This window comes from Parapedobacter soli (assembly GCF_025460835.1).
GTDB classification, from domain to species: domain Bacteria; phylum Bacteroidota; class Bacteroidia; order Sphingobacteriales; family Sphingobacteriaceae; genus Parapedobacter; species Parapedobacter soli.
On the sequence record NZ_JAMXAY010000039.1, the window covers coordinates 1 to 49,317 of the forward strand.

The window sequence follows — 49,317 nt, forward strand, 5'->3', positions numbered from 1 at the left end:
CTTAGTTTATGAAAAATCTGTCCAACGATTGGGGGGAATTATATTATCGAGCAAAAACAACCCGTCAACGAAGCAACAGATCGTTTAAGATAATTAACAATTGACCATTGACAATTAACAATTAACAATAGACAATTATCGAGTAAAAACAACCCGTCAACGAAGCAACAGATCGTTTAAGATAATTAACAAGTAACAATTGACAATTATCGAGTAAAAACAACCCGTCAACGAAGCAACAGATCGTTTAAGATAATTAACAAGTAACAATTGACAATTATCGAGTAAAAACAACCCGTCAACGAAGCAACAGATCGTTTAAGATAATTAACAAGTAACAATTGACAATTATCGAGTAAAAACAACCCGTCAACTAAGCGATAAATTGTTTAAGATAATTAACAATTAACAATTGACAATTAACAATTATTAATATATTTGCAACCCCGTAAGGGTGTGCCGCCCGGATGGCGAAATTGGTAAACGTTGCGGTCTCAGAAGCCGTTGGGAGCAGTCCCTTGAGAGTTCGAGTCTCTCTCCGGGCACACAAAAAAGTGCGAATCCTTGTCGGATTCGCACTTTTTTTATTTTAATCAATACCTTATCCCGCTACCTCCCGCCTAACTACCCGGATCGCTGTACTCCAATTTATAGTCGCCGATATGCTTCTCGCTGGCCGATATCCTCTTTTTATGGATAATGTAGTTGATCATACCCAGCACCAGAACGATGGCTGAGATGACAAAAAGAATGTACTCGTAAATAAGGCCCCCGGGCAAATCAAGGAGACGGTCGACGGAAATGCCTGCGACCGCAAAATACATGGAGGTCCGCAGAAACGATAAAAACGTAGACTGGTTGGCCAGTATGGTCCGCTGGAGGGCAAGCCGCTCACGAAGAATCAAATCCTTATTCATAATGCCAAAGATACGAATGTTCGGATTTCCGTATATAACCAGACTTCACTAACTTGCACCCGTAACACACGAAGACCATGAAATACAATGTACTTATGATTGCAGCCGCTTTAGCTACCGCAGAGGCCCAGGCCCAGGAGCCACTTACTCCCGAAATGCTCTGGCAACTGGGCAGGATATCCGCAGAAGCGGTCTCGCCCGATGGCAAGGAGGTAATCTATGGCGTTACCTACTACGACCTGGCCGAGAACAAATCAGAGAAGAACCTTTTCCGGATTCCGGTATCCGGAGGTGACGCCCAGCAGGTCACCACCGGCGAAGGCGGCGAAAGCGTAGTGCATATCGACGGCGCAAGTGGTGCCATCACCTACCTGTATAAGGGACAGCTGTGGCAGTTGACACCGGGCAATGCCGAGCCGAAGCAACTGACCGACCAGGCAACACCGCTGCAGAATGTGCGCCTCGCTCCCGACGGCAAACATATCCTGTTTACGCAGGCCGTACCCCTAAAAAAGGTGCGTAGTGCCGACCGCTACGATGACCTATCTAAATCTGATGCCTACGTGTATGACGCTTTGGATTACCGACATTGGGACACCTGGGCCGATGGCACGTACAACCACGTGTTTTATGCCACTTACAGCAATGGCGAAATCGGCATGCCGATAGACATCATGGCGGGCGAGCCCTACCACACACCCCAGCAGCCCTTTGGCGGCAGGGAAGATGCCATCTGGAGCCCCGATGGCAAAAGTATCCTCTACGTGAGCAAAAAAAGTGTCGGCACGGCATACGCCCAAAGCACCAATACCGACATATACCGGTATGAGCTGGCTACCGCCAAAACCACCAACCTCACCGCCGGGATGATGGGCTACGACCAGTCGCCCACCTACAGTCCCGACGGGCAACGGCTCGCCTGGCTGAGCATGGCCGAAGACGGGTACGAATCGGATAAAAACGATATCGTCGTTTTCGACAAACGTACTACAAAGCGGCACAACCTGACCAGCCATTGGGACGGCACCGTCAATTCGTACCGCTGGGCCAACGACGGGCGCACCATCTGGTTTACCGCAGCGGTGAAAGGCACCATACAATTATTCGAAATCCGGCTGGCGGACAACCTGGCAGACGTAGGAGCGGCCAACATCCGGCAAATAAGCAAGGGGCAGCATGATATTACCGGTATCGTGGGGCAAGCGGGCAACCACTTGGTGGTATCGCTTACCGATATGAACCACGCCGCCGAGCTGTACCGCTTCGACCTCGCCACCAACAAACTTGCCAAAATCACGTCGGTAAACGACGGGCGCTATGCCGGTATTGCCAAAAGCAAAGTGGAAGCGCGTATCACCAAAGCGACCGACGGCAAGGAATTATTATCGTGGATCATCTATCCGCCGGATTTCGACCCAGCCAAGAAATACCCCACACTGCTTTATTGCCAAGGCGGACCGCAGGGAGCACTTTCGCAATTTTATTCCTACCGATGGAACTTCCAGCTGATTGCTGCACAAGGTTATATCGTCGTGGCACCAAACCGTAGGGGGATGCCGGGCTACGGTGTGGAATGGAACGAACAGATCAGCGGCGACTGGGGCGGGCAGGCGATCCGCGACTACCTATCGGCTATAGACGACATGGCCAAAGAACCCTACGTAGACACCGACAGGCTGGGTGCCGTAGGGGCCAGCTATGGTGGATATTCGGTATTCATGCTCGCCGGTATACACGGAAACCGCTTCAAAACATTTATCGCACACGATGGTTTATTTGATATGCGCAGTTGGTACGGCACCACAGAGGAACTCTTCTTTGCCAACAAGGACCTCGGCGGCCCGTATTGGGACAAGCGGAATGAAAAAGTATACACCGACTTCAACCCCATTACCCACGTGACCCGCTGGAACACACCGATATTGATTGTTCAAGGGGGAAAAGACTACCGCGTGGGTATTGAACAGGGGTTGGAAGCGTTCCAAGCCGCCCAGCTACGCGGAATAAAGAGCAGGTTGCTGTACCTGCCCGATGAAAACCATTGGGTGCTGAGCCCACAGAATGCCATTGTGTGGCAACGTGAGTTCTTCCGCTGGCTGGAAGAAACACTGTGAGGGTAGGTAGACGATTGGTACATTTTATGCTTATTAATAAAAAATATATAAGTACCATGGAAATAAGAAAAACAATAAAGATTGCCGGCTCGGCGATGCTGGTCGTCGCCACCATTGCTGCCTGCCAAACAACGAAGACAGCCAGCAACGAAAGTGCAGATACTGCACACAACAGCAGAAACTCGGTGGACTGGGCCGGTACATACCAAGGTACCCTACCCTGTGCCGATTGTCCGGGAATCCGGTATGCCATCACGCTGAATGAAGACAACACCTATTCGCTGAAAACCCGCTACCTCGAAAAAGGCGACTCCACATTTACGGAGTCGGGCACATTCGCATGGGATGACAATGGGGGGAAAATCACGCTGGCCGACCGTGGCGAAAAGTTCCAAGTGGGCGAAAACCAGCTGTTCCACCTCGACATGGAGGGCAACCGCATTACGGGCAACCTAGCCGATCATTACATTCTGAAGAAGGTTGCCAACCTGATTACCGACCGGTACTGGAAACTGATTGAGGTCAACGGCCAAGCCGTAGCCGATGGGTCTACCCAGAAAGAACCCTATATCCAGCTAAACAGTGATGACAGCCGGTTGCAGGCTACTGGCGGGTGTAACGGTTTGGGCGGTACGTACGAACTGAAAGAACCGAACCGCATATCATTTTCGCAGCTGATGGGCACATTGATGGCTTGTGAAAATATGGAGGTTGAAAACGGCTTGAAGCGAGCGTTGGAGTCGGCCGACAGCTACCATGTACAGGGTGACACCCTACAGCTCTTCCGTGCGCGGATGGCCCCGCTGGCCAAGTTCGTCGCCAGGGACTAGCAAAAAAGGACATAAAAAAAGAGGCGTTTCAGCGCCTCTTTTTTTATGATTGGATTGATATTATTTCAGTTCGAGGAATTTATTGTATTCGATTTCCTTCTCCTCCAATTTCACCACACCTTTCAGGTAGTCAAACACCTTCAATGCCTTCATCTCGTCAAACAACCGGTTGGCTTGTTCCTTATCACCAAGTAGCTGCACGGCATATTGCGTCAGCTGTTGGTCGTCGACCTCCTGGCTGGTACCATACATTTTCAGCTGTGCTGCAATCCGCTCTTTTGCCAATGCGAGCACTTCTTCGTACTTCACCTCCAGTCCGTTTTTGGTGATGATACGGTTTTCGATCAATGTCCATTTCAGGTTCTTCAGGAAATCGGCAAACCCTTCTTCCAGCTCATCTTCCTTGATTTCCGGATTGGTAGCCTTCAGCCACCGTTTGAGGAATGCTTCCGGGAAATCGGCCTTGACAGCGTCGAGGCCACTCAGGTAAAGGTCGTTCTGCAGCTTTTGGGTGGCATTTTGCACCAACATTCCTTCCACTTCTTCCCGTACCTTCTCCTTGAATTCGGTTTCGTTTGTTACCACTCCTTCACCGAACACCTTGGTGTAAAAATCGTCGTTCAATTCCGCTTCTTCGAGCCGGTTCACATTTTTCACCGTCAACTTGAATTGGCTATCCGCCAATGCTTCCACCTCATCTTCGTTGATCCCCAAGATACGGGCAATATCGGCTGCCGAAGCAAATGCCTTCTTCACATCTATGGTTACCGAATCGTCCTTTTTAAGGCCGACGAGTGCTTTCTTGATTTTCTTGTCGTCTACCAAATCGGTACGTACCGAGGCGGTATTCACAATACCCTCTTCCAGCTCATTCCCCTCGGCGTCCAGCTGTTTCAATTCGCTATATAGCACGTCGCCGTCTTCAGAAACTTCCGGATTGGTCATTTTACCATAGCTTCGGCGCAGGTTCTTGATGCGCGACTCGAGTGTTTCTTCGTCGGCTTTGATTACGTAACTTGTGAATTTAGACTTCTCTGTAAAGGGCACCTCAAACTGGGGGGCCAGTCCCACTTCGTAAGCAAATGAAAAGGTATCGTTGAAATCCCAATTATAATCGGTATCGTCGTCTTCCTTCGGCAGAGGCTGCCCGAGTATCTCCAGTTTGTTGTCGCCGATAAAAGTGTTGATTTTATCGCTTATGAGCCGGTTTACCTCATCGACCAGAATCGCCTTGCCGTAGGTGCGGCGGATGTGCGATGCGGGTACCATCCCAGGCCGGAAACCCGGCAATTTGGCTTTCTTAGCCTGTTCTTTGATTGCTTTATCTACTTGTGGGTTGTAGTCATCGGGCGTAAGTTCAACCGTGATGACCGCATTGGTTTCGTCGATGTTTTCTTGTGAAATATTCATACTCAATTTTAAGCGTTTATCGCATTTACATAAAAAATCCTCCCGATTTCACGGGAGGATCCCGGTATTTCGGAAGGATTCAAGTGCGGAAGAAGGGACTCGAACCCCCACGCCTTGCGGCGCCAGATCCTAAGTCTGGTGCGGCTACCAATTACGCCACTTCCGCATAGGATTGTCATTTGGACTGCAAAGATAAGGGTTATTCCATAAAACGACAATAACTTTTTGCTTTTTTGAACGACTTATCACTTATCCCTACGTCCGAATACCGAAAAGTGCACATACCGTCCGGGCTGTGCTTTCATATCGGCTATCAATTCTTCCAGGTTCTTGGAAGCCTGGTTGAGGTTATCGTACAGCTGTTCATCATTGAGCAGCAGGCCAATGGAACCCTGCCCCTGGTTTATGCGGTCCGTTATCGACTGGAAGTCGGCCATTGCCTTATTCGCGCTGACGATGGTCTGTGCGAAATCAGCTTTAGCCACCTGGTCTGTAATGCTATCCAGATTGGCGAGTACATTACCGATTCGCTCATTGTTGTCTTTGAGGTTGTTGGTAATCGACTCCACATTACCCACGATATGGCTGATGCGGTTACGCTCGGATACCACCAGGCCATCCAGCTGACGGGTGATGCCCTCCAGGTTCTGAAGTGAATTGGCAATACTGTTGATGCTGCGGTTGAAATCGCGCTGGAAATCCTTGTTGATTGTATTGTTGATGGAGTTCAGCACCGAGTCGAGCACGGCAGCGATGTCCTGTGCTTTTTTCTGTATCGGTTCTACCTGCTCCATGATGTTTTTCTGTATACCGGCGGGTAGCTCATCGCCTTCCCTTGCATACTCAGTGCTATTGCCCAGCTCAAAGACAATGGCTTTGCCACCGAGCAAATCCGTACTAGACAGGAGTGCCACGGTATTAGCCGGCACCGCATAGTCGCGCTTTACCTTAAATTCGGTGCGGATACGGCCGTCCTGTTGCAGTTCCATCTTCGAAACACGGCCTATCTGGTAGCCATTCACCAGAATCGGCTTCGACTCCGTTAGGCCATCCACGCGATCATAAATGGTGTAGAGGGTGATTTCGCGGGTGAACACATCATTCCCGCGCAAAAAACTGTATCCTAGAATCAATATTGCAATGGCTACAACGGCCAATATCCCTACTTTGGTTTCGTTTGCTATTTTCAAGGGCTCCTTTCGTTTTAGTATGTTAAGTACATTATCCGCTAAGCTATAAAAAGCCAGCCAATAGTACAAAACAACTTTGATGCCGATATTGTTTACCGGCTGGTTTATCAGCGTTCCATATGCCGCTTGTATTCCCGGATTGCTTCCACCAGGTTTTTCACGATTTCTGCCTGCCCGCGCTCTGATTTCATATAAGTCTCTTCATTCGGGTTGCTGATAAATCCGATTTCGGTCAGCACCGCCGGCATACTTGCCCGGGCCAGCACCGCCAAGCTCAGTTCCTGTACACCGCGGTCTTCCCTGCCCGATTTCACATACTGTTCTTGAATCAGCGTTGCCAGCCGGATGCTCTGCTCGCGGAACTGGTTTTTCATGAGCGACAGGATAATGAAGCTTGCCGGGTCGTTCGGATTGAAACCACCATAGTTCTCTTCGTAATTCTCTTCCAGCAGGATGTCTTTGTTCTCGCGCTCGGCCTTCTCGCGCAGGCTCGGCTCCTGCTCATCCAACCGCCCGAAAAGCGACACAAAAGTTTCCGTGCCACGTACGGTTTTGTCCTGCACCCGTGTATAGTAGTATTTCCCCTTGCTGTTCCTGCGCCGCACCCTCCGCTCGGGCGCAGCATTCAAATGCACCGAGATAAACAAGTCTGCACGGCTCTCATTTGCAAATTCGATGCGTTTATACAACTCTACATTCACATCGGTGGTACGGGTGTACAGTACCTTGACTCCCGGCAGCTCTTGCTCGATAGCTTTGCCCAACTTCAACACCACCTGAAGAGCAATATCTTTTTCTAAGGAAGTGGCACCACGGGCCCCCGGTATGGGACCGCCATGGCCAGCGTCGAGTACGATCGTACGGACCGTGTAAACAGAATCTCGATGCTCGCTCGCAACTAGTATGACAGGAAGTGTAACTAACGAAAGGAAAAAGAAAAAAGGTATGAGGTAACGTTTTGTCATATCTGAAAACACCGAAGTCCTAACTATTTTAATTAATTTTGTACGCAATTGTGATTTATTGCAAAAATAATATTCGTTGTCAAATTTGAGGTCTGTTGCTGCTTTTTTTTCCTTCATACCACTATTCTTAACGGTATTTTCGGCCAATTCGATATACAGCCAGGAAATTTCGGAGCGGGATAGCACACAAACCAAGTCGCCCACGAGAGTGACTGACACGCTCGCGACAGACTCTCTGGCAAGGGATTCACTGGCTACAGACTCATTGGCAAGGGATACGCTGACGGCCGATACTGCGCGGCAGGATTCGGGCGATGGCCTGAAAGCCGTTGTTACCATCGTAGCCCAAGATTCTCAATTCACCGACATCCGGAATAACGTCATCCACCTCTATAAAGAGGCCAAAATCAAATACGAGGGGTTCGAACTGGCGGCCGACTATATCCGGATAGATAACAACACCCACGAAATCTTCGCCAGCGGAACGTACGACCATAACAACAAATATGTAGGCCGGCCGGTGGTGATCTTCCCCAACGAAACACCGAAGGCTGTCGATTCCCTGCGCTATAACTTTGATTCGGCCAATGGCATTACGTTCGGCATATTCACCGAGGTAGAAGGCGGCTTTATCCAGGCAAGCCGGGTACGGAAAAACCAGTATAACGAAATGTCGCTATACCACGGTATGTACAGCACTTGTAACCTTCCGGAGCCCCATACACACTTCGGCATCCAGATCAGCAAAGGCATCGTCACCGAAAACCAGATCATATCGGGCCCTGCATACCTCGTGATGGAAGGGGTGCCGCTGAAGTTCATCACCATACCGTTCGGCTTTTTCCCGAAACCGAATAAGCGGGCATCGGGATTCCTCTTTCCGTCGTTCGGCGAAGAGTTTAACCGTGGCTTTTACATGCGCGATATCGGGTGGTACCTTGCGTTTAATGATTATTGGGACAGCGAGATACGGGGCACCATGTATTCCAAAGGATCCTGGGAAACATCATTGAGCACGCGGTACCGTGTAAACTACAAATTCAATGGAGGCCTCAACTTCCGTTATGCCAATACCAAAAGTGGCGTGGAAGGAACACCCCAGTACCGATCGACCAGGGATTTCAACGTAACGTGGAACCACACGCAACTACAGGAAGCCAATCCGGGCACCACATTCAGCGCCAACGTGAACTTCGGTACCAGCTCTTATGCCCAGAATACCGCGGCGGGTGCATCGTACAATTACGATGAGATTACCCGGAATTCGATGAACTCAAGCATCAGCTACGGCAGGACATTCCTCGATGGGAAGGTAAACTTCACCAGCAGCCTCCGGCACTCGCAAGATATGGCTGCAAAAACGGTATCGCTCGACCTGCCCACGTTCTCACTCAGCGTGAGCTCATTCAACCCCTTCGATTCGAAAGACCGTATAGGCGAGCAGAAATGGTACCAACGCATTAATGTTAGTTATTCCCTTCGGGGCGATAATATCCTCAACGCGCAGGAAACGGGATTGTTCAGCAAGGAAACCCTCAGCCAATTCCAGCACGGTTTCCAACACAGTATCCCCGTGAGCCTCTCGCTCAACGTGCTGAAATACTTCCAGTTCAATTCGAGTGTGAGCTACAACGAAGGATGGCATTTCCAAACATACCGCCGGCACCTCGAAAACACACCTGCCGGGTTTGAAGAGCTTCGCGATACGGTGAATGGATTTACGCGGTCTTATGACTATTCGGTCTCGTCGGGCTTGTCGACCAAAATTTATGGTATGTACCCAAAAATCGGGAATATACAGGCCATGCGGCATGTGATCACCCCGTCGTTTAACCTCAATTACCGCCCTGATTTTTCCGATCCGAAATTTGGTTTCTACCGCAAATTCATAAATGCTCGCGGAGAAGAAATGCTGTACTCCATTTTCCAGGGCAGCCGCTACGGGTCGCCGGGGGCTGGCCGCTCCATGGGCATCGGGTTCTCCATAGACAACAACCTGGAAGCAAAAATCCTGAGCAAAAAAGACACCACCGATGGTGGGGTGAAGAAGGTGCCGATTCTCCAGGGGCTCACGTTCAGCGGCAACTACAACTTCGTGGCCGACTCCTTCAAGCTGTCCAACATCAATTTCTCGGGCCGGACGGCGCTGTTCGACCAGAAAATAAACCTCAACTTCAACGGCACGTTCGATCCCTACACCTTTGACAGCCAGGCCGGCCGCCGTGTGAACCGGTATATGATCAAAGATGGCAAACTAGCCCGGTTGACCAACTTCGGGCTTTCGTTCGATTACAGCTTCAACCCCGACGCCAACAAAAGCCGCCAGGCAGGCCTCGACTCACTCGATGCCCAGAAGTCGAGCATGACACCCGAGCAGCAACAACAACTGGCAAGTATCAGTTCAGACCCCAACGCTTTTGTCGACTTCAACATACCATGGAACCTTGCTGGCTCGTTCAGCTTCCAATATGCCAACCAGGGAATCCAAAAACGGATTACCGCCACCCTAAACCTCCACGGCGACTTTAGCCTCACGCCCAAGTGGAAAGTACAATTCAACTCAGGGTATGATTTCAAACAAAAAGAAATATCCATGACCCGTTTCAGCATCTATCGCGACCTGCATTGCTGGGACATGTCATTCGGTTGGGTGCCTTTCGGCCGCTACCAAAGTTACAATGTAACCATCAGGGCCAAAGCATCTATTCTACAAGATTTAAAATTGACCAAACGAAACGACTCCTTCGGGGGTTTCTAATCATATGCAAGCAGAAATCATCACCATCGGCGACGAAATACTCATCGGGCAGATCATTGATACCAACTCTGCATGGATGGCACAACAGTTGAATGCCATCGGCATCCATGTGAAGCAGGTGAGCTCGGTGGCCGACCATCCGGCTGATATCATCGTGGCCCTTACCTTGGCCTCGGGCCGGGCCGAGCTGGTTTTCATTACCGGCGGTCTGGGCCCCACTAAAGACGATGTGACCAAACAAACGCTGGCGGTATATTTCGGCTGCGGCCTCCGCCGAGACCCGGATGTGCTTGCTCACGTGGAATCCATCTTCAGCCGGAATGGCCGGCCGATGCTCGAAATGAACCGCCGGCAGGCCGATGTGCTGGATAAGAGCGAGGTCCTTTTCAACGAGATGGGTACTGCCCCCGGTATGTGGATAACACACAAGGGAAAACCCTACATCATCATGCCGGGCGTACCGTTTGAGATGGAACACGTCATGCATGAACGGGTATTGCCGCGGCTCCGCAACTTGGAAGGACGCCAGGCACTCTGGCACCATACGCTGCTTACTGCCGGCATCGGCGAGTCGTTCCTCGCCGAAAAGATTGCCGATATCGAGGACGCACTACCACCGCATATCCACTTGGCGTATTTACCCAAACCCGGCCTGGTCCGCCTCCGGCTCACGGCTACAGGCGAAAACCTGGCTTCATTGAAAGACGAAACCCAAGCAATCGCCGACCAGTTTAAGGAGCGCTTGGGCGACCACTTTCTGGCCGACGAGGATACCAAACTGGAAGTATTGATCCGCGATTTCATGCAGCAGCGGGGACTTTTGCTGGCAACGGCCGAAAGCTGTACCGGAGGCAACATTGCCCGGCTGATTACGGCACTGCCGGGCAGCAGCGCCATGTTTGAAGGTGGCGCAGTAACTTATTCCAATGCCGTAAAACAGTCACTGCTTGGCGTGAAAGCTGAAACGCTCGACACGCACGGCGCGGTAAGCGAACAGACGGTGCGCGAAATGGCGCTGGGTGCGCAAGCTTGTTTCCATGTAGATTATGCGATTGCCGTGAGTGGCATCGCCGGGCCTGACGGTGGTACGCCGGAAAAGCCCGTGGGGTTGGTATGGATTGCCGTAGCAGGCAAAACAGGGGTAGTTGCACATCAGTTCGTTTTCGGCCACGACCGGGCAATAAATATCCAACGGTCGTCTGTCGAAGCCCTGTTTATGTTATGGCGGTTGTTGAATCGGGAAAGCAACCGCTTTTAATTTTAGTCAATTATTTATGTAACTTGGGCCGGTTTCAAACGGCAACTACGAAAAGATTGTTATGGCAACATACAACTTACAACTGCCCAGAATGGGGGAAAGCGTATCGGAAGCAACGATAGTGAAATGGTTGAAACAACCGGGAGACTATATAGAGGAAGACGATCCGATATTAGAAGTAGCTACAGACAAAGTAGATTCCGATGTACCCTCACCGGTTTCGGGCACACTCAAGGAACAGTTTTTCGCTGAGAACTCCATAGCCCAGGTGGGTGACATCATCGCGACCATCGAAGTGGAAGGCGACGAACCCGCAGCTACCGAGGGAACCGAAGGTGCGGCAGTCGACGACACCGAAGCACAGGCAATCCCCGGGATCGACCAATTAGAAGCCAGCACGGCTCCATCGGCGTCGATCTCCAAAGAACCTACAGGACGGTTTTATTCGCCTTTGGTTAAAAATATCGCAGCCGAAGAAGGCATTACCCCTGAAGAACTAGACAGCATCGCCGGGACAGGTAATGAGGGGCGGGTAACCAAACAGGATATTTTAGACTACCTGGCACGGAAAAGCGTCGAGGAGAAACCGACTCCCGACGGAACCGCCGAGAAACCCATGGAACCGGATGCTATCGAAGCCGACACCACGGAAGTCGACATCATGCAACTTAGACCCCAACACGGGAGCAACGACCACAAACCATCGGTGGTACCGGTTACCATACCCATCTCCCCGCAAGATGAAATCATCGAGATGGACCGCATGCGTAGGCTAATTGCCGATCACATGGTCAAAAGCGTACAGACGTCGCCCCATGTGTGTTCTTTCGTAGAAGCCGACGTAACCAACTTGGTCAACTGGCGGAATAAAATCAAAGGTGCTTACGAAAAGCGCGAGGGCGAGAAAATCACGCTCACCCCGATATTCATCGAGGCGGTAAGCAAAGCGCTACGCGACTTCCCGATGGTCAATATCTCCGTCAACGGAACACAAATCATCAAAAAACGCCAAATTAATATCGGCATGGCGGCAGCCCTCCCATCGGGCAACCTTATTGTGCCGGTAATCAAGAATGCCGACCAACTGAGTTTGGTGGGCCTCAGCAAGGCGGTAAACGACCTGGCAAACCGCGCACGCAACAATAAGCTGCGCCCCGATGATACCCAAGGAGGCACGTTCACCCTTACCAACATCGGAGCTTTCGGCAACATCATGGGTACACCCATCATCAATCAGCCACAGGTAGCTATATTGGCTGTGGGCACTATCACCAAAAAGCCGGCAGTCATCGAGACAGCGCACGGCGACATGATCGGCATCCGGCACATGATGTACCTTTCTCTGTCATACGACCACCGCGTGGTCGACGGGGCTTTGGGCGGCCGGTTTGTTAAACGCGTGGCCGACTACCTGGAAAACTGGGATATGAACAGGGAGGTCTAACGTTTCACCACTACCCTACGGTACCTCACATACAGCAAGGCCGACGATGTGAGCAGGCCCAACGTGAGCCCGCACCAGATACCCAGTACGCCGAATCCAAGTGTGATGCCCAGTAGATATGACGCCGGCAAACCGATAACCCAATAGGCAACAAAGGTGATTGCCGTGGGGATGTTCACGTCGCCTACACCCCGGAGGATCCCCAACCCAACCACTTGCGTGCCATCAAACAGCTGGAACAGCCCTGCAATGAAAAGCAGCTGCGCAGCAATGCCGATCACTGCGGTGTCTTTCGTGAAAATCCACGGCAGATATTGGTTCAGCAGTGCAAACAATAGCGCGCTTATCCCCATGAGAAGCAACACAATGTGGTAACTGGAAATAGCAAAACGCCGCAAGCGGAAAAAATTCCCCCGGCCGTAGTTGTTGCCCACTTTGATGGTTGCCGCCGCGGCGATGCCGCTGGCCATCATATACGCCATCGCGGCGAGTGTGATAGCAACTTGATGGGCCGCCTGCTCATTGGCGCCGATAGTACCCGTCAGCACCGCCGCCGCCGCAAATGCCCCAACTTCAAACACATATTGCATGGCCACGGGTGTACCTATCTTCATGATCGAACCGCACCGCCGTAGGTCGACATCAAATAACTTGAACCGCGTTAAATATGCTTTAAAGTTGACCGACCGGAACACATAGATACCGATCACGGCAGCCATCAGGCAGCGGTCTATCAAGGTGGCGTACCCTACCCCGCTTACCCCCATCGGTTGCAGGCCAAACATACCGCGCACAAAAATAATAGCCAATACGATATTGATGAGGTTACCCCATATCGTGATACGCATTGCTTGTTTCGTAAACCCCAGTCCTTCGGCGAACTGCTTGAACGCACTGAATATCATCAGCGGAACGATAGACAAGCTCATGATCAGCAGGTAAGGCTTCGCCTCGCGGACCACCGCCGGGTCTTGGTCGAGGTGATCGATGGCGGCCATCGAACCGAAATACACCAGGCAGAACAACCCTATTCCGGTAAATAGATTGATCCATAGGCTATTGGATAGTAGCACCCCGCATTCCGCATAGTTCTTACGTCCGTTTTCCTGTGCAATCAATGGGGTGAGCCCATAAGCAATACCCAGGCCGATAACCATCACAATCATAAATATGCTATGTACCAACGACACGGCAGCAAGAGGTATCGTACCGGCAAAATGGCCCACCACAATGCTATCGGCCACTTGCACCAACATGTGGCCTAACTGTGAAATCATCACCGGCCCCGCCAATACCAACGTGCTGGTATAGTAGGGTTTGTATCGTTTCAATTGCCAGCGCATATTGTCTTCGCCCCCATTTTTCGAAGCGCCAAAGGTACGATATTGTGGCGAATATCTTTTTTTGCTAAGTTTGCTAGATGCGCAAATTCCATTTACTGCCACTGCTGCTTGCCCTATTCGTAACCGCACCGGCAATTGCCCAGCACATCCCCTCACCTAAGGAACATTTCGGCTTCGCGATCGGCGAAGACTACAAATTGGCTAATTATACGCAGTCGGAAGCCTATTTTAAGAAAGTAGCCGCAGCCTCAGACCGGGTAAAAATTGAAATGGCGGGGACGACTTCGGAAGGCCGCAATCAATACCTGATCATCATTTCCTCGCCCAGCAACCTATCGAAGCTTGACACCTATAAAGAAATATCCCGGAAGCTCGCCCATGCGGAGCTTGCTGCCGATGTGGCAAAGGAACTGGTACGGCAAGGCAAACCTGTGATATGGATTGACGGCGGATTGCATGCTACCGAAACGGTAGCCACCCATCAACTGATGGAAACGTGCTACCAACTGGCCAGCCGAAACGACCCTGAAAACCTCCGTATACTCGAAGACGCGATCATACTTCTTTTCCATTGCAACCCGGACGGCCAGGAGCTGGTTTCCAACTGGTATATGCAGCAGCCCGACACGCTGAAGCGCAATAAACGTATCCCCACGCTGTACCACAAATATGTAGGGCACGATAATAACCGCGACTTCTATATGAATAACTTACTGGAGACCGCCACGATGTCGCGACTGCAATACATCGAGTGGATGCCTCAGATTATATACAACCACCACCAATCGGGCCCTCCGGGGAGCATCGTCGCCGGCCCCCCATACCGCGATCCATTCAATTACGTCATCGACCCGATGCTCATCACCGGTATAGACGGGGTGGCCGCGGCAATGATCAACAGGCTCAACGCCGAGGATAAGCCCGGTTATACCCGGCTCAGTGGGTCCGTGTTCTCCACGTGGTGGAACGGCGGATTGCGCACCACGCCCTACTACCACAACAGCATCGGTATACTTACCGAAATCGTGGGCGACCCCACACCGATGGAAATCCCATTGGTTCCCGAACGGCTGATACCGAACAACGCTACGCCATACCCCGCTGCCCCGGGCCCCTGGCACTTCGCCGAGGCAATAGCCTATTCCGTATCGCTCAACTACGCCATATTGGACTATGCCAGCCGCTATGGCGACGAATTGCTGTATAATAGGTATAAAATGGGGCGCAACTCCATTGAGCGTGGCAATGCCGACCACTGGACAGCCAAACCCAGCATGGTTAATAAAATCGATGGCGATTACAAAACCGTATTTGAAGACCCGGCCCTACGCGATCCACGCGGATTCATCATTCCGGCCGACCAACCCGACTTTCCGCGGGCCATACAATTCATCAACGCCCTGATCAAATCGGGTATCCAAATCCATCAAGCCACAGCCGATTTCACCATTGGCAGCACATCCTACCCAAAAGGGTCGTATGTAGTAAAAACCAGCCAAGCGTTCCGGCCCCATGTATTGAATATGTTCGAACCGCAAGACCATCCCAACGACTTCCAATATCCTGGTGGACCGCCGGTAAGGCCCTATGATGCGGCGGGGTGGACGTTAGCCTATCAATTCGGTATATCGTTCGACCGGATACTGGATGGATTTGACGGGCCGTTCCGTCCCATCCCCTACGGGCTGCTGCAAATACCTGTGTCTGCAACCGTCCCCGCTGCTGAGGGGGGCTACCTGCTGGATGCCCGGGTAAACAACTCGTTCATCGCGGTCAATAAACTGCTCGCAGCCGGCAAGCCCGTATCCCGGATAAACAGGCCGGAATCCGGCCTTCCCGCCGGCTCTTTTTTTGTCGGTGCGGCACACCGTATGGACCTTCAGGCCGCCATCGATTCGTTGGGTGTCGCTCCGGTGGCGGTAGCGACCAAGCCTACCGGCATCACCGATATCAAACCGCGACACATTGCCCTGTTTGACTATTACGGCGGGTCCATGCCTTCCGGATGGGTGCGGTGGCTGCTTGAACAATACCGCTTCGACGATTTCACCGTGGTGTATCCCGAGGAAATCGACCAAGGGGGGCTTATCGAAAAATACGACATCATCCTCTTCATCGGCGGCGGCATACCCCCAGCTGACAACAGGGGTACTAAGGGGCGCCAGCCGTCCAATAAAGCCGATATTCCCCCGGCCTACCACCACATGCTTGGGAGCATCACCGCTGGCAAATCCATTCCGCAGCTGCGGAAATTCGCCGAAGCGGGCGGCACATTGTTCGCTGTGGGAAGCAGCACGGCCCTAGCCTATCATTTGGGGCTTCCCGTGAAAAACGCCCTGGTCGCTCCCGATTCCAGTGGCAACGAGCAATCCCTCAGCAGCACGCAATTCTACGCGCCGGCGAGTGTCCACCGGGTAATGGCTGATACAACCGACCCCGCCGGATGGGGTATGCCCGCAGCTGTCGACATCATGTCGAGCAACAGCCCGGTATTCAAGATCACCGATGACGGCGCTACCATTAAGAAACTCGCCTGGTACGACGGGGAGAACCCGCTCCGCAGTGGGTGGATATGGGGGGCCGGCTACCTCAAAAACGGTGTTGTCGCTTTCCACGCACCTATCGGCAAGGGCCAGTTGTATGCCTTTGGGCCAGAAATCACATTCCGCGCCCAACCACATGGCACGTTTAAATGGCTATTTAACCAATTATATGCGGAAAAATAGTGTGACCCATGGATATAAAAAAATTAACCCCTACCTTAGCAGGTGGAAAATTGAGTTATTGTTATGTTGAGTACTGTAATTGCATTCTTGAATATTGGGACGAGTGAGATGATGCTCATCGTGTTCGTGGCCCTGTTGCTCTTCGGTGGCAAAAAGCTCCCGGAGTTGGCAAGGGGACTGGGCCGAGGCATACGTGAATTTAAAGATGCGTCTGAAACCATAAAACGCGACATCAGCGACCAGATCAATAATTTCGAAAAGGACTTGGAAGTGAAAGACGTGATTGTTGAGGATGAGCCGAAAAAACTGAATGAAAATAACCCGGCGGCACCGGCCGGCACCTATGAACATAACCCCAACCCCAGCCATGAACCCGATTACTATGGCAGTGAGGGTCCTTACTATCACAACGATAACCACACCGATGGCGATGCTGGAAGCAATACCGGCCACGGCGATAGCGACACCGCTGCTACGCCGGAAACCCCGCAGCAACCGGTCAGTGACGAAAAGAACTCCTAAGGGAATATGAACCACCACATCCGTATTGGCCAGGAGCTCGCCGTGCCTGCGCGGCAAGTAAGTGCGGCCATCACCCTCCTCAGCGAGGGGGGTACCATCCCATTTATCGCCCGTTACCGCAAGGAGATGACGGGCAGCTTGGACGAAGTGCAACTCACCCAAATCCGCGACCGGCTCCACCAGTTGGTCGAACTGGATAAACGGCGTGAGGCTATCCGAAAATCACTTACCGAACAGGGGAAGCTCACTGCCGATCTGGAAGGGAAGATACAGGCGGCCGAAACGATGGCTACGCTGGAAGACATCTACCTGCCCCACCGCCCCAAACGGAAGACACGGGCTAGCGTGGCACGCGACCGGGGGCTGGAACCGCTAGCCCAACAGGTACTGATGCAAGACGGCACCGATATCCGCGAGGCCGCCAAAGCATACGTCGCTCCCGACAAAAGCATCAACGATATCGAAGATGCGTTGGCCGGAGCACGCGATATCATTGCTGAAACCATTGCCGAGGATGCCGAAATCCGCGCGAAGGTACGGCAGGTATTCCTCGAAAAAGGGGTGTTTTCGGCTAAGGTCGTCCCCGGCAAAGAAGAGGAGGCCTTAAAATATAAAGATTACCATGAATGGACCGAACCGCTGAAGACGGCTCCCTCCCACCGCATACTGGCCATGCGCCGCGGCGAAAAAGAAGAACTGCTCTACCTCGATATTGAGGTGCCTGAAAGCGATGTGTTGCCCTTATTAGACGATGCCTATGTAAAGGGTGCCGGCGAGGCAAGCGCGCAGGTGCGCATCGCGATGATTGATGGGTATAAGCGACTGCTGAAACCGGCTATGGAAACCGAAGTTCGGATGCTTACCCGGCAGCGTGCCGACGACGAAGCCATCCGCGTGTTTGCCGGGAATGTGAAACAGCTATTGCTCGCGGCTCCCTTGGGGCAGAAACGCATCATGGCCATCGACCCGGGGTTCCGCACCGGTTGCAAGACCGTATGTCTCGACGAGCAGGGCACCCTACTTGAAAACACGACGTTGTTCATCCATACCGGCGCTGGCGGTGCCGAACAGGCCGCCCAAACCGTCCGCAGCCTGATTGAAAAATACCAGCTGCAGGCCATAGCCATCGGCAATGGAACAGCGGGGCGCGAAACGGAAACCTTTATCCGCAAATTGGCCATCCCCGGCGTGGCGGTGGTCATGGTCAACGAAAGCGGCGCATCCATATACTCGGCTTCCGAAACCGCCCGGGCGGAATTCCCCAACCACGATGTTACCGTGCGGGGGGCCGTGTCCATCGGCCGGCGGCTTATGGACCCACTGGCCGAGCTTGTAAAAATCGACCCGAAATCGATTGGCGTAGGTCAATACCAACACGATGTGGATCAATCCAAGCTTCAGAACGCACTGGACGACACTGTGGTTAGCTGCGTGAATGCCGTAGGGGTCGAACTCAATACAGCCTCCCGTGAAATCCTATCCTATATCTCCGGTCTCGGCCCGTCGCTAGCCCAGCAGATTATCAATTTCCGGCAAAAGCACGGTGCCTTCCGCAACCGCGAATCGTTGAAACAAGTACCGCGGTTGGGTGAAAAAGCGTTCGAACAGGCGGCAGGCTTTTTGCGGATACGGAATGCCCAAAACCCACTGGATGCTAGTGCTGTGCACCCCGAACGCTACGCACTGGTGGAACAGATGGCAGCCGACCTGGGTTGCGAAGTGGCCGACCTGCTCCGGGAGGAGCGGCTCCGCAAGCAAATCATACTCAAGAACTACGTCAGTGAAGACGTGGGGATGCCTACGCTGCAAGACATCATGGCCGAGCTAGCTAAACCCGGCCGCGATCCACGGGAGCAGTTCGAGCCTTTTTCATTCACCGAGGGTGTAAACTCCATCACAGACCTACGTGTTGGCATGCGGCTGCCGGGCATTGTGACCAACATCACCAACTTCGGTGCCTTTGTAGATATCGGCGTGCACCAAGACGGACTGGTACACCTCAGCCAACTCGCCAACCGGTTTGTGAAAGACCCCAACGAGTTGGTAAAGGTTCAGCAAAAGGTGATGGTAACGGTCACGGAAGTAGATGAAAAGCGTAACCGCATCAGTCTCTCCATGAAAACCGACGAGAAACCGGCTCCGAAAAAGCAGGGCGGAAAGCCCAACAACAATAAGCAGAAGCCACGTAGGCCTACCAAGGCGCGGCAAGCGGAAAACGACATGGCCAGCAAGTTAGCCGCCTTGAAGAGTAAGTTTGGGTCTTAGCCGAACAAATCGCTGGACAGGTACCGGTCGCCGCGGTCGCACGCAATGAACACAATCACGCCCGAGTCCAGCTCTGCGGCCAGCCGCGCAGCACAGGCCATGGCGCCGCCGCTGCTCATGCCTACAAATAGCCCTTCCTCGCGTGCCAGTTGCCGTGCCATTGCTGTCGCATCGGCCTGCGATACATCCATCACCCGATCTACCCGCTTCGGGTCGTATATTTTGGGTAGGTACTCCGTGGGCCACCGTCGGATGCCGGGAATGGACGACCCCTCGGTGGGTTGGCAACCGACGATCTGCACGTTGGGGTTTTGCTCCTTCAAAAACATCGAAGTACCCATGATGCTGCCCGTTGTTCCCATGGCACTCACGAAATGGGTGATTTTACCGGCCGTATCGCTCCATATTTCCGGTCCGGTTGTGCGGTAGTGGGACAGGTAATTGTCGGGGTTGGCAAATTGGTTGAATACGTAATGATCGGGTCTGGCACCTTTCTCCTCCGCATAATCCCGGCACGCCTCGATGGAGTCCAGTAAGGTGACACGTGCGCCGAATGCCTCCATTGTCAGTGTCCGCTCCCTCGTGGAGCTCGATGGCATCACCAATTCAATCGACAATCCGAACACACGCGCCATCATCGCCAGTGCGATGCCTGTGTTGCCACTGGTGGCCTCAATCAATTTGGTATCCGGGCCGATGTCACCGCGCTCCATCGCACTACGGATCATGTTGAGCGCTGCGCGGTCTTTCACACTGCCTCCGGGGTTATTACCCTCCAATTTGACATAGAGTGCTACATTGGGATTAGGATTTAGTTTTTCAATACTTACCAGCGGGGTGTTGCCCACGCAATCAATCAACCTATTCATTACTCAATGTGCTGTTTTTGAATCCACAATCTTTACGGTGGGCTGGTGGTATACCGTGGTATATGGCGGTATGCTGGATGTCAGCCACACGTTGCCACCGACCACACTGTCATGGCCGATTACCGTATCGCCACCCAATATCGTTGCTCCGGCGTATATCACCACACGGTCTTCGATGGTGGGATGGCGGCGGGTGTTGGCCAGGAATTTCTCCACGCTCATGGCTCCGAGGGTCACACCTTGGTACACTTTCACCTGATTGCCTATGATGGTAGTCTCGCCGATCACCACACCTGTTCCGTGGTCTATACAAAAAAATTCGCCTATGGTGGCCCCTGGGTGGATATCGATGCCCGTCTGCGAATGTGCATATTCGGTGAGGATTCGCGGTATCAATGGTACTTCGAGCGTTATTAGCTCATGTGCCAAGCGGTATAGGGCAATGGCCAGGAAACCGGGGTAAGTTCGGATCACCTCAAACGTATTGGTAGCCGCGGGGTCGCCCTCGAAAATCGCAGCTGCATCCGTATGCATTATGCGGTGCAGTTCGGGCAATGCACCGTAGAACCGTTTAGCCACAAGCGGGTGGTTGCATGTTTCGCACACCTTCGTGCGGTCCAAGATTTCCAGTAAGTCGGCCTCGGACTGCCGGAACTGGGCCTTGAGCTCATCCACATCCCGATCCGGATGGGTCTGGCGCTCGGGGAAAAGCAAATCCAAGAGATGCAATGCCCAAGCAGCGATGACACCATTCGGAGGCACATCTGCTATTCCTCGTTGTCTCTCATAGAGTTGCTGAAAAAATGCTTCGTTCATGGTTCTCGTTTATGATGGGCAACTAAGGACGTAAATTATTTGTAAGTTGGCAACTACATCCTTCATTTATTACAATAATTTTAATAAATCAATCTACGTTAGATATCGAGCACCAGCTTGCCTATGAATTCGCCTGATTCCATTCGTTCATGGGCAAGAGATGCCTGCGTCAACGGGAATGCCTCGTGGATCAGCGGGCGCAGCCTACCAGCCTCCACCAGTGGCCACACCTGCTGTTCCACCGATTCGCGGAGTGCACTTTTGAAATCGCTGGCCCGGCTGCGTAGCGTGCTGCCGGTAAGGGTAAGCCGCCGTTGCATGATTGCCAGCACATCGAGTGCCGCTTGCCGCCCTTCCATTGCGTTGATAAACACCAGGCGGCCATCGTCGGCCAGTAATGCCATATTCCTTTCAAAATACGGCCCACCGATACTATCCAAAATCACGTCGACGGATCGCGCGGGCAGCAGCTCACCAAAATCTTCTTCCTTATAATTGATAGCCTTTGTGGCCCCCAGCTCTACACAGAATTCGCATTTCCCCGGTGAGCCGGCAGTAGTATACACTTGGGCACCGAAGTGGCGGGCAAGCTGGATGGCCGTGGTGCCTATTCCCCCGCTCCCACCGTGTATCAATACCGTTTCGCCACGTTGCAGCTTCCCCAGTTGAAACAGGTTATGCCAAACGGTAAACACCGTTTCGGGCAGGCATGCTGCTTCACGGAAGTCCATGCCGTCAGGCACCGGCAAGCAATGGGATGCATCGGCGGTAACATATTCAGCATAGCCGCCGCCAGCCAGCAGCGCACATATACGGTCGCCGGGCTGCCATCGGTGTGCTTCGCTTCCGCAAGCCACCACCGTTCCAGCTACCTCCAATCCGGGTATATCCTGCACCACACCTTGGGGCGCAGGATAATTCCCTTTACGTTGGAAAACATCGGGTCGGTTAATACCTGCGGCACGCACCTCTATCAGTACCTCATGCCGTTTGGGTACGGGTGTGGGGCACTGTTGCAGCACTAGGTTGCTGGCAGGCCCGGGGGCGGAAATCACTATTGCGTTCATCACGATTTTTTTGACGGGTATTTTTGCAGACGGATATTGAGCGAAACCATGAAATACCTTGCCAATCTATTGTTGCGCGTGAACAGTGCATCAGAGCCGATAATTTCATGGGTAACGCCGGTATTCTGGTTAAATAGGTCAAACCCCTGGAAGCGCAGCAAGGCCATATTGTTGGGCAAGAACGTACACTCCAAATAGGCATTGAGCAAGGTGGGGTTTACATTCATGTAAGGGCTATAACCGTTGTTAAGGCGATGGGACAAATCGAAACCGAATGCCCAATTGTCTGATAAGTATGTTTTTGCCGCTAATCCGGCCAAGAATGAGTTGGCGTTTATACCATAGCTGTTACGCAACGTATAACGGGTATGGTTAAAGGTGTAGCTGGTATTCAGTTCCGTTTCAATAATGTCTTCAAGCATGAAGCGCAACTGCACGGCTTGCGAGTAAATGAAGTTGCGGCCGTAGTTCTTTTCGTCGTTGATATACGAAATATTGTTGACGTAGTCTGTTGTACCGTTGAGGTTCAATTGGAAATCGCCGTTTATAACGGGCGTACTGAACATATAATACCCACGTGCATCAAAATAGCCGCTGGAGTTCCGGAAACTTGTTTCCTGCACGGTACTGGTCGGATTGGAGCGGCTGGTCACAATTTTGTTTTGTATCTTGTTGAATGCGAGCTGTGCTTCGAAAAACTGGTTTTTACCCATTTTTGTTTGGCGGAAGCGGGTCGTTATCCGGCTGATGAATTCAGCTTTCAAATCGGCATTTCCGATGATGATATTCTGTGAGTTGGACAGGTCGCGGATAGGCTGTATCTGCGAAAAATTGGGCTGGTTGTTGGTGCCGAGGTATTCTACGGAGAGTTCACTCTCTTCGCTGATACGGAACCTGAAACCGGCGCTCGGGATCAGGTTGACGTTTCGATGCTGTATCAGTGTGTCGGCATCCACCATATGACCTTGTAGGAGCAGCGGCTGAACGGCAAACCCTAAGGTATACTTAAACCGTTTGCTTTGCTCCATCTGGTAATTCAAGCCCACCCGGTTACTTTCGAAGAAGTAAGCGTAATCTACGCTCAACGAATCGACGAACAATCCGCCATCGGTATCCCAAACACTGCGCCGGCTATCTATCGCCGTGTAGTTATACTCATAGCCAATTTCCAATATACTCGACTTGTCTATCGGTTCTACAAACGACGCTTTGAGCCTACCTACCCGGTTTTGGTTCTGGCTGTTTATCTGCTGGCTCAGCATATATGCATCCTCTTGGACGGGCTGCCCCGAATACGCATTGATGCTCTCGAAATAATCGTTTATATCCTCCAATTTATCCCTTTTGGAATATTTGCCTTGCATGTTGAGCAAGAATTTCCTGCCCGGTTTATCAAAAGCCCGTGAATACAGGATATCCATATCAAAATTGGGTGTAGAAACTTCATCCGAAGCCTGATAAACCCGTTCGCTGATAATGTTTCTATTTTTAATTGTATCGTTACTGTGGTTGGTCGAGTTTACGGTACTATAAGATATACTCGGGCTTATTTTCAAATAATTACGGCTATCCAATTGGGCCTCGACATCCCACGCCATCAGGTGGTTGACATTGTCGGTAACCAGTTCGCGCTCTTCCTGGTTTACGATCTCATAAAAATCGAAATGACTGGTCAACACCGAGTTGCCCACCGTGTGGTTTTTTCGGTTGGTAAACGTATATTTCCCATAAACGCTAACCTTGTCTGAAATGTCGTCGGAGTAGCTTATCCCTGCGGAATTGGTTGTATTCACGCCGTCTACCGGGTCGGTCATGCCGGTAAGGTCTACATTCCCCCGATCGCGGGTGCCCCCACCCGTTGGTGCACCATAGCTAAACAGACTGGTATTGGTATTGTTGAAAGAGCCCAATATCGAAAACTCCTGGCCATCGTTAAAGTTATTCAGCCCCATACTGCCAATATAACGGTTTTGCGTACCACCGCCGCCGGTTACTTGGCCGAACATGATACGCTTGCTATCTTCTTTCAGCACGATATTGAGTATTTTCTCGGGTTCGGTATCTTTCACGCCGGTTGCGTTGGCCATATCCCCGTAATAGTCGATTACTTGGATAGATTGGATAAACTCAGCGGGGAGATTGCGGGTGGCCGTCAGCACCTCACCACCGAAAAAATTCTTGCTATCCACCTGCACCCTGCTGATCGGTTTACCGTGTGCAATCACTTTGCCATCGCGCCGCACCTGTACGTTGGGAAGTAATTTCAGTGCCTCTTCCAGCAACGAGTTTTGCCGGATATTATACGCATCGAGGTTGTACTGCACGGTATCCTCTTTGATGACGATGGGTTGTACCCTATTGATGACAATCTCTGCAAGCAATGTGCGCTGCGGTGGCAATACAACGGGTAGTAACTGCATGGTTGAACCGGGGAAGTTTGCAGCGTATGTCCTGTCTAATATTTTATAGCCTATCATACTGAAGCTCAATCTGAATTCCGGGCCGATGATATTGGCAAAGTGAAACTGCCCACCATCGCCGCTCACAGCCAGCATGGTATCCAATATGGTTGTTAGCCTCACGTTTACTCCCGGCAGGGGCGCTCCGGCCGTATCGATGACAAGGCCGCTTATTTCCTTTCGTTGGTGTTGTGCCAAGGCCTGCAACGATACAAAAAGGAATGCGAAAACGAGGAGCTTATGTGGCGTTATCGACGGCAACTTTTCGTGAGCGTATATGAAGTAAAAACGAAAGATAGTACATAATCCGTATGTGTGCAAAAAAAATCGGGCTACCTTACAAAAAAGGCAGCCCGATTGACTCTCTTACTATTTTACAGCGATTATCCTTCGTATTTCACCTTCGGGATGTGCTTGTCTATTTCCCAGCGGCCCATACCTTCTTCGCCGATCACGTCAAACATTTCCAAGATTCGGCGTGCCACGTATTCTTCTTCAATTTGTTCCTCAAGGAACCATTGGATAAATTGGAAGGTCACGAAGTCTTTTAATTTGATGCATTTATCAGCGATGATATTAAACTGCTGGGTCACATGCATTTCCTGTTCCAGCATTTCTTCAAATACAGAACGGAAGGATTCAAAGTCGGCGGGTATATTGGTAATTTCGGGCGAAATCGCCTTGCCCCCGCGATCGTTCACATAGTTGAAAAGTTTCATCATATGCTTCCGCTCTTCTTCCGATTGTTCGGAGAAAAACGTGGCACTGGCATCGTAGCCTTGGTCGTCACACCAAGCCGACATAGCGAGGTAAACAGAGGAAGCATGGGCTTCCATTTTTATCTGTGCGTTCAATATGGCTTCGATTTCCTCGTTCAACGAAGTCTTCAGTCTCAATAAATCTTTCATAATACTATCTATTTTCTGATACTAATACATTGGTGCCGACTTACCCGGCTCCATAGTACAAAAATACGGAAACTATGTGGTAAATACCACAGGATAAAAGCAATACGAATTCAGTCTAAATTACGGCTAGGCCCCGTGGGAGGTGACTTGGAGGCATGCACTGACCACGCTATTCAGCTCGATCATGAACTTGGCTCCATCCAGCAGCTCGCGGAGATTCAACACACCGTTGATATCTAGCACATAGCAGCGGGGTGTGCGGAAAGGCATAACGATGGTAAAATCGGCAGTACGTGATGGATCTATAATCATCGCCGACAAGTCGATGGCGTCAATCCGTTTTTTGAAATTGAAAAAATCATTCACCTTGAATGCCGTGGTAGCACCGGCAAAATCCAGCCAATAACAATTCTGCCTACTGCACTGATATACAGCACCATGCTCCGTTTTAAATACCTCTTCGAAATTAGCTAATGGACAAACCATCGTTTACATCGGATCATTAATCGGAGGCGAATATACAGATTATTATTTATAATCAATCAAAACAGGCTATTCTTATCTACTTTTTCCACTTTACTGCCATCTTTCAATGTTTTGGTGATGGCATTGAACGGCCTCGATACCACTTCTTCGCCCTCGTTGAGCCCGGAAAGGATACGGATGTAGGTATCATCTTGGATACCCGTCGTAACGGCCACTTGTTTCACGGTATTATCCTGGTTGTTATATACAAATACATATTCGGTTGTCTTTTTATCGCCTACACGGGCTGGGGCATTTGATCGGGCCGTATCGCGCGCGGTGGTGTCGGCGTTATTGCCCGGTGCTTCACGTGTGGTAACCGATTGGATGGGAACCGCCAGCCCGGTATCTTCTTGGGTGTGGATATCTACGGTGGCGGACAGTCCCGGCCGGAATGGCGACGGATTTTCGAGTTCTGTCTTCAGCAAGTCGGCATAAGAATCGGGCAGTATACGCACCTTTACATTGAAATTCGTCACTTGGTCGGTACCTGCCGTGGCGCTGGTAGCCGTGGCGGCTGTGGTAGAGGAACTAGCGATCTCGGTGACTAAGCCTTTGAATTTCCGCCCTTGGAAAGCGTCCACCTCTATCGAGGCCTCGTTATCTAGCGCAACGCGGTTGATATCGTTTTCATTCACTTCTACTACAACTTCCATGGCATCCATATTGGCGATACGCATAATCTCGGTTCCGGCCATTTGTGCTGTACCTACCACGCGCTCGCCGAGTTCTACCTGCAAAAGCGAAATCACGCCATCTACCGGCGCATAAATCGTTGTGCGGGCCAGGTTGTCACCGGCTTCTTTCACCGAAGCCTCAGACTGGTCGATACCGTACTTGGTAACCATCACATTTTGCCGTTGTGCTTCCAGTACCGCGCGTGCACTCTCGTAATCGGCCCGCACTTGGTCAAATTCAGCTGCTGATATCACCTTCCTGTCATACAACTCCTTATTCCGCTTAAAATTTGCTTCGGTATTGGCGAAGTTGACTTCCTGCTGCTTGAGCTGTTGCTCGGCCATTGCCAGGCTGGCCCGTTGGGCATTCAGCGAAGCTACCGCCCGCTCGTATCCCGACTGTAATATATCGGGCCGTATACGGCAGAGGATCTGGCCTTTCTTCACTACGTCGCCCTCTTTGACGTTGAGCTCTACAATCTCGCCCGACACTTCGGAGCTTAACTTGACCTCTACCTCGGGATGAATTTTACCACTGGCCGACACCTGCTCATTGACCGTTTTTTTCTCCACTTTGTCCGTTGCCACTTTGATGACATCGCCTTGGCCGATCCAGCCCATTTTATTGGCGATGATCACGAATACCAGCAGGACGACTGCACCGATTAATACATACTTAAGCGTATTTTTCTTCTTTGCCATAGTTTATCTATGATTTGGTTGTGTATATGTTCAGTTTTCAAAATTTATCTCGTTGCCCAGGTAGAAATCGATCACCTTACTCCTGAAAAGCAGATTGTACCGCGCTTGGATGTGATCAAACTCTGCCCGGTTCATCGTGGTCTGTGCGGTAAACAGCTCCACCGAATTGGCCAGTCCCACCTCAAATCGCTGGTTGATGACTTCAAACGCGTCTTTTGCCGACACGAAAGCCGTTCCTGTGGATTGGTACTGCATTTTCGCTGCGCGGAGATCAAGCACCGCCTGGGCAATAATCTTACTCAGGTTATTTTTCGCCAGCTGTTCATTTGTCAGTGCATATTGATAATTTATCTTCGCCTTATTCACATTAGTCTTGGTCTGGAATCTATTGAAGATGGGTATACGTAAGCTCAACCCAATATATGGGCTTTCGTTCTCTTTCAGCTGTTCGCCGAATTTCACACGTTCGTAAATCGGTTCGTTGTTCGCGTCGACTCCCACAACCCTCGACGCCACGGAAGAAACGCTGGTATTATAACCTGCCCCGAACCCCAACGAGGGATAATATGCCCCTTTGGCGATAGCGATATTGGTCTTGGCCACCTCGGTGGATAGCTCTGCGGCTTGTATGTCGGGCTGTACGGCCACTGCCGTTGCAAACACTTCCCCGGCATCGTAAGCCACTATGGTGTTTTCAACCAGTTGGATATCCGGTTTCTCGAGCATGATGTCTTCGCCCGGGTCCATCTCCATCAGCTGTTTGAGGTTCAGCATCGAGAGTTCAAATGCATTGCTGGCTGATGTAACGTTCAACTCGTCCGTTGCCACCTGGCTTTTCGCTTGCGAAAGGTCGGCAAGTGTGCTGTTGCCCACGTCATAGTTAGCTTCGGCCACTTCCAGCTGCCGCTGTGATAGCTTCAACTGCTGTTCGGCCGCCGTAAGCAAGTCCTCATTTGTCAGCGCCTCCAGGTAGGTTGTCGCCACAGAGAGCACCAGATCGTTTTTTGCTTTCTCCACATTGCTTTGGTCGGCCGCGAGCTGGTTCTTGTTCGCCAAAATCTGGTTAATCCGCTGGAAGCCTTGGAAAATCGGTATATCCGTTGAAATGCCGGCGCTAGCGGTATTTACCGAAGGCACAAGCTGGGCGGTATACTGGTCGAAATAGCGTCCGAACCGCATGCTCCCACTTACGTCGGCATTCAGCGTAGGGTAAAACTGGCTCTTTGCTTGCTTTAGGTCTTCATGAGACAGCGCGGCCTGGAACTGGGCTTGTTTCACCTGCAGGTTTTTGTCGAGTGCTTCATAAACGGCTCCCCGGAGGGTCACCAATTTCTGCGCAGCGCCATGAGATGGCAGCAACAGTACCAAGCACCAACCGGCTATCATATAAATGAGGTATGGGAAACTTTTCTTCATGTAGCTACAAGTAGGTTATATGATGTTTATTTGTTTCTTTTGTAAACGTCTATGTATACTGTCCGCCCACCGATTATTCTGCCGTGGCTTTACCCCACGCTAACCTGGCATCGAAACCGGGACGAAAAGCGCATTTTTCTCACCTTTGACGATGGTCCCATACCAGATGTTACACCGTTCGTTATAAATACGCTGAAAAACTACCAAATCAGGGCTACATTCTTCTGCGTTGGCGAAAATATAAAAAAACATCCTGATTTATTCGAGCGCCTGTTGGAAAGCGGCCACCGCATCGGCAACCATACGTATAACCACCTCAACGGGTGGAAGACACCCGACGATATCTACCTGCGGAACGTGGACCAATGCCACCAGCTAACGGGCACCAACTTATTCCGCCCGCCATACGGGCGGGCACGCCGTTCGCAATACAAGCAGCTACGGCAGGCATACGAGATCATTATGTGGGACGTGCTAAGCGGAGATTTCGATGTCAACCTGAGCCCTGATAAATGCTTACTGAATGTCCTTAGGCACACACAAAACGGGTCTATCGTTGTTTTCCATGACAACATCAAAGCTACGCCCCGTATCACCTACACCTTGCCCCGCGCCATCGAGCATTGGCTTGGCCAAGGTTACGGTTTCGGGGTGCTGTAGGCACCCCGGCCCGCTGTCTATTGTACCTCGGTAGGCATCTCAGACTCAGCGTATGCGCTGAAATAGCCAAGTGCGCCCGCACCGAACATCGATGGCGGGTTTGCAGGTGCGGCCGTACCGGGGTTGGTCGACTGCACCGCATTCCAGAAATCAAACGCGGCTTTATCGATACACTGCATCCGTACAACCACCGAATCGCCCGCCACCAGGTCGGTGTCGAAATCGACCAAATCTTCACTCACGTATCTGCCGTCGTTAAATTTATCCTGAGTTACATACAGCATTTTCATCGCTCCGTTGTTTACACGCCATAGGTATCGGTAGTAATTCGGCATACCGGCTGGGTCGGCATACCGGATACTGATAAATTTCTGTTCTTCGCCGAATAATGTCCTCACCCCGGTCCCGATAGAATCCGCCGTGATCAGCGGCGGCATGGTTGATATTGCGGTATATACCTGTCCTTCCAGCTGCACGGAAAGTTCATATCGCTCCCGCTCCCGCCCCCTGAAGTTGGCTACATAAACTCCGGGCGTACGTTCAACAAATTGGAACGTCTGGCCACGCCCGTCCGATACGGTAACCGTTGCACCCGACACCGGATCGAACGGCTCGGACACATCGAATGCCACGGTGCGGCTCAGGGTAACGCGTTGTTCGTACGACCGGTTGGACACCGTACCCACGATGACGAGCTGCGGATCGGCATCATTCAGGTTTATATCAATAACATCTTCGCATGATACCGAAAAAAAGCCGGCAATCAATATGATTAAATAAGCCTGTTTCATCTTCTTAAAATTTAAAATTCCAGGTAATCGATGGGATGATACCAAACAACGCTATCCGGTAGGCTTCCGTAATGTTCGGATTAGCCTCATTTTCCCTGAAATCGATGATGTATGCATTTTTACGGTTGTAGGCATTGTAAATGCCGAATGTCCAGCTTGTTTGGAATCGTTTGGATGCTGCCGACTCCCAGGTGGCGCCGATGTCCAGCCGGTGGTAGTCGGGCATCCGGTAGCCATTGCGTTCGGTATAGTACCATAACGTACGTCCATCCACGGTATACTTTCCGCTGGGGAATGTCACCGCATTGCCGGTACTGTACACGAATGTGGCCGATACATTCCAGCGTGGCGAAAGCTGATACATGGCCACTGCCGACAGGTCGTGGGTACGGTCTTGCCGCGCCGGGAACCAATTGCCATCGTTGATATCGTCAAATTGGCGCTCACTTTTTGCGAGTGCATAGCTCAGCCACCCGTTGAGCCTGCCCTGCTGCTTCTTCAAATACAGCTCCACACCATAGGCGCGTCCTACCCCATATAGCAGTTCCGCCTCGATGTATTCATTTGCCTGTAAGTCAGCGGCATTGCGGTAATCTATCTGGTTTTCCATGTATTTGTAATACGATTCGACCGAAAACGCATACCGGTCGTTATTGAAATTCTGGTAGTAGCCCAGCGCCACCTGGTCTGCCAGCTGCGGCTTGATGTTATTGCTGCTCATCACCCAGGTATCGGTGGGCAAACTCGCCGTGGCATTGGTTAATTGGTGCAGGTATTGTGCATTACGGTTGTACGACAGCTTCAGGCTATTATCTGCCTGCAGCTGGTAGCTTAGCGACAAGCGGGGCTCTAAGTTCAGGTAGTGCTGTGCCACCTCGCCCTTTTCATAAATTCGGGTATCCACGACGTCGCCTTCGTTGTCGTACCCGTAAAACGTTCCGGGGCCCAAAAGCACAAAGTTGGCCAGGCGGAGCCCATAAATCACACTCAGCTGCGGCGTGGGTTTCCATTCGTGCGAGAGGTATGCGGCCAGTTCCAGCCCTGCCCGGTCTTCGAGGCGTAAGCTATTAACAGATGTCTGTTCATCAGCATCGATCCGCGCGGGCGATATCCCTTGGTGGAGCAGGTTGAAGCCGAAGCGCCATGTGCTTTTATTCGTTGCAAAAAACTGAAAATCCTGCTTGAGGTTATAATTCTGGATCCGCGATGCGATCACGAAGTTAAGGTCGTCGCTTTCAATATTGACGTTGTAATTGAAATTGCTGTACACTGCCGTCGTGTTCGAAAACCAACGGCTGTTCCACACGCGGTTCCAACGCAGCGTACCTGTGGCATTGCCCCAGTCGAATCCGAAGAGGCCGGAGTACCCCATCAGGTCCCTGCCGAAATATCCGGAAAGATAGAGCGTGTTCCGCTCATCGAGCCTGTAGTTGGCCTTGGCGTTGAGGTCATAGAAATACAGGCGGCTATTCCTTACGGACTCATCGCTGGAAAGCTTGAGGAACAGGTCTGCGTATGTCCTTCTACCGGTTACCACAAATGAGCCCCTGTCTTCCACAATGGGCCCATCCACTTTCAGCCGCGACGCGATAAGGCCGATGCCCCCCTCTGCACCGAACGACTTTTTGTTTCCATCTAGCATGGTGATATCGAGCACCGATGCCAACCGCCCGCCATACTGGGCGGGCATTCCGCCTTTGTATAGCTTCACGTCTTTAATCGCATCAGAATTAAATGTCGAGAAAAAGCCAAATAGGTGCGACGCGTTGTACACCATTGCTTCATCCAGCAAAATCAAGTTCTGGTCGCCAGCACCACCCCGCACAAAGAAATTGCTACTCCCCTCCCCGCCGGATAGTACCCCCGGCAGGAGCTGGATGGTTTTCAGCACATCTTTCTCGCCCATCAGCACCGGCACGTGTTTGATTTCGTTCATATCCACGCGGGTAAGTCCCATCTGCGGGCTTTTGACCTGCCCATCTGCTGCCGATTGGCTAATGACCACCTCCTGCAGCAGTTCACCGCTGTGCAGCTCGATATCTGCCGCAGTATCGGCAGCAAGCTCCACGGGTATCTCCAGCGTTCGGTAGCCTACGTGCGATACCACCAAGGTATAGCTTCCGGCCGGCAGCGTGAGCGAATAGAAACCGTAGTTATTGGTGCGTGCACCTACTGCCGGATCTGCACCAAGCCGGATACTGGCCCCGATGAGGGTTTCGCCCGACTGCGCATCGCGTATGTGCCCGCTGATGGTGTGTTTCGTTTGTGAGAAAAGGGGTGCCACCGGACCGATGAACACGAGGAAGAGCAAAATAGAACATCTGCAAAACTGCATAGCGGGTATGGGGTTACTTCAAGTTTCCGGTCGGCGACCTAATCGATTTCCATCACGTATTTTTCCTTTTTCGACCTGAACTTTTTCGGGACGGAGGCAATAATTTCCTTTTCTAACGCATCGATCGCTTTCTGTTTCAAGAAATTACGAGTTGTTACCAAGCTTATCTCCCGCACCGGCTCGGGCGCCTTGAAATAGCGCACCCGGGCGAGGTGGTCCTCATCGAAATCCGCTACGCTCAATTCGGGCAAGATGGTAGCACCCGAGTTGCTATCCACCATCCTCTTCAACGTTTCCACGCTGCCGGTATTGTATTCAAATGTACCATGGGGGTCCATACTCCGTTTCCGTTGGCAGATATTCAGCACCTGCCCACGCATGCAGTGGCCTTCAGTGAGTAACCAGAGCTTATCGCTCAACACATCTTCAGCGGTTACTTCCTTCTTTTCCACGAGCGCGCTTTTCGGAGATATATAGGCCACAAACGGCTCGTAAAACAGTGGCCGTTCCACCAGCGATTGGTCATATACCGGGGTGGACAGCACCCCGCAATCGAGCAATCCCAGCTTCAGTTGCTGGGCGATTTTGTTGGTGGTATATTCCCATATCTGCAGTTGTATTTTGGGGAATTTCCGCATGAAGTTCCCCAATACGCGCGGCAGCAGGTAGGGCGCTATGGTAGGGATCACGCCGATCCGCAGCTCGCCTTCCAGCTCACCTTTCTTTAGCTGCACAAGCTCATTTATTTTGCGGCTTTCAGTAAGCACCACCCGGGCCTGCTTGATGATCTCCACCCCTATTTCGGTAGGTACAACGGGCTGCCTGCTTCTGTTAAATACACGGGCACCGATTGATTCTTCGAGTTTCTGTATCTGCATGCTCAGCGTGGGCTGGGTCACGCAGCATTTTTCGGCAGCAGCCACAAAACTCCGGTAGGTATCTACAGCAACGATATATTCCAGTTGTACAAGCGTCATGTTTTATTGAAATTGCAGCAAAGATAAGAAAAAGCTAGTTCAGCTTTCGGGCCGTAGTCGTCTTATTCAGCCCATCCCGCACCTCCTTGCCTCGCCTGTCACTACAAGTGTGATGCCAATCAAGCTATCCCGATTGCTTCGGGATGATTTAGGTTAACCTGTACGAACACTTGTAAGTGGCAATCCTTTTGAAGATGGAACATTCTCCTCCTTCCCCAGTTTGCTGCGTTCAGCGATATCAATCGGTCTTGCCGTAGATAAACGCTCTGTAAGCAATTCCCCACTTCGCTATTTCATCAATAATTGGAATTAATGACTTTCCAAATTCGGTGATTTCGTACTCAACAGTAACAGGTTTCGTATTTAAAACGGTACGACTTATCAAGTGGTTCATCTCCAGATCCTGCAGCTCTTTCGAGAGCATTTTTGTGCCTATACCTTCCACTTCTCGCAATAAATCCATAAAACGTAACTTGTCTCCCCGAGTTAAAGTGCCAAGAATATGGAACTTCCATTTGCCGGAAAGAACTTCCATCGCATCGCTGATTGCCCTTATCCGAGTCTGGCAGTGCTGATTACTGTTTAAAACCGCTTCTTTTTTCATCGTATTCTATGTCATTATTTGCAATCCAAAAATACAAAACATCTCATTAGTTTCCTAAATGAAACTACTTTCCAACAGGAAACCCATAGCTAAAGTATACTAGGTGCCGCGTACTTTTGTATCATTATATTTAACGTGTAAAACAATGAAAACAAACAAAACAATCTATTGGGTAAGCACCGGATTTTTTTCTGCAGCAATGCTTTTTAGCGCATACGGTTATTTAACCGCTCCTGAAATAAAAGGTGCTTTTGCCGGGCTGGGATTTACAGAAGACTTTTTCAGGATAGAGCTGGCTATAGCCAAACTCTTGGGTGCCTTGGCACTGATTATTCCTTTCGTACCCAGAGGGGTCAAAAACTTCGCATATGCCGGGTTTACCATCAATTTGGTCTCTGCAATCATCGCACACGTCGCAAAAGATTACAATGCATATGGTTTTCTTATCTTTTCGATTGTAGCGCTGGCGTTGTCCTACTATAGTTTCAGCAAATTAGAAAATCTTAAACTGCAAATTCAATCTTAAAAATAATGACAATTAATAAAGACGACAGCAATCCCTTGATGTGTGATCCGGTCACCGGAATATGTGAAATTCCCGGCGCAGAAGGAAAAGGAGAAATCAATACGCAAAGTATAAACAAGCCAATTAAAATTACTTACTTCTCAGACCCGATTTGTTCTGCCTGTTGGGGGGTGGAGCCCACACTTAGAAAGCTAAAATTGGAATATGGGGATGCGATCGATTTTGAATACCATATGGGTGGATTGCTCCCAAGTTGGGAAGCCTTAGGCACTGGTGTGAACCCAACGGTATTAGCTTCTCACTCCGACCAACTGAGTGCGCATTTCCAAATTCCTGTAAATGGCGATATTTGGCTCCAAGACCCACCACATTCATCATATCCTGCTTCCATTGCTTTCAAAGCTGCCCAGATGCAAGATGAAGAGAAAGCGATAAGTTTCTTACGTAAGATACGTGAAGACTTGTACGTGCGTGGCATAAACATTGCAAAATGGAAAAACCTCGAAAAAACCGCTGCTGCTGTAGGCTTAGATACTGACAAACTAAAAACGGAATACGAAGGCGATGCGAAAAAGGCCTTTCAGGAGGATTTAGTACTCGCACAAAAAATGAGCGTTCGGGGCTTCCCTTCTTTTACTCTTACCAATAGCGAAGGTGCTACAGCGCAAGTATATGGTATGAAACCCTACGGAGAATTTGAGCATACTTTGAAACAGATGGACAAAGGCATCCAAAAACAATCCGTGTCAACTGATTGGAAGAGCCTGTTTGTTAGATTCAATTCCATGACTACGAAGGAGTTCGCGGATTTCAGTGAGGTTTCCTTTCAGCAAGCTGAAGACATTTTGGATGGTCTGGCAAAAGGCGGCGAAATAGACAAACTAAGCACCAAAAACGGCCAGTTGTGGACGAAAGAGAGATTATAAAAAATTCATACAGATGAAAAATACAGCAAAATCAGTAGTAGATAAAATGTTTGAGGCCTTTGCTTTGGGCGATGTGGACAAAATTGTGGAAACGGTCTCAGAAGATACCGTATGGGTGTATCATGGAACGCAGATCATTCCGAAAAGTGAATATAGGGGTAAAGCGGGCGCTCGGAAATTTTTTATGAATATTCTTAGTGGAACAGAGATAATCAAATTCGAACCTGAGCAATACATTGTGCAAGACAACAAGGTCGTTGTACTCGGAAATGAGCACCAGAAGGTAAAACGGACCGGAAAGGAACTCAAGCAGAAATGGGTGCAGGTTTATACGATAGAGAATGGGTTAATCAAACGTATGGAGGAATTTGCCACGTCCGAATTAATCAATCAATAGCCATCCTGAATTTCAGGCATACTTGTGTTTTTCTCGCTGGGTCACCCAAAATTGATTTCAAACATTTCCAGTAGCCATTTCTGTTCCCTCTTGACAAACTCGCTCGTTGTAGCTGTAGGTGATGGCCTGGCCGAAGTCCATACCCGCGCTGCTCTCCTCGCCCGAAAGCCCCTTGGTGCGCACCTGCCCAACCTCGTTGTACGTGTTCCGCGACAGCAGCACCGGCGTGCCACCCCGTCCAGGGCAAGCGCCGGAACGCCGCTGCTGTTCAGCGTGGCCCGGTAGCGCAGCACACGCCGCGTGCCCGCATCGCTGAAACCGAGCGTGTTGTTGCCCACGTATTCCGTGGCAACCGTCCGGCCCGTAGTCCCACGGCTCCCAGCAGGCTGCCAAGCCAACCCAGGGAAGCCCTGCTCAACAACACGGTTCAGCGGAGACGGCTCGTAGACACGCGGGCCGGACGCATAAGCCGTCGCCGACTGCCCAGCGGGTACCGTCGAACCGCTCGAATAGTAACTCCCCTGCGCAGCAACGGCTCCCGGCTTGAAAGCACCCCCCGCACCCGTGGCCGTCGCGTAAGCCAGGTAGTCCCTGTCCTGCCGCCCATACCCGTCGTAGGCAATCGGGGTAACAACGTCTTTGTAGCCCGTGCCCCCAGAGGCCCTCACTCCGATCTCCTGCACCGCACGGCCCAGGCCGTCGTAGTACGTGATGTCCCGCATCGCCTGTGCCACAGTAGGGTTAGACGGTGCCGAACCAAGAGGAACCAGGTAAACCGTCTTCTGCACGTAATTCTCCGTGGATGTGCCCCCGGTGCCAAGGCCCGGCTGAGAAAATGCCGCAAACGGAAATAACAGCGCTCCGTACAGCAGGCATTTGCCGGAAACCCCGGTCCTCCTCTTTCTTATGGTCTTCATGGTCTTCATGGTCTTCTATTCTGGTCCGCCAATATTACACCATAAAACCTTTCACTATCATCCGTTTTGGCTATAATTTCTATAGCCTCAGGCTATAATCTTCAATAGATTGCAAATACACACCCAGTGTTCCGCCATATTTGTCAGCCATTCCAGCAACTTTTCTCCCTGGGACGGGAAGTGCGTTTTTCAATACTGCCTATTTACAAGGGAAGTAAGGGATGTTTTTGTCGATCTATACGCTAATTGCCGCTACTGCATTGCACTACCGGTGCGGCGGGCCGGGGTATCAAAAAAACCGCCTTACAATGTCGTAAAGCGGGTCGGTACAGGGAATGTGCGAAATGTCGAACTTTTTGGAAGATTATGAGGGTATACTAGGCATCAACAAACACTTTCAATGAGTTAAAGTGTAACTCCAGCATGCATAGCCTATTTCATCGTTACGTTGCTCACTATTTTGTATATTTAAACCATGATGGCTATCTTTGTTTAATATGGAGCTGACTTTAAAATCAAATAGCAAATCCAAACTGGAGAAGATTTTAGCTTTAGCTAAGGAGTTAGGGATTCGTGTAGAACAAAAAGAAGAAGAGGCGATGACTAAAGCGGAGGTCCCCAAAGGAAAGACAGTTTCTGCCGAATCGTTGTTGAGCGAGTTCGGCAAGGCTCCCGATTTCCCTCCTATTAATGAATTACGTTCGAAAACCTGGCCTTCTTGGTAATTTTTGACACTAATGTTCTCATTGAGCTTTATCGTGGCAATGATAAGCAAGAAATGCGTCACATCCGTAAACATATAGACCATTACACAATCCTCCCTATTACAAGGGAAATAAGTGATGTTTTTATCGATTTATTTCAACAATACAGCTTAAGCCACAAACCAAGTATTCCAGATACACTAATCGCCGCTACTGCATTGCACTACGGATTGCCTGTGTTGACATTGAATAAAAAAGACTTCCAATATTTCCCAGGCATCGCACTCATGTAAGTTCATTGTAAATTACCTGCGGAGTCTGCCTCACTGCCCAACATATTCATGTAAAAATAAATCTTGTAGCCCAAATAACCGGCTAAAATCCAAAGATAAATAGTCCAATTCTAGGAACTGCATTCTCAAACCTTTCTTTATGGACGTCGGTTGCTTTTGTAATGAAAACAAAAAGGATACACACCCCTCATTTACACCAAAAAACCCTCTCTACGTAATGTAAAGAGGGCTATCGTACCTGGAGCGGGAATCGAACCCGCACTCGCTTTAGGGCGAACAGGATTTTAAGTCCTGCGTGTCTACCAGTTCCACCATCCAGGCAACATGGTCTCTTTTAAGAGACCGCAAACTTAGATAAATTCGTTTTTATATGCAATTATAATTTACAAACTAACCGAGCTCCGCCCCTACGCGTTCCAGCAGCCGTTTGGTGGCTTTAATGCCCTCTTCCTCACTCAGCTCACTACCCTCGTATTCAATCCCAACATAGCCGCGATAACCTGCATCTTTCACGAGCTTAAGCATCCGCCAGTAATCGATATTGGCCTCATTGCCCTCGGCATCAAACACATTGGACTTAGCACTCACGCCTTTTGCAAAAGGCATCAGGTCTTTCACACCCTGGTAGCGGTCGTACTCATAGAAGTTGCCGAAATCGGGCAGGCTGCCGCAGTTGGGTTTGCCCACCCCTTTCAACACCGCACTCAGCCAGTCGCCGTGCGACGATATGCCACCATGGTTTTCCACGATTACGTTGATATCGTGCTTCGCAGCAAATTCGCTCAACCGGCCCAGCCCGTCTACCGCAGCGGCTTTTACTTCATCCGGCGTACCTTTGCCGGCAGCATTCACCCGTATGGCGTGGCAGCCCAAGAACTTGGCGGCCTCAACCCATTTATAGTGGTTTTCCACGGCCTGGATGCGTTCTTTATCGTCGGTGGATCCCAGTGGGCCTTCACCATCCACCATGATCAACACATTTTTAACGCCGTGGTCCTTAGCGCGCCGGTTCAAATCGGCCAAGTAAGCGCTGTCGTTCGCTTTATCCTTGAAAAATTGGTTTACATATTCCACCGCGTGGATACCGAATGTTTCTGCAGCAGCCTTGGGGAAATCTAGATTATCCAGCTTCCCGCCAAACAGTGTTTTGTGCAATGACCATTCGGCCAGTGAGATGTCGAAAAATAACTTATTGCCCGCCGTAGCGGTCAGCGAGCTGGCCCACGCGGGCGCTACTGATAATCCCAGAGCACCGAGCCCGAGGTGTTTCAAAAATACTCTTCTATTAGTCATATTATAGTTGAATTTAGTTAGACTCCCTGCTTAAATATTTGCCCATCCGCTGGCCAGCACATCCACCAAGTGCATGGTTTTTATCGCCAGCTTGTGCTTATCGATATATGCCTGGAGGTGAAACAAGCAAGAACTGTCCGTAGAGATGATAAAGTCTGCTTCCATTTCCAGTGCATTGTATACTTTCTGCTCAGCCATGGCACTTGATATCGCATCGAACTTAACGGCGAACGTGCCTCCGAACCCGCAACAGGTATCGGTATGGCGCATCTCAACCAAATCCAGGCCTGCCACATTGCTAAGTAATTGCCGGGGCTCTTCCTTGGTATGGCATTCGCGCAACCCCGAACAGGAGTCGTGGTACACGGCACGCCCTTCCAATTCAGCACCAAAGTAATCCTTTTTCAACACATTCACAAGGAAATCCGACAGCTCGTGGATATTCCCTTGTATCGACCTGCACCGATTGTGCACCATGGTATTTGTAAAAAGATCGTTGTAACCGTTTCGCACCATACCGGTACAAGACGCTGAGGGTGCAACGATTATACGGTCGTCTGAGAAATCATGAAGGAATTTGGTGCCGATCGTTTTGGCTTCATCCCAAAAACCCGCATTGTATGCCGGCTGGCCACAGCATGTCTGCTGGGGGTTGTAGACCACCTTGCACCCCGCCTTCTCCAGTACCTTCACGGTATTGAATGCCGTTTCGGGAAACAGCTGGTCTATGAAGCAGGGGATAAACAACTCGACGGTCATGCGGCAGCGGTTTTTCTTAACATCAGCATCCTAAATAACAGTATCAACCCCATTACAAAAAACAGGCCTAAACTCAATGCCGAGTACCGGATATTGTGGGTAACCTGCTCAATGAGGGCAAATGAAAATAGTCCGATAACAATGGCCACCTTCTCTGTAACGTCATAGAAGCTGAAAAAGGAGGCGGTGTCGGTTTCATCAGCGGGCAGCAGCTTGGAATAGGTGGATCGCGATAGGGACTGTATACCGCCCATCACCAGCCCCACCAACGCCGCCAACACGTAAAACTGCACTTCGTGGTGGATATAATAGGCCGAAACACATATCCCTATCCATACGCAGACCACCAGCATCAGTACGCGGACGTTCCCGATATACCGTGCCAACAATGACATTAGGTAAGCTCCGCCAATGGCGACGAGCTGAATGAGCAATATGGTGCCAATCAGCTTGGGTGCGCCTAAGCGGAGTACTTTTTCACCGAATGCTGCCGCCACAATCATCACGGTCTGGACCCCCATAGCGTAGAAGAAAAAGGCTGGGAGAAACCGTTTGATTTCCGGTATTTCCCGAAGCCGTAACCACACATCACGCAATTCGGCAAACCCCTTGCGCAGCACATGCCTCGTTACACGCCCGCTATTCCGCCGGTCTTTGGGTAGCTTCACGAAAGGTATCTGTGCAAAGCCAACCCACCACAGCCCCACCAGCAAAAAAGACAGGCGCGGTGGGAAACTAGGGTCAGTGATTCCGAACCACTCCGGTTTGAGGATAAACACAAAGCAGATGACCTGGATGATGACACAACCGATATAGCCATATGCAAAGCCTTGCGCACTTACACGGTCCTGCTGGTCTACCGTGGCAATCTGGGGTAGGTAGGAGTTATTGAACAATACGCCCCCCACATAGCCCATGGCCGCTAACGTGAAGCAGATGATCCCCCATTCGAGTGTTTCGAGCTTAAAAAAGAATAGTCCCATGCATGCGATACCCCCAAGGTAAGTAAAGGCCATCATGAATGCCTTCTTATTACCCTTGAAGTCGGCCACCGACGACAATATGGGCAATGCCAGTGCCATGATGAGGTACGCCACAGACAAAGCGAAACTCGACAATGCGGTGTTGACCACTTGCACCCCGAAAAAGGTAACGCGGTCGCCGTAAGCTTCTGTAAATGTAATCGCGGTATAATAAGCCGGAAATATGGTTGAGGTGATGACCAGGTTATAAGCCGAATTGGCCCAGTCGAACATGGCCCACGCACGTATGGTGGATTTATCGTTTTTCGCTATTGCCATCCTTGTGTTGAGAGGGCTAAGATAGAAATAAAATCCGTGCGTTTAGTTAAGATAGTTACCCTTCTTACGTTCAAACAGGTTCCTGCTGGGCCTGCCAAGTTAACTACCTTGTCCTTATCCTTCCAGGTGCTCCACCAATTCGTCGGTAAGTTCGAGGTTGTGGAAAATATTCTGGACATCGTCATCATCTTCGAACGCGTCTATTAACTTAATGATATCTTTAGCTTCCTCCAGAGGCAACTCATTAGTAGTTAAAGGTATGCGCTGTAAATCCGCATGTCTAACTTCAATTTCCAGAGATTCCAGCTTGGTCGACATGTTTCCGAAGTCGCTGAACGCTGTATAAACCGTAAATATATCGTCTTCATTTTCAAATGCCGTAGCTCCCGCTTCTATCAACTCCAATTGGAGCTCTTCCAAATCCCAGGTTAAGCCCTCCTTGTCGATGGTGAAAACCCCACTTCTATCGAATAAAAACTCTACAGAGCCGTTCGTGCTCAAAGACCCGTTGTTTTTATTGAATATCGCCCTTACATTGGCAACCGTGCGGTTGGTGTTATTGGTCATACATTCCACAAAAAAAGCTATGCCGTGTGGGCCGTATCCTTCAAAAGATATATATTCGTAATTGTCGGCCTCCGCTCCGGTAGCTTTCTTGATCGCCCTTTCAATATTCTCTTTGGGCATGTTGACACCCCGCGCATTTAAGAGCGCGTTCCGTAATGCCGGGTTCGTCTCGGGGTCGCCATTGCCGTTGTTTTCTTTGATGGCAACGGATATCTCCTTTAAAACCTTGCTGAATAACTTGCTCCGTCTTTTGTCTTGCGCCCCTTTCCGATGCTTAATATTTGCCCATTTACTATGTCCGGCCATGTATAAATTTGCTTTAATTAACCAAAAAGCCCGAATATAGTGATTTATTCCCACAGACGCCAAGCATGGGGGCTGTCCCACCCATAGGATATGAACTAAAAAAATACACCATTATCGGTATTGCACACCCTTTTATTGCCATATAGCTTTGTTCTGTAATTCATTGATACACCTTTTTTTACTAACAACCAGTCTTATGGAAAAGCTACTATTAGATTATCGTTTCGGGACCGACACCGTCGGGAACCCCGACGGCTCGTTTCCGGTAACCCTTTCGGGCACGTCATCGGCAGGCGCACCGGGGAATACCTACATCGGCAAATTGCCGGATGCACTGAGCTTTGATGCCAAGGGCAAAGCCGTATGCGATGTCTCCGACCTGGCGGTCAACGCTGCCCGGTGGTGTACACACGTCGTTTTCAGGGTAACCAAACCGGTAACCAATCGGCAGAATCTGGCCGAATCGACCCGGTTGCCATTTTCAATGTTCCTTACTAAGGGCAAGACAAACAACAGTTTCAACATCGTAGGGACCGTGAAGCCCAACAGCCATGGATGGGCGGGCCCCGACACCGCCTACAAACAGGAACTGAGCACAAACGTTTGGTACACCGCATCACTTGTATACGACTACGATACCGCTGCGCTTTTCATCGATGGCACACTGGTAGCGGTGCATGCTTTTCCCGCAGGTAAGATTACACCACCGAAAAAGGGGAACATTTATTTTGGCACATGGACAGATGGCGCCCGCGACCAGTTTCTTGGAGAACTAGCCGCATTTCAACTGTTCGACGGTATCCCCTCTGCGTTGGAAGACCAGCTGGACGAACGGCGCAATCACCCCGAATGGCATATCACCTATAAACTGGAATCGGTGAAAAAACAGTTCAATCCGGGGGAGCGCACGGCCGGATTATCCACACGTACCGCCATCCAAGCTTATATCCAGCATTATGCCAACTGCGCCATCATGTTCCATCATTCCCTTGGCGTGGCATTCGCCATGAAAGGGGCCATCTATGCGAAATTCCGAACGTTGAGCAACCCTGATGAGCTGGGCTACCTCGTTACCGACGAAGTAAATGCGACTAAAAGCGGTGGCAAGAAAAGTCTCTTTTCCAAGGGCGGGATCTATTGGTCATCTGCCACCGGCGCCGCGCCGGTACTGGATAACATCTATCGCGAATATGAAAACCTAGGCGAATCCCGCGTACTCGGTTTCCCCACCAAATCGCAGCGGTCCATCGCCGGCGGTTTGGAACAGGAGTTCCAGGGCTGCCGCATGTACTACCGTCATGGCGCACCGCAGGCCCATGAGGTGCATGGCAGCATCCTTACGCGGCTGCTTGCTATGGGCGGCGTCGCCAAGTGGGGATATCCCGTAACCAATGAGTGTGATATCAAAAATGGGACCTCTGTTATTGGAAAATTCTCCGAATTCGAAACCTGCACCATCTACTGGAGCGGAGCCACTGGCGCCTATGAAGTACACGGCGATATCCGCCGGAAGTACCACGAACTGGGCGGTCCGCTCAGCGACCTCGGATTCCCGACCTCCAACGAAGCCGATATTCCGAACTATGCAGGCGCGGGGCGTGCCAATACCTTCCAAAAAGGCAGCATCCTTTGGTACGGAAATTACGACTCCGTCAAAGTAGCCCGGCCCTTCCGTGTTTGGATCGGTCGAATCGACTCAAAGGAAAGCGAAGGCTTCGGCATGGGACAAAACGATCTCTACATCAACCGGTTGAAATTAACCGTTGGAAGTACTGTGAAACATTCGTCGCGCAAGCCTTCATCAGGCGCGTGGGGTGGCAAAAACATAGTGGACGTCAATTATACCATTCCGGTAACGGTGGTCCCAAACCAGTTGAACCTGAAAGCTACCTTACACATCCACATCAAGGAGTCGGACCCGATAGGAGGCGACGACGAGATGGGCAAATACGAACACCAGCTGACGGCTGCAAATGCCTGGGGCCTACGCAACAACGATGGCATTTACAAGGTGTCTTTCAGCCAAATCAAATCGCTCACCTGGTCGGTGAAACCTGAAGTCAATATCGCTAGTCTATCGGAAACGGCCAAATGGTGGGGCGTAGCTAATCGGTCTACCCCCACCCTAACCTACAGCCAATACGCGAGCGCATTCCGTGGCGTGGATTCAGAAACCGAATGGTGGGACGTGAGCGACTGGTTGGAAAAGGCGTTCTACGAAATCGCGGTTAAAGGTATTGCCAACGGGGGTAACTGCTATGGCATGTCGCTCGAAGGCATCTACGCGCGAAAAGGGAACAGCCAGTTCAGCATGCCGCTCAACCGGTTTACGAATTGGAATACCATCCGTAACGAAGTGAACATCAAACATGCGTATCAAGTGGGTGCCAACGCGATATGGTGGGTCTTGGGCCAGTTTATAACCGGCAATACCCACAGCCCTGTGTCCGTTTTCAACGACACGCTCAGTGCTTTCAATCGGGGCAGCCACCCGGTAATCTGTATCGCGCAGAACTACGACTTCACCGGCGGACCGCATTGCATACTACCGGTGAAATGGGACAAAAGCACAAAACCCTGGAGAATAACCATTCTCGACCCGAATTTCCCCGGACAGGAGAAAGTGTTGACTGTGAACCCCGACAACAATACGTTCCGGTACGTAGGCGGGCGGACCTACACAGGCGGCCAGTGGTCGGGCGGGCGCTTCCATTATGCTCCTTTTTCCATTTTAGACAGCAAGCAACGGGTACCGATATGGGATTTGATTCTGCTCCTACTCGCCGGGACCATCATCATTTTGGCCGATGACGGGGAAACCGTGTCGATCACCGATACCAATGGCAAAGACCTGGATGCATTCGGGACACGTGCACGCAACATCATAAAGGGTGGCGGCGATCCATCTGAATTTTTTATGGGATACACGGGCCTCCAATCGGGAATCAAGCCGGGCAGCATCCTCGTTCGGCGCGAGCTCCCGAAAACGGCCGGCCTCAAAGACATCGTGGCCACACCGTTGGCCGGCAAAACCCTAAAGACGTTACTCACTGCCAGCGTGAGCCGAACGGCACAGCCGAAAGCCAAGGCTGCCGTGCAACTGGCCGAGGGCCGTTACGCCCACTACGTGGTAAACAACCCGGAAATGCTGAAAAAGATCTCCAAAGCGGAAAAAACTGCACTGTTGAAATTGGTAAACGCCAACGCAAACCGCAATTTCATCCACAAAATCAAGGGATCGCGGCAAGGTAAATTGGACTACATAGTAAAGAGTGGGCTCAGTGAAATCCGCCTCCAGAGTACGCTCAATGCCAACGAAAGCCATACGGTTGAAGTGGCCGACCTGGCGACAAACTTCTGCCGGGTAAAACTGGATGCGGCACGTGCGAAAAATGTCGATTTGGAAATCAAAAACAAATTGGGCGTGGGTGGCGACCATGCCACCATCCGCATCAAAAACATCCCGATAGGCCCATCCAACCAATTGGAGTTCAATATTAAACAAGGAATTGGGGGCATAGAATTACTCAATCGGGGTGGCCGCAAGGACCTCAACGTGGAGGTGGTTACCCGAATCAACAATGTAGCCACTCAACAAGTATTCAGCGTACCGGTGGAAACCGGCGTCCGCATCAAACCTGCCAGCGTACTCTCTGATCGGGAGCTGACGGTAAACGGAATCGATAAGTTGTTCGGCAGGGTCTTATCCGCATTCCGTGTGAAATAAGTCTATGTGTGCCCGCCGATAGGTTCCAAAGGCGAGCTTTCTTAGCAGACAAGCCGGCTTTCCTATCCGGGAAAGCCGGCTATCGCGTAACGCTACATGATTATCGTAACTAAACGGTGGGAATTCAACTTTTTCACACCGGGCGCTTCTTTGCCTATGATTACTCCTCTGTTTACCTTATGTTTGCACCGATGCAGGACTACACCGCACAGCTCAGCAAATACATGCCCGCTTCGGCTGCACCGATCATCTCGCGTTGGATCAACGACAGCGGTTGTCTTTTCCGGATCAGCCGGAGCCGTACGTCGAAACTGGGCGACTACCGCCCGCCACATGGCGGGCATGGGCACCGCATTTCGGTAAACCACAACCTTAATCCCTACGCATTCCTAATCACTACCGTGCATGAGTTCGCCCATTTGAAAACATGGAATACTTATAAGAACAAGGTAAAGCCCCATGGATCGGAATGGAAAGCGGATTTCAGGCAACTCATGCGCCCTTTTGTCCAATCGGGGCTGTTTCCTGATGATGTGCAGCAGGCTATCATGCGCTACCTGGACAACCCCGCGGCATCCAGCTGTACCGACCTGCAGCTGTACCGCGTTCTGAGACGGTATGATACAACTACCGGCCCGGCAAAGACGGTGGAGCAACTACCTGAAAATACGGTATTTGCATTAAAGAACGGGCGGGTATTCCAGAGGAAAGAAAAAATCAGAAAGCGATACCGATGCATCGAAGTGAAGACCCAACGAGTATACCTATTCAGTCCAATTGCGGAAGTAATAATAGTGGAAGATGAGAAAGCGGGGAATTATTAAACATTATCAAATATTTATTTGTTACTTTAGCACCTATTTCATTGCTATGAAGAGATTCATCCTTCTTGGTATCGCAGCCGTGCTCGCATCATGCGGCAGCCCGGACGGCAGCAGTTCTCGGGATACCGGCTCTCCTGCTTTTGATGCCGAGAGCTTCATCTCTTACGTAAAGACACTTTCGGCTGACGAATTCCTGGGCCGTAAACCGTTTACCAAAGGCGATACGCTTACCGTGAACTACATCGCGGATGAATTCGAAAAAATCGGACTGGAACCGGGAAATGGCAACAGTTATTTCCAGGAAGTCCCGATGGTTGAAATCACGTCAGACCCGGCCGGCGAATTGGTATTCCGTGGAAATGGCAACCAATTCCGACTGGCTTACCTTGACGACTACGTAATCGGGAGCCAACGGACCGACACCCAGATAAACATTCCCGAAACGGAGCTCGTCTTTGCGGGGTTTGGCATTGTGGCCCCCGAATACCAATGGGATGATTATGCCGGGCTCGATGCCAAGGGCAAGACGGTCGTTGTAATGGTCGGCGACCCGGGTTTCTATGACGACAACCTTTTCAAGGGCGATACGATGACCTATTATGGCCGTTGGACGTATAAGTTTGAAGAGGCCGCCCGCCAAGGAGCTACCGGCGTGCTGATTATCCACGAGACCGGGGCCGCCAGCTACGGATGGAATGTGGTGCGGAGCGGATGGACCGGCCCGCAGTTGACCTTGGAAACACCTGATAGCGGAGCATCGCGGGCCGCATTCGAGGGCTGGATTACATCGGAAACCGCAGGAAAGCTTTTCGACCTGGCAGGCAATGGCGACTTAATAGCCCAAGCTAAGAAACCGGGATTCAAGCCGGTGCCACTCAACGTCACGACCAGCGTTTCCATACAAAACCAAGTCCGCAAGTCGACTTCAAACAACGTACTCGGCAAAGTATCGGGTAGCAAATACCCAGACGAATATGTGATCTATACCGCCCATTGGGATCACCTCGGCGTAGGCGAGCCCGTAGATGGCGACTCCATCTATAATGGTGCCATTGACAACGCAAGCGGTGTTGCGGCACTCTTTGAGTTGGCAAAAGCCTTCAAAACTATAGAAACACCTCCAGAACGTTCCATACTGTTTCTCGCGGTCACGGCTGAAGAGGAAGGATTGCTCGGCTCAGCTTATTATGCCGGTAACCCGGTCTATCCACTGAACAAAACCGTGGCAAACATCAATATCGATGCATTGAGTGCCATTGGGCGTACCAATGATCTCGCTGTGATTGGGCTGGGCCAGTCTGAAATGGACGACTATGCTAGCCGGGCAGCTGAAAAGCACGGACGGACGATTGTGCCGGGCGGCAACCCGTCTTCTGGAAGTTTTTTCCGTTCCGACCACTTTAATTTCGCCAAAGTCGGTATCCCCGCACTGTACACCGGAAGCGGGAGCGATGTCATCGGCAAAGACAGTACAGAGATTGCCAGCCTTCGGGAAGCATTCGGTAAACGGTATCACCATGTAAGCGATGAATATGACGAACTATGGGATGTAGGCGGTATGATCGCGGACATCGAAGTCGCATTCGACGTGGGCTATACACTGAGCCGTGAAAGGACTTTTCCGAAATGGAAAGCGGGGTCTGAATTCAAAGAGCTCGGAGAGCAGAGATTGAGATAGGGAGGAGACGATAGACAAAAGATACTTGTCTAAATACCAGATACTAGCGACTAAATAATAACTATTAACAACAAAAAAATGTACACCGGATTCAAACACTTACATTCTACCTTAGCCTATGTATTATTGGCGGGACTGCTGATTTCAATTTTATATGTGTTATTTGCCTACTTGCAAAACAAGGGCTACAACCGTAAAATGGCGCTATTAGGCTTGATATGCGCGCACCTACAGCTTGTAGTGGGCTTGGTTGTCTACTTCGTGTCGCCATTGGGCCTCCAAGGCGCATCGGGCGAAGCTATGAAGAACAGCACAGCCCGGCTTTACTTCTTGGAGCACCCGCTTGTGATGCTCATTGCCATCGTACTCATCACGGTGGGCTACTCGCGGGCAAAGAAGCTGACCATACCCAAAAAACAGAACGGAACGGTACTCGCTTTTTATCTTATCGCGCTGATACTCATCCTCTCGCGCATTCCTTGGCAAGTGTGGCCTCCGGGATTGGGCCAGGGATTTCGCTTTTAAGAATTTTGGGGATTGGATTTGCAGGG

40 protein-coding genes and 3 tRNA genes are annotated in these 49,317 nt (G+C 50.8%); 19 read left to right on the plus strand and 24 right to left on the minus strand.

What is annotated here, in order from left to right; genetic code table 11:
* The first annotated feature begins 461 nt into the window (after positions 1-461).
* Positions 462-545 (plus strand) — tRNA-Leu (locus tag NGM62_RS15475).
* Positions 546-620: 75 nt separating this feature from the next.
* On the opposite strand, the gene NGM62_RS15480 is transcribed toward NGM62_RS15475, so the two are convergent.
* The gene (locus tag NGM62_RS15480) at positions 621-917 is read right to left on the minus strand and encodes a DUF202 domain-containing protein (RefSeq protein WP_262249166.1); all 297 of its coding nucleotides are present in this window, start codon (positions 915-917) and stop codon (positions 621-623) included.
* Between the two features lie 77 nt (positions 918-994).
* On the opposite strand from NGM62_RS15480, the gene NGM62_RS15485 reads away from it, so the two are divergent.
* Both NGM62_RS15485 and NGM62_RS15490 read left to right on the plus strand, forming a co-directional pair.
* Positions 995-3,031: a S9 family peptidase gene (locus tag NGM62_RS15485; RefSeq protein WP_262249167.1), complete on the plus strand. Its 2,037-nt coding sequence runs from the start codon at positions 995-997 to the stop codon at positions 3,029-3,031.
* Between the two features lie 56 nt (positions 3,032-3,087).
* On the plus strand, positions 3,088-3,861 hold the full coding sequence (locus tag NGM62_RS15490) for a copper resistance protein NlpE N-terminal domain-containing protein (RefSeq protein WP_262249168.1): 774 nt from the start codon (positions 3,088-3,090) through the stop codon (positions 3,859-3,861).
* A 60-nt stretch (positions 3,862-3,921) separates the two neighbouring features.
* Here NGM62_RS15490 and tig read toward each other — a convergent pair whose 3' ends face one another.
* From tig to NGM62_RS15510, 4 genes are all read right to left on the minus strand, one after another.
* Positions 3,922-5,271, minus strand: coding sequence for a trigger factor (gene tig, locus NGM62_RS15495; protein ID WP_262249169.1), 1,350 nt, complete (start codon positions 5,269-5,271; stop codon positions 3,922-3,924).
* 84 nt (positions 5,272-5,355) lie between these two features.
* Positions 5,356-5,437 (minus strand) — tRNA-Leu (locus tag NGM62_RS15500).
* 79 nt (positions 5,438-5,516) lie between these two features.
* A complete protein-coding gene (locus tag NGM62_RS15505) occupies positions 5,517-6,461 on the minus strand; it encodes an MlaD family protein (protein ID WP_262249170.1) in 945 nt (314 codons plus the stop codon).
* A gap of 107 nt (positions 6,462-6,568) precedes the next feature.
* Positions 6,569-7,426: an N-acetylmuramoyl-L-alanine amidase family protein gene (locus NGM62_RS15510; protein WP_262249171.1), complete on the minus strand. Its 858-nt coding sequence runs from the start codon at positions 7,424-7,426 to the stop codon at positions 6,569-6,571.
* A gap of 76 nt (positions 7,427-7,502) precedes the next feature.
* Between NGM62_RS15510 and NGM62_RS15515 the strand changes: the two genes are divergently transcribed.
* From NGM62_RS15515 to NGM62_RS15525, 3 genes are all read left to right on the plus strand, one after another.
* On the plus strand, positions 7,503-10,184 hold the full coding sequence (locus NGM62_RS15515) for a putative LPS assembly protein LptD (RefSeq protein ID WP_262249172.1): 2,682 nt from the start codon (positions 7,503-7,505) through the stop codon (positions 10,182-10,184).
* Between the two features lie 4 nt (positions 10,185-10,188).
* On the plus strand, positions 10,189-11,442 hold the full coding sequence (locus NGM62_RS15520; protein WP_262249173.1) for a competence/damage-inducible protein A: 1,254 nt from the start codon (positions 10,189-10,191) through the stop codon (positions 11,440-11,442).
* Positions 11,443-11,503: 61 nt separating this feature from the next.
* Positions 11,504-12,886 (plus strand): dihydrolipoamide acetyltransferase family protein, encoded by a 1,383-nt coding sequence (locus tag NGM62_RS15525; RefSeq protein WP_262249174.1) that lies wholly within the window; start codon positions 11,504-11,506, stop codon positions 12,884-12,886.
* Here NGM62_RS15525 and NGM62_RS15530 read toward each other — a convergent pair.
* Positions 12,883-14,229 carry an MATE family efflux transporter gene (locus NGM62_RS15530; protein WP_262249175.1) on the minus strand — a complete coding sequence of 449 codons (1,347 nt, stop codon included), beginning with the start codon at positions 14,227-14,229 and terminating at the stop codon, positions 12,883-12,885. The genes NGM62_RS15525 and NGM62_RS15530 overlap by 4 nt on opposite strands.
* Positions 14,230-14,306: 77 nt before the next feature.
* On the opposite strand from NGM62_RS15530, the gene NGM62_RS15535 reads away from it, so the two are divergent.
* The 3 genes from NGM62_RS15535 (at position 14,307) to NGM62_RS15545 (ending at position 19,742) form a co-directional block, all read left to right on the plus strand.
* Positions 14,307-16,955 (plus strand): M14 family metallopeptidase, encoded by a 2,649-nt coding sequence (locus NGM62_RS15535; protein WP_262249176.1) that lies wholly within the window; start codon positions 14,307-14,309, stop codon positions 16,953-16,955.
* A gap of 63 nt (positions 16,956-17,018) precedes the next feature.
* Positions 17,019-17,477, plus strand: coding sequence for a Sec-independent protein translocase subunit TatA/TatB (locus NGM62_RS15540; RefSeq protein WP_262249177.1), 459 nt, complete (start codon positions 17,019-17,021; stop codon positions 17,475-17,477).
* 6 nt (positions 17,478-17,483) lie between these two features.
* Entirely contained in the window at positions 17,484-19,742 is a 2,259-nt protein-coding gene (locus tag NGM62_RS15545) for a Tex family protein (RefSeq protein ID WP_262249178.1), read from the plus strand.
* Here NGM62_RS15545 and cysM read toward each other — a convergent pair.
* The 8 genes from cysM to NGM62_RS15585 form a co-directional block, all read right to left on the minus strand.
* Positions 19,739-20,611, minus strand: a complete 873-nt coding sequence (cysM, locus tag NGM62_RS15550) for a cysteine synthase CysM (protein WP_262249179.1) — start codon at positions 20,609-20,611, stop codon at positions 19,739-19,741. The genes NGM62_RS15545 and cysM overlap by 4 nt on opposite strands.
* Positions 20,612-20,614: 3 nt before the next feature.
* The gene (locus NGM62_RS15555) at positions 20,615-21,427 is read right to left on the minus strand and encodes a serine O-acetyltransferase (RefSeq protein WP_262249180.1); all 813 of its coding nucleotides are present in this window, start codon (positions 21,425-21,427) and stop codon (positions 20,615-20,617) included.
* A 98-nt stretch (positions 21,428-21,525) separates the two neighbouring features.
* Positions 21,526-22,494: an NAD(P)H-quinone oxidoreductase gene (locus NGM62_RS15560; protein WP_262249204.1), complete on the minus strand. Its 969-nt coding sequence runs from the start codon at positions 22,492-22,494 to the stop codon at positions 21,526-21,528.
* Positions 22,494-25,214, minus strand: coding sequence for a TonB-dependent receptor (locus tag NGM62_RS15565; RefSeq protein WP_262249181.1), 2,721 nt, complete (start codon positions 25,212-25,214; stop codon positions 22,494-22,496). The genes NGM62_RS15560 and NGM62_RS15565 overlap by 1 nt, the downstream gene beginning before the upstream one ends.
* A gap of 122 nt (positions 25,215-25,336) precedes the next feature.
* Complete coding sequence (locus tag NGM62_RS15570) at positions 25,337-25,861, minus strand: ferritin (RefSeq protein ID WP_262249182.1); 525 nt, start codon at positions 25,859-25,861, stop codon at positions 25,337-25,339.
* Between the two features lie 126 nt (positions 25,862-25,987).
* A complete protein-coding gene (locus tag NGM62_RS15575) occupies positions 25,988-26,347 on the minus strand; it encodes a hypothetical protein (protein ID WP_262249183.1) in 360 nt (119 codons plus the stop codon).
* Positions 26,348-26,403: 56 nt separating this feature from the next.
* Entirely contained in the window at positions 26,404-27,765 is a 1,362-nt protein-coding gene (locus tag NGM62_RS15580) for an efflux RND transporter periplasmic adaptor subunit (protein WP_262249184.1), read from the minus strand.
* A gap of 30 nt (positions 27,766-27,795) precedes the next feature.
* Positions 27,796-29,181 (minus strand): TolC family protein, encoded by a 1,386-nt coding sequence (locus tag NGM62_RS15585; RefSeq protein WP_262249185.1) that lies wholly within the window; start codon positions 29,179-29,181, stop codon positions 27,796-27,798.
* Positions 29,182-29,232: 51 nt separating this feature from the next.
* Here NGM62_RS15585 and NGM62_RS15590 point away from each other — a divergent pair, with 51 nt between their 5' ends.
* On the plus strand, positions 29,233-29,841 hold the full coding sequence (locus tag NGM62_RS15590) for a polysaccharide deacetylase family protein (protein WP_262249186.1): 609 nt from the start codon (positions 29,233-29,235) through the stop codon (positions 29,839-29,841).
* Positions 29,842-29,858: 17 nt separating this feature from the next.
* Here the strand turns inward: NGM62_RS15590 and NGM62_RS15595 are convergent, their stop codons facing one another.
* From NGM62_RS15595 to NGM62_RS15610, 4 genes are all read right to left on the minus strand, one after another.
* Positions 29,859-30,632 (minus strand): DUF4249 domain-containing protein, encoded by a 774-nt coding sequence (locus tag NGM62_RS15595; protein ID WP_262249187.1) that lies wholly within the window; start codon positions 30,630-30,632, stop codon positions 29,859-29,861.
* A 4-nt stretch (positions 30,633-30,636) separates the two neighbouring features.
* Complete coding sequence (locus tag NGM62_RS15600; RefSeq protein WP_262249188.1) at positions 30,637-32,967, minus strand: TonB-dependent receptor; 2,331 nt, start codon at positions 32,965-32,967, stop codon at positions 30,637-30,639.
* A 38-nt stretch (positions 32,968-33,005) separates the two neighbouring features.
* On the minus strand, positions 33,006-33,944 hold the full coding sequence (locus tag NGM62_RS15605; protein ID WP_262249189.1) for a hydrogen peroxide-inducible genes activator: 939 nt from the start codon (positions 33,942-33,944) through the stop codon (positions 33,006-33,008).
* A gap of 238 nt (positions 33,945-34,182) precedes the next feature.
* Positions 34,183-34,548 carry a winged helix-turn-helix transcriptional regulator gene (locus NGM62_RS15610; RefSeq protein ID WP_262249190.1) on the minus strand — a complete coding sequence of 122 codons (366 nt, stop codon included), beginning with the start codon at positions 34,546-34,548 and terminating at the stop codon, positions 34,183-34,185.
* 145 nt (positions 34,549-34,693) lie between these two features.
* Between NGM62_RS15610 and NGM62_RS15615 the strand changes: the two genes are divergently transcribed.
* From NGM62_RS15615 to NGM62_RS15625, 3 genes are read left to right on the plus strand one after another with little or no spacing between them, the layout of a single operon-like run.
* Positions 34,694-35,074, plus strand: a complete 381-nt coding sequence (locus NGM62_RS15615) for a DoxX family protein (protein WP_262249191.1) — start codon at positions 34,694-34,696, stop codon at positions 35,072-35,074.
* A gap of 5 nt (positions 35,075-35,079) precedes the next feature.
* Positions 35,080-36,000, plus strand: coding sequence for a DsbA family protein (locus tag NGM62_RS15620; protein ID WP_262249192.1), 921 nt, complete (start codon positions 35,080-35,082; stop codon positions 35,998-36,000).
* A 13-nt stretch (positions 36,001-36,013) separates the two neighbouring features.
* Complete coding sequence (locus NGM62_RS15625) at positions 36,014-36,397, plus strand: nuclear transport factor 2 family protein (protein ID WP_262249193.1); 384 nt, start codon at positions 36,014-36,016, stop codon at positions 36,395-36,397.
* A 41-nt stretch (positions 36,398-36,438) separates the two neighbouring features.
* On the opposite strand, the gene NGM62_RS15630 is transcribed toward NGM62_RS15625, so the two are convergent.
* A complete protein-coding gene (locus tag NGM62_RS15630; RefSeq protein WP_262249194.1) occupies positions 36,439-37,314 on the minus strand; it encodes a DUF6443 domain-containing protein in 876 nt (291 codons plus the stop codon).
* A 497-nt stretch (positions 37,315-37,811) separates the two neighbouring features.
* On the opposite strand from NGM62_RS15630, the gene NGM62_RS15635 reads away from it, so the two are divergent.
* Both NGM62_RS15635 and NGM62_RS22275 read left to right on the plus strand, forming a co-directional pair.
* The gene (locus NGM62_RS15635; RefSeq protein WP_262249195.1) at positions 37,812-38,039 is read left to right on the plus strand and encodes a hypothetical protein; all 228 of its coding nucleotides are present in this window, start codon (positions 37,812-37,814) and stop codon (positions 38,037-38,039) included.
* Positions 38,040-38,092: 53 nt separating this feature from the next.
* Entirely contained in the window at positions 38,093-38,311 is a 219-nt protein-coding gene (locus NGM62_RS22275; RefSeq protein WP_390937642.1) for a PIN domain-containing protein, read from the plus strand.
* Between the two features lie 235 nt (positions 38,312-38,546).
* Here NGM62_RS22275 and NGM62_RS15640 read toward each other — a convergent pair.
* From NGM62_RS15640 to NGM62_RS15660, 5 genes are all read right to left on the minus strand, one after another.
* Positions 38,547-38,632: transfer RNA gene (locus NGM62_RS15640), tRNA-Leu, on the minus strand.
* Between the two features lie 69 nt (positions 38,633-38,701).
* Positions 38,702-39,604 carry a sugar phosphate isomerase/epimerase family protein gene (locus tag NGM62_RS15645; RefSeq protein WP_262249196.1) on the minus strand — a complete coding sequence of 301 codons (903 nt, stop codon included), beginning with the start codon at positions 39,602-39,604 and terminating at the stop codon, positions 38,702-38,704.
* Positions 39,605-39,634: 30 nt separating this feature from the next.
* On the minus strand, positions 39,635-40,363 hold the full coding sequence (locus NGM62_RS15650) for a (Fe-S)-binding protein (protein WP_262249197.1): 729 nt from the start codon (positions 40,361-40,363) through the stop codon (positions 39,635-39,637).
* Complete coding sequence (locus tag NGM62_RS15655) at positions 40,360-41,664, minus strand: MFS transporter (RefSeq protein ID WP_262249198.1); 1,305 nt, start codon at positions 41,662-41,664, stop codon at positions 40,360-40,362. Before NGM62_RS15655 ends, NGM62_RS15650 begins: the two co-directional genes overlap by 4 nt.
* A gap of 114 nt (positions 41,665-41,778) precedes the next feature.
* Positions 41,779-42,537, minus strand: a complete 759-nt coding sequence (locus tag NGM62_RS15660; protein ID WP_262249199.1) for a YebC/PmpR family DNA-binding transcriptional regulator — start codon at positions 42,535-42,537, stop codon at positions 41,779-41,781.
* 196 nt (positions 42,538-42,733) lie between these two features.
* Here NGM62_RS15660 and NGM62_RS15665 point away from each other — a divergent pair, with 196 nt between their 5' ends.
* From NGM62_RS15665 to NGM62_RS15680, 4 genes are all read left to right on the plus strand, one after another.
* The gene (locus NGM62_RS15665) at positions 42,734-46,264 is read left to right on the plus strand and encodes a LamG-like jellyroll fold domain-containing protein (RefSeq protein ID WP_262249200.1); all 3,531 of its coding nucleotides are present in this window, start codon (positions 42,734-42,736) and stop codon (positions 46,262-46,264) included.
* A 179-nt stretch (positions 46,265-46,443) separates the two neighbouring features.
* A complete protein-coding gene (locus tag NGM62_RS15670) occupies positions 46,444-47,088 on the plus strand; it encodes a SprT-like domain-containing protein (protein ID WP_262249201.1) in 645 nt (214 codons plus the stop codon).
* Positions 47,089-47,134: 46 nt separating this feature from the next.
* Complete coding sequence (locus NGM62_RS15675; RefSeq protein ID WP_262249202.1) at positions 47,135-48,766, plus strand: M28 family metallopeptidase; 1,632 nt, start codon at positions 47,135-47,137, stop codon at positions 48,764-48,766.
* Positions 48,767-48,844: 78 nt separating this feature from the next.
* Complete coding sequence (locus tag NGM62_RS15680; RefSeq protein WP_262249203.1) at positions 48,845-49,291, plus strand: hypothetical protein; 447 nt, start codon at positions 48,845-48,847, stop codon at positions 49,289-49,291.
* Positions 49,292-49,317 lie beyond the last annotated feature (26 nt).

Bases quoted from the DNA above. Each gene is read 5' to 3' on its own strand.
- NGM62_RS15605 (WP_262249189.1), bottom strand. From the start codon at position 33,944: ATGACGCTTGTACAACTGGAATATATCGTTGCTGTAGATACCTACCGG.
- tig (WP_262249169.1), bottom strand. From the start codon at position 5,271: ATGAATATTTCACAAGAAAACATCGACGAAACCAATGCGGTCATCACG.
- NGM62_RS15575 (WP_262249183.1), bottom strand. From the start codon at position 26,347: ATGGTTTGTCCATTAGCTAATTTCGAAGAGGTATTTAAAACGGAGCAT.
- NGM62_RS15620 (WP_262249192.1), top strand. From the start codon at position 35,080: ATGACAATTAATAAAGACGACAGCAATCCCTTGATGTGTGATCCGGTC.
- NGM62_RS22275 (WP_390937642.1), top strand. From the start codon at position 38,093: ATGCGTCACATCCGTAAACATATAGACCATTACACAATCCTCCCTATT.
- NGM62_RS15485 (WP_262249167.1), top strand. From the start codon at position 995: ATGAAATACAATGTACTTATGATTGCAGCCGCTTTAGCTACCGCAGAG.
- NGM62_RS15520 (WP_262249173.1), top strand. From the start codon at position 10,189: ATGCAAGCAGAAATCATCACCATCGGCGACGAAATACTCATCGGGCAG.
- NGM62_RS15635 (WP_262249195.1), top strand. From the start codon at position 37,812: ATGGAGCTGACTTTAAAATCAAATAGCAAATCCAAACTGGAGAAGATT.
- NGM62_RS15560 (WP_262249204.1), bottom strand. From the start codon at position 22,494: ATGAACGCAATAGTGATTTCCGCCCCCGGGCCTGCCAGCAACCTAGTG.
- NGM62_RS15665 (WP_262249200.1), top strand. From the start codon at position 42,734: ATGGAAAAGCTACTATTAGATTATCGTTTCGGGACCGACACCGTCGGG.
- NGM62_RS15610 (WP_262249190.1), bottom strand. From the start codon at position 34,548: ATGAAAAAAGAAGCGGTTTTAAACAGTAATCAGCACTGCCAGACTCGG.
- NGM62_RS15570 (WP_262249182.1), bottom strand. From the start codon at position 25,861: ATGAAAGATTTATTGAGACTGAAGACTTCGTTGAACGAGGAAATCGAA.
- NGM62_RS15535 (WP_262249176.1), top strand. From the start codon at position 14,307: ATGCGCAAATTCCATTTACTGCCACTGCTGCTTGCCCTATTCGTAACC.
- NGM62_RS15545 (WP_262249178.1), top strand. From the start codon at position 17,484: ATGAACCACCACATCCGTATTGGCCAGGAGCTCGCCGTGCCTGCGCGG.
- NGM62_RS15585 (WP_262249185.1), bottom strand. From the start codon at position 29,181: ATGAAGAAAAGTTTCCCATACCTCATTTATATGATAGCCGGTTGGTGC.
- NGM62_RS15580 (WP_262249184.1), bottom strand. From the start codon at position 27,765: ATGGCAAAGAAGAAAAATACGCTTAAGTATGTATTAATCGGTGCAGTC.
- NGM62_RS15680 (WP_262249203.1), top strand. From the start codon at position 48,845: ATGTACACCGGATTCAAACACTTACATTCTACCTTAGCCTATGTATTA.
- NGM62_RS15555 (WP_262249180.1), bottom strand. From the start codon at position 21,427: ATGAACGAAGCATTTTTTCAGCAACTCTATGAGAGACAACGAGGAATA.
- NGM62_RS15480 (WP_262249166.1), bottom strand. From the start codon at position 917: ATGAATAAGGATTTGATTCTTCGTGAGCGGCTTGCCCTCCAGCGGACC.
- NGM62_RS15625 (WP_262249193.1), top strand. From the start codon at position 36,014: ATGAAAAATACAGCAAAATCAGTAGTAGATAAAATGTTTGAGGCCTTT.
- NGM62_RS15630 (WP_262249194.1), bottom strand. From the start codon at position 37,314: ATGAAGACCATAAGAAAGAGGAGGACCGGGGTTTCCGGCAAATGCCTG.
- NGM62_RS15510 (WP_262249171.1), bottom strand. From the start codon at position 7,426: ATGACAAAACGTTACCTCATACCTTTTTTCTTTTTCCTTTCGTTAGTT.
- NGM62_RS15675 (WP_262249202.1), top strand. From the start codon at position 47,135: ATGAAGAGATTCATCCTTCTTGGTATCGCAGCCGTGCTCGCATCATGC.
- NGM62_RS15595 (WP_262249187.1), bottom strand. From the start codon at position 30,632: ATGAAACAGGCTTATTTAATCATATTGATTGCCGGCTTTTTTTCGGTA.
- NGM62_RS15650 (WP_262249197.1), bottom strand. From the start codon at position 40,363: ATGACCGTCGAGTTGTTTATCCCCTGCTTCATAGACCAGCTGTTTCCC.
- NGM62_RS15600 (WP_262249188.1), bottom strand. From the start codon at position 32,967: ATGCAGTTTTGCAGATGTTCTATTTTGCTCTTCCTCGTGTTCATCGGT.
- NGM62_RS15530 (WP_262249175.1), bottom strand. From the start codon at position 14,229: ATGCGCTGGCAATTGAAACGATACAAACCCTACTATACCAGCACGTTG.
- NGM62_RS15670 (WP_262249201.1), top strand. From the start codon at position 46,444: ATGTTTGCACCGATGCAGGACTACACCGCACAGCTCAGCAAATACATG.
- NGM62_RS15645 (WP_262249196.1), bottom strand. From the start codon at position 39,604: ATGACTAATAGAAGAGTATTTTTGAAACACCTCGGGCTCGGTGCTCTG.
- NGM62_RS15660 (WP_262249199.1), bottom strand. From the start codon at position 42,537: ATGGCCGGACATAGTAAATGGGCAAATATTAAGCATCGGAAAGGGGCG.
- cysM (WP_262249179.1), bottom strand. From the start codon at position 20,611: ATGAATAGGTTGATTGATTGCGTGGGCAACACCCCGCTGGTAAGTATT.
- NGM62_RS15490 (WP_262249168.1), top strand. From the start codon at position 3,088: ATGGAAATAAGAAAAACAATAAAGATTGCCGGCTCGGCGATGCTGGTC.
- NGM62_RS15615 (WP_262249191.1), top strand. From the start codon at position 34,694: ATGAAAACAAACAAAACAATCTATTGGGTAAGCACCGGATTTTTTTCT.
- NGM62_RS15540 (WP_262249177.1), top strand. From the start codon at position 17,019: ATGTTGAGTACTGTAATTGCATTCTTGAATATTGGGACGAGTGAGATG.
- NGM62_RS15525 (WP_262249174.1), top strand. From the start codon at position 11,504: ATGGCAACATACAACTTACAACTGCCCAGAATGGGGGAAAGCGTATCG.
- NGM62_RS15655 (WP_262249198.1), bottom strand. From the start codon at position 41,664: ATGGCAATAGCGAAAAACGATAAATCCACCATACGTGCGTGGGCCATG.
- NGM62_RS15590 (WP_262249186.1), top strand. From the start codon at position 29,233: ATGTATACTGTCCGCCCACCGATTATTCTGCCGTGGCTTTACCCCACG.